This is a genomic window from Pseudomonas sp. 15C (genome assembly GCF_055484735.1).
Genome location: NZ_JBUDGD010000031.1, coordinates 1 through 56,893, shown reverse-complemented (window position 1 = coordinate 56,893; position 56,893 = coordinate 1). Strand labels below are relative to the sequence as shown.

At 61.2% G+C, this 56,893-nt stretch carries 50 protein-coding genes and 1 pseudogene; 20 read left to right on the top strand and 31 right to left on the bottom strand.

The window, feature by feature from the left end; translation table 11 throughout:
- The first annotated feature begins 135 nt into the window (after window positions 1–135).
- From ACYYKW_RS16810 to ACYYKW_RS16800, 3 genes are all read left to right on the top strand, one after another.
- A complete protein-coding gene (locus ACYYKW_RS16810) occupies window positions 136–915 on the top strand; it encodes an ABC transporter substrate-binding protein (protein WP_203421645.1) in 780 nt (259 codons plus the stop codon).
- A 203-nt stretch (window positions 916–1,118) separates the two neighbouring features.
- The gene (locus ACYYKW_RS16805) at window positions 1,119–2,231 is read left to right on the top strand and encodes a succinylglutamate desuccinylase/aspartoacylase family protein (protein ID WP_336354520.1); all 1,113 of its coding nucleotides are present in this window, start codon (window positions 1,119–1,121) and stop codon (window positions 2,229–2,231) included.
- Between the two features lie 194 nt (window positions 2,232–2,425).
- Complete coding sequence (locus ACYYKW_RS16800; RefSeq protein ID WP_093102475.1) at window positions 2,426–3,142, top strand: alpha/beta hydrolase; 717 nt, start codon at window positions 2,426–2,428, stop codon at window positions 3,140–3,142.
- On the opposite strand, the gene ACYYKW_RS16795 is transcribed toward ACYYKW_RS16800, so the two are convergent.
- Together ACYYKW_RS16795 and ACYYKW_RS16790 are read right to left on the bottom strand one after the other, a co-directional pair.
- A complete protein-coding gene (locus ACYYKW_RS16795) occupies window positions 3,132–3,689 on the bottom strand; it encodes a DcrB/PsbP domain-containing protein (protein ID WP_464990595.1) in 558 nt (185 codons plus the stop codon). The genes ACYYKW_RS16800 and ACYYKW_RS16795 overlap by 11 nt on opposite strands.
- 84 nt (window positions 3,690–3,773) lie before the next feature.
- Window positions 3,774–4,547, bottom strand: coding sequence for a hypothetical protein (locus tag ACYYKW_RS16790; protein ID WP_464990601.1), 774 nt, complete (start codon window positions 4,545–4,547; stop codon window positions 3,774–3,776).
- Between the two features lie 146 nt (window positions 4,548–4,693).
- On the opposite strand from ACYYKW_RS16790, the gene ACYYKW_RS16785 reads away from it, so the two are divergent.
- The 4 genes from ACYYKW_RS16785 to ACYYKW_RS16770 all read left to right on the top strand — a co-directional run bounded on the left by ACYYKW_RS16785 (window position 4,694) and on the right by ACYYKW_RS16770 (window position 8,965).
- Window positions 4,694–5,233, top strand: coding sequence for a chalcone isomerase family protein (locus ACYYKW_RS16785; protein ID WP_093102471.1), 540 nt, complete (start codon window positions 4,694–4,696; stop codon window positions 5,231–5,233).
- Between the two features lie 63 nt (window positions 5,234–5,296).
- Window positions 5,297–6,616 (top strand): Nramp family divalent metal transporter, encoded by a 1,320-nt coding sequence (locus ACYYKW_RS16780; RefSeq protein ID WP_464990594.1) that lies wholly within the window; start codon window positions 5,297–5,299, stop codon window positions 6,614–6,616.
- Between the two features lie 229 nt (window positions 6,617–6,845).
- The gene (locus ACYYKW_RS16775) at window positions 6,846–8,066 is read left to right on the top strand and encodes a putative DNA modification/repair radical SAM protein (protein ID WP_090282821.1); all 1,221 of its coding nucleotides are present in this window, start codon (window positions 6,846–6,848) and stop codon (window positions 8,064–8,066) included.
- A complete protein-coding gene (locus tag ACYYKW_RS16770) occupies window positions 8,063–8,965 on the top strand; it encodes a TIGR03915 family putative DNA repair protein (protein WP_231990169.1) in 903 nt (300 codons plus the stop codon). Before ACYYKW_RS16775 ends, ACYYKW_RS16770 begins: the two co-directional genes overlap by 4 nt.
- A gap of 183 nt (window positions 8,966–9,148) precedes the next feature.
- On the opposite strand, the gene ACYYKW_RS16765 is transcribed toward ACYYKW_RS16770, so the two are convergent.
- From ACYYKW_RS16765 to ACYYKW_RS16745, 5 genes are all read right to left on the bottom strand, one after another.
- Window positions 9,149–10,168, bottom strand: a complete 1,020-nt coding sequence (locus tag ACYYKW_RS16765) for a branched-chain amino acid aminotransferase (protein ID WP_039762213.1) — start codon at window positions 10,166–10,168, stop codon at window positions 9,149–9,151.
- A gap of 222 nt (window positions 10,169–10,390) precedes the next feature.
- Window positions 10,391–11,764 (bottom strand): dihydrolipoyl dehydrogenase, encoded by a 1,374-nt coding sequence (lpdA, locus tag ACYYKW_RS16760; RefSeq protein ID WP_464990593.1) that lies wholly within the window; start codon window positions 11,762–11,764, stop codon window positions 10,391–10,393.
- Between the two features lie 7 nt (window positions 11,765–11,771).
- The gene (locus ACYYKW_RS16755; RefSeq protein ID WP_464990592.1) at window positions 11,772–13,040 is read right to left on the bottom strand and encodes a dihydrolipoamide acetyltransferase family protein; all 1,269 of its coding nucleotides are present in this window, start codon (window positions 13,038–13,040) and stop codon (window positions 11,772–11,774) included.
- Entirely contained in the window at window positions 13,041–14,099 is a 1,059-nt protein-coding gene (locus ACYYKW_RS16750; protein ID WP_064390582.1) for an alpha-ketoacid dehydrogenase subunit beta, read from the bottom strand.
- Window position 14,100: 1 nt separating this feature from the next.
- Window positions 14,101–15,336 carry a thiamine pyrophosphate-dependent enzyme gene (locus ACYYKW_RS16745; RefSeq protein ID WP_464990591.1) on the bottom strand — a complete coding sequence of 412 codons (1,236 nt, stop codon included), beginning with the start codon at window positions 15,334–15,336 and terminating at the stop codon, window positions 14,101–14,103.
- Window positions 15,337–15,521: 185 nt separating this feature from the next.
- On the opposite strand from ACYYKW_RS16745, the gene bkdR reads away from it, so the two are divergent.
- On the top strand, window positions 15,522–16,010 hold the full coding sequence (bkdR, locus tag ACYYKW_RS16740) for a Bkd operon transcriptional regulator BkdR (protein WP_025111414.1): 489 nt from the start codon (window positions 15,522–15,524) through the stop codon (window positions 16,008–16,010).
- A 178-nt stretch (window positions 16,011–16,188) separates the two neighbouring features.
- Here bkdR and ACYYKW_RS16735 read toward each other — a convergent pair whose 3' ends face one another.
- Complete coding sequence (locus ACYYKW_RS16735; protein WP_464990590.1) at window positions 16,189–17,052, bottom strand: MBL fold metallo-hydrolase; 864 nt, start codon at window positions 17,050–17,052, stop codon at window positions 16,189–16,191.
- 91 nt (window positions 17,053–17,143) lie between these two features.
- Between ACYYKW_RS16735 and ACYYKW_RS16730 the strand changes: the two genes are divergently transcribed.
- The 3 genes from ACYYKW_RS16730 to ACYYKW_RS16720 all read left to right on the top strand — a co-directional run bounded on the left by ACYYKW_RS16730 (window position 17,144) and on the right by ACYYKW_RS16720 (window position 19,707).
- Entirely contained in the window at window positions 17,144–17,485 is a 342-nt protein-coding gene (locus ACYYKW_RS16730) for an ArsR/SmtB family transcription factor (protein ID WP_093102455.1), read from the top strand.
- Between the two features lie 167 nt (window positions 17,486–17,652).
- Window positions 17,653–18,897 carry an NAD(P)/FAD-dependent oxidoreductase gene (locus tag ACYYKW_RS16725; protein WP_464990589.1) on the top strand — a complete coding sequence of 415 codons (1,245 nt, stop codon included), beginning with the start codon at window positions 17,653–17,655 and terminating at the stop codon, window positions 18,895–18,897.
- 9 nt (window positions 18,898–18,906) lie between these two features.
- Window positions 18,907–19,707, top strand: coding sequence for a sulfite exporter TauE/SafE family protein (locus ACYYKW_RS16720; protein ID WP_464990588.1), 801 nt, complete (start codon window positions 18,907–18,909; stop codon window positions 19,705–19,707).
- 45 nt (window positions 19,708–19,752) lie between these two features.
- On the opposite strand, the gene ACYYKW_RS16715 is transcribed toward ACYYKW_RS16720, so the two are convergent.
- From ACYYKW_RS16715 to ACYYKW_RS16690, 6 genes are all read right to left on the bottom strand, one after another.
- Window positions 19,753–21,033 (bottom strand): TRAP transporter large permease, encoded by a 1,281-nt coding sequence (locus tag ACYYKW_RS16715; RefSeq protein WP_464990587.1) that lies wholly within the window; start codon window positions 21,031–21,033, stop codon window positions 19,753–19,755.
- On the bottom strand, window positions 21,033–21,560 hold the full coding sequence (locus ACYYKW_RS16710) for a TRAP transporter small permease (protein ID WP_464990586.1): 528 nt from the start codon (window positions 21,558–21,560) through the stop codon (window positions 21,033–21,035). The genes ACYYKW_RS16715 and ACYYKW_RS16710 overlap by 1 nt, the downstream gene beginning before the upstream one ends.
- 75 nt (window positions 21,561–21,635) lie before the next feature.
- The gene (locus tag ACYYKW_RS16705) at window positions 21,636–22,607 is read right to left on the bottom strand and encodes a TRAP transporter substrate-binding protein (protein WP_090282832.1); all 972 of its coding nucleotides are present in this window, start codon (window positions 22,605–22,607) and stop codon (window positions 21,636–21,638) included.
- A 60-nt stretch (window positions 22,608–22,667) separates the two neighbouring features.
- A complete protein-coding gene (locus ACYYKW_RS16700; protein WP_093102439.1) occupies window positions 22,668–23,561 on the bottom strand; it encodes an SMP-30/gluconolactonase/LRE family protein in 894 nt (297 codons plus the stop codon).
- A gap of 30 nt (window positions 23,562–23,591) precedes the next feature.
- On the bottom strand, window positions 23,592–24,416 hold the full coding sequence (locus ACYYKW_RS16695; protein ID WP_464990585.1) for an NAD-dependent epimerase/dehydratase family protein: 825 nt from the start codon (window positions 24,414–24,416) through the stop codon (window positions 23,592–23,594).
- A gap of 411 nt (window positions 24,417–24,827) precedes the next feature.
- Window positions 24,828–26,123 (bottom strand): OprD family porin, encoded by a 1,296-nt coding sequence (locus tag ACYYKW_RS16690; protein ID WP_093102434.1) that lies wholly within the window; start codon window positions 26,121–26,123, stop codon window positions 24,828–24,830.
- 352 nt (window positions 26,124–26,475) lie between these two features.
- Here ACYYKW_RS16690 and ACYYKW_RS16685 point away from each other — a divergent pair, with 352 nt between their 5' ends.
- The 3 genes from ACYYKW_RS16685 to ACYYKW_RS16675 all read left to right on the top strand — a co-directional run bounded on the left by ACYYKW_RS16685 (window position 26,476) and on the right by ACYYKW_RS16675 (window position 30,048).
- Window positions 26,476–28,131 (top strand): MFS transporter, encoded by a 1,656-nt coding sequence (locus tag ACYYKW_RS16685; protein ID WP_093102431.1) that lies wholly within the window; start codon window positions 26,476–26,478, stop codon window positions 28,129–28,131.
- Window positions 28,128–29,270 (top strand): HlyD family secretion protein, encoded by a 1,143-nt coding sequence (locus ACYYKW_RS16680; RefSeq protein ID WP_332768709.1) that lies wholly within the window; start codon window positions 28,128–28,130, stop codon window positions 29,268–29,270. Before ACYYKW_RS16685 ends, ACYYKW_RS16680 begins: the two co-directional genes overlap by 4 nt.
- A gap of 157 nt (window positions 29,271–29,427) precedes the next feature.
- The gene (locus tag ACYYKW_RS16675) at window positions 29,428–30,048 is read left to right on the top strand and encodes a TetR/AcrR family transcriptional regulator (RefSeq protein ID WP_090282838.1); all 621 of its coding nucleotides are present in this window, start codon (window positions 29,428–29,430) and stop codon (window positions 30,046–30,048) included.
- Window positions 30,049–30,266: 218 nt separating this feature from the next.
- On the opposite strand, the gene preA is transcribed toward ACYYKW_RS16675, so the two are convergent.
- The 3 genes from preA to hydA form a co-directional block, all read right to left on the bottom strand.
- The gene (gene preA / locus ACYYKW_RS16670) at window positions 30,267–31,541 is read right to left on the bottom strand and encodes an NAD-dependent dihydropyrimidine dehydrogenase subunit PreA (RefSeq protein ID WP_464990584.1); all 1,275 of its coding nucleotides are present in this window, start codon (window positions 31,539–31,541) and stop codon (window positions 30,267–30,269) included.
- Window positions 31,542–32,909, bottom strand: coding sequence for an NAD(P)-dependent oxidoreductase (locus ACYYKW_RS16665; protein WP_464990583.1), 1,368 nt, complete (start codon window positions 32,907–32,909; stop codon window positions 31,542–31,544). It lies immediately after the preceding gene.
- A gap of 165 nt (window positions 32,910–33,074) precedes the next feature.
- Window positions 33,075–34,514 (bottom strand): dihydropyrimidinase, encoded by a 1,440-nt coding sequence (gene hydA / locus ACYYKW_RS16660; RefSeq protein ID WP_464990582.1) that lies wholly within the window; start codon window positions 34,512–34,514, stop codon window positions 33,075–33,077.
- A gap of 624 nt (window positions 34,515–35,138) precedes the next feature.
- Between hydA and ACYYKW_RS16655 the strand changes: the two genes are divergently transcribed.
- Window positions 35,139–36,623 (top strand): NCS1 family nucleobase:cation symporter-1, encoded by a 1,485-nt coding sequence (locus tag ACYYKW_RS16655; RefSeq protein WP_336354533.1) that lies wholly within the window; start codon window positions 35,139–35,141, stop codon window positions 36,621–36,623.
- A gap of 133 nt (window positions 36,624–36,756) precedes the next feature.
- Window positions 36,757–38,040 carry a Zn-dependent hydrolase gene (locus ACYYKW_RS16650; RefSeq protein ID WP_336354534.1) on the top strand — a complete coding sequence of 428 codons (1,284 nt, stop codon included), beginning with the start codon at window positions 36,757–36,759 and terminating at the stop codon, window positions 38,038–38,040.
- A 222-nt stretch (window positions 38,041–38,262) separates the two neighbouring features.
- Here the strand turns inward: ACYYKW_RS16650 and ACYYKW_RS16645 are convergent, their stop codons facing one another.
- On the bottom strand, window positions 38,263–39,129 hold the full coding sequence (locus tag ACYYKW_RS16645; RefSeq protein WP_464990581.1) for a CAP domain-containing protein: 867 nt from the start codon (window positions 39,127–39,129) through the stop codon (window positions 38,263–38,265).
- A 260-nt stretch (window positions 39,130–39,389) separates the two neighbouring features.
- The gene (locus ACYYKW_RS16640; protein WP_464990580.1) at window positions 39,390–40,160 is read right to left on the bottom strand and encodes an alpha/beta hydrolase; all 771 of its coding nucleotides are present in this window, start codon (window positions 40,158–40,160) and stop codon (window positions 39,390–39,392) included.
- Window positions 40,161–40,270: 110 nt separating this feature from the next.
- On the opposite strand from ACYYKW_RS16640, the gene ACYYKW_RS16635 reads away from it, so the two are divergent.
- Window positions 40,271–41,215 (top strand): aldo/keto reductase, encoded by a 945-nt coding sequence (locus ACYYKW_RS16635; RefSeq protein WP_464990579.1) that lies wholly within the window; start codon window positions 40,271–40,273, stop codon window positions 41,213–41,215.
- Between the two features lie 663 nt (window positions 41,216–41,878).
- Here the strand turns inward: ACYYKW_RS16635 and paoC are convergent.
- The 4 genes from paoC to ACYYKW_RS16615 form a co-directional block, all read right to left on the bottom strand.
- On the bottom strand, window positions 41,879–44,077 hold the full coding sequence (gene paoC, locus ACYYKW_RS16630) for an aldehyde oxidoreductase molybdenum-binding subunit PaoC (protein ID WP_464990578.1): 2,199 nt from the start codon (window positions 44,075–44,077) through the stop codon (window positions 41,879–41,881).
- Window positions 44,074–45,030, bottom strand: coding sequence for an FAD binding domain-containing protein (locus ACYYKW_RS16625; RefSeq protein ID WP_336354539.1), 957 nt, complete (start codon window positions 45,028–45,030; stop codon window positions 44,074–44,076). The genes paoC and ACYYKW_RS16625 overlap by 4 nt, the downstream gene beginning before the upstream one ends.
- Window positions 45,027–45,650, bottom strand: a complete 624-nt coding sequence (gene paoA, locus ACYYKW_RS16620; protein WP_203421676.1) for an aldehyde dehydrogenase iron-sulfur subunit PaoA — start codon at window positions 45,648–45,650, stop codon at window positions 45,027–45,029. Before paoA ends, ACYYKW_RS16625 begins: the two co-directional genes overlap by 4 nt.
- A gap of 287 nt (window positions 45,651–45,937) precedes the next feature.
- Window positions 45,938–47,692, bottom strand: a complete 1,755-nt coding sequence (locus tag ACYYKW_RS16615) for an L-lactate permease (RefSeq protein WP_464990577.1) — start codon at window positions 47,690–47,692, stop codon at window positions 45,938–45,940.
- A gap of 243 nt (window positions 47,693–47,935) precedes the next feature.
- On the opposite strand from ACYYKW_RS16615, the gene ACYYKW_RS16610 reads away from it, so the two are divergent.
- Window positions 47,936–48,142 carry a hypothetical protein gene (locus ACYYKW_RS16610; protein WP_093102387.1) on the top strand — a complete coding sequence of 69 codons (207 nt, stop codon included), beginning with the start codon at window positions 47,936–47,938 and terminating at the stop codon, window positions 48,140–48,142.
- 56 nt (window positions 48,143–48,198) lie between these two features.
- Here ACYYKW_RS16610 and ACYYKW_RS16605 read toward each other — a convergent pair whose 3' ends face one another.
- On the bottom strand, window positions 48,199–48,477 hold the full coding sequence (locus ACYYKW_RS16605; protein WP_336354542.1) for a hypothetical protein: 279 nt from the start codon (window positions 48,475–48,477) through the stop codon (window positions 48,199–48,201).
- Window positions 48,478–48,785: 308 nt separating this feature from the next.
- Here ACYYKW_RS16605 and ACYYKW_RS16600 point away from each other — a divergent pair, with 308 nt between their 5' ends.
- Window positions 48,786–49,811 carry a hypothetical protein gene (locus tag ACYYKW_RS16600; RefSeq protein WP_464990576.1) on the top strand — a complete coding sequence of 342 codons (1,026 nt, stop codon included), beginning with the start codon at window positions 48,786–48,788 and terminating at the stop codon, window positions 49,809–49,811.
- Window positions 49,812–50,126: 315 nt separating this feature from the next.
- Here ACYYKW_RS16600 and ACYYKW_RS16595 read toward each other — a convergent pair whose 3' ends face one another.
- Window positions 50,127–50,321, bottom strand: a complete 195-nt coding sequence (locus ACYYKW_RS16595) for a hypothetical protein (protein ID WP_090282854.1) — start codon at window positions 50,319–50,321, stop codon at window positions 50,127–50,129.
- A 108-nt stretch (window positions 50,322–50,429) separates the two neighbouring features.
- Here ACYYKW_RS16595 and thpR point away from each other — a divergent pair, with 108 nt between their 5' ends.
- Window positions 50,430–50,969 carry an RNA 2',3'-cyclic phosphodiesterase gene (thpR, locus tag ACYYKW_RS16590; protein ID WP_336354544.1) on the top strand — a complete coding sequence of 180 codons (540 nt, stop codon included), beginning with the start codon at window positions 50,430–50,432 and terminating at the stop codon, window positions 50,967–50,969.
- A gap of 300 nt (window positions 50,970–51,269) precedes the next feature.
- On the opposite strand, the gene ACYYKW_RS16585 is transcribed toward thpR, so the two are convergent.
- From ACYYKW_RS16585 to ACYYKW_RS16560, 6 genes and pseudogenes are all read right to left on the bottom strand, one after another.
- On the bottom strand, window positions 51,270–52,367 hold the full coding sequence (locus ACYYKW_RS16585) for a polyamine ABC transporter substrate-binding protein (protein ID WP_464990575.1): 1,098 nt from the start codon (window positions 52,365–52,367) through the stop codon (window positions 51,270–51,272).
- A 133-nt stretch (window positions 52,368–52,500) separates the two neighbouring features.
- Window positions 52,501–53,376, bottom strand: coding sequence for an ABC transporter permease subunit (locus ACYYKW_RS16580; RefSeq protein ID WP_464990574.1), 876 nt, complete (start codon window positions 53,374–53,376; stop codon window positions 52,501–52,503).
- Window positions 53,373–54,287, bottom strand: a complete 915-nt coding sequence (locus tag ACYYKW_RS16575; RefSeq protein ID WP_464990573.1) for an ABC transporter permease subunit — start codon at window positions 54,285–54,287, stop codon at window positions 53,373–53,375. Before ACYYKW_RS16575 ends, ACYYKW_RS16580 begins: the two co-directional genes overlap by 4 nt.
- Complete coding sequence (locus tag ACYYKW_RS16570; RefSeq protein ID WP_093102369.1) at window positions 54,284–55,426, bottom strand: ABC transporter ATP-binding protein; 1,143 nt, start codon at window positions 55,424–55,426, stop codon at window positions 54,284–54,286. The genes ACYYKW_RS16575 and ACYYKW_RS16570 overlap by 4 nt, the downstream gene beginning before the upstream one ends.
- A 367-nt stretch (window positions 55,427–55,793) precedes the next feature.
- Window positions 55,794–56,555 (bottom strand): gamma-glutamyl-gamma-aminobutyrate hydrolase family protein, encoded by a 762-nt coding sequence (locus tag ACYYKW_RS16565; protein ID WP_464990572.1) that lies wholly within the window; start codon window positions 56,553–56,555, stop codon window positions 55,794–55,796.
- Between the two features lie 252 nt (window positions 56,556–56,807).
- A pseudogene (locus ACYYKW_RS16560) lies at window positions 56,808–56,893 on the bottom strand (LuxR family transcriptional regulator); the annotation flags it as partial.

Genomic DNA, 56,893 nt, shown 5'->3' with positions numbered 1-56,893 from the left:
TATTTGTCGCTTAAACACAATTTGCCCTGTGCGCGCCGCCATAGACTGCCGGCCACGTCGGTTTTGCCGTTCCAAGGCCGGACCGAACGCTGACTTGAAGCTGCCAATAAAAGCCTCCGCACACAGGAGTTATAAATGAACAAGCTAGTGATGTTCGGTGCCCTGGCACTGTCGATGTTGTCCCTGACCGCCGTGGCCGCCGACGCCAAGCCGATCCGCATCGGTATCGAAGCCGGTTACCCGCCATTCTCGATGAAAACCCCTGACGGCAAACTCACCGGTTTCGACGTCGACATCGGTGATGCGCTGTGCGCGCAGATGCAGGTCAAATGCACCTGGGTCGAGCAGGAATTCGACGGCCTGATCCCGGCGCTGAAAGTGAAGAAGATCGACGCGATCCTGTCGTCGATGACCATCACCGACGACCGCAAGAAGAACGTCGATTTCACCATCAAGTACTACCACACCCCGGCGCGCTTCGTGATGAAGGCAGGCTCGGGCGTGAAAGACCCGCTGACCGAACTCAAGGGCAAGAAAGTCGGCGTGTTGCGTGCCAGTACCCACGACCGTTACGCCACCGAAGTGCTGGTCCCGGCCGGGATCGAACTGGTGCGTTACGGCTCGCAGCAGGAAGCCAACCTCGACATTACCTCGGGTCGTCTGGATGCGATGCTCGCTGACTCGGTCAACCTCAGCGACGGTTTCCTGAAAACCGACGCCGGCAAAGGCTTCGAATTCGTCGGCCCGACCTACGAAGACGCCAAGTACTTTGGCGGCGGCGCCGGCATCGCGGTGCGCAAGGGCGATACCGCGCTGGCCGAGCAATTCAACAAAGCCATCACCGAAATCCGCGCCAATGGCGAGTACAAGAAAGTCCAGGACAAGTACTTCGATTTTGACGTGTACGGCCATTAATACGCCGTAGAAAAAAGTGGCCCCGTTTGCGCGGAGGCCACTTTTTTTATGCATTCTTCTTAGCGACGAAGAACCTGTAGGAGTGAGCCTGCTCGCGATAGCGGTTTATCATTCGACATCTTGATTGACTGACAGACCGCTATCGCGAGCAGGCTCACTCCTACAGGGGATTTGTGTCGCGCTCATATTTCAGGAGTTACCCCATGCAACGCATCGACCACAGCCTGCCCTGGAGCCACTTGGGCAGTGAGCGTTCTCTGAGCGTGTTTCGCTATGGCGCGGGCACTCGCAAGGTGTACATCCAGGCCAGCCTGCACGCCGATGAGTTGCCGGGCATGCGCACGGCGTGGGAGCTCAAGCAACGCCTTAATGAACTCGAGCAGCAAGGCCGTTTGCACGGCGTGATCGAACTGGTGCCGGTGGCCAACCCGATCGGCCTCGATCAGCATGTGCAAGGCGCGCACATGGGCCGATTCGAACTGGGCAGCGGCAAGAATTTCAACCGCGCGTTCGTCGAACTCAGCGCGCCGGTTGCGGCGCGTATCGGCGAGCAGTTGGGCGCGGATGCCGAGGCCAACGTTGCGCTGATCCGCAAGGCGATGGGCGAGGTATTCGAGGCGCTGCCGGCGCCGGCTTCGCAACTGGAAGCGCTGCATCGGCTGTTGCTGCGCCACGCTTGCGACGCCGATATCACCCTTGATCTGCATTGCGATTTCGATGCGGCGATTCACCTCTACGCACTGCCGCAGCACTGGCCGCAATGGCAATCGCTGGCAGCGCGCCTGAAGGCCGGCGTGGCGTTGTTGTGTGAAGACTCCGGCGGCAGTTCGTTCGATGAATCCTGCTCGACGCCGTGGTTGCGCCTGGCGAGGGCGTTTCCGCAGGCGGCGATTCCGGCAGCGAATCTGGCGACTACGCTGGAGCTGGGCAGCATGGGCGACACGCGGGTCGATCAGGCGCAGGCCAATTGCGAGGCGATCCTCGGCTTTCTCGCTGAGCAGGGTTTCATCAGCGGCGAATGGCCGGCGGCGCCGAGCGAATGCTGCGAAGGCCTGCCGTTCGAAGGCACTGAATACCTGTTCGCACCGCACCATGGCGTGGTGAGTTTCCTGCGCGGTGCCGGCGAATGGGTAGAGAAGGGCGATGCTTTGTTCGAGGTGGTCGACCCGTTGCAGGACCGCGTCAGCACGGTGCGCGCCGGCACCAGCGGCGTGTTGTTTGCGCTGGATCGCGGGCGCTATACCGAACCGGGGATCTGGCAGGCAAAAGTGGCGGGGCGGATGCCGTTCCGGACTGGCAAGTTGACCAACGACTGACAGATTTTCGCTGGGGCTGATGGCCTTATCGCTGGCAAGCCAGCTCCCACAGGTTTTGTGGTGAACACATTTTTTGCAATCACCCTCGCTCACTGTGGGAGCTGGCTTGCCAGCGATGGCGTGAGCGGCAACACCGCTATCTTTCAGAGTGTTAGGCTCCCCCCGAACCCGACACTCTGTGAAGGAACGCTGCAATGTTGAAGATATTTGCTCTGCTGACCCTGCTGGCCTCTACCGCCGTCCACGCGCAAACCACGCTGCAATCCGATCTGCCGCTCAAATACCTCGAACAGGTCCACCCGGATGCCGAGCCGCGGCCGCTGGTGATTTTCCTGCACGGTTACGGCAGTAACGAAGCCGATCTGATCGGTATGAAATTTCAGCTTCCGGCGCAGTACAACTACCTGTCGGTGCGGGCACCGATGGAGCTCGGTGAGGGACGTTACCAGTGGTTTCGCAAAAAGGGCGAAGGCGCCTACAACGGCGAGACCGATGATCTCAAGGTCAGCGGCCAGAAGCTGCGCGAGTTCATCGCCCAGGCCACGCGCAAATATCACGCGACCCCGGACAAGGTGTACCTGATCGGCTTCAGCCAGGGCGCGATGATGAGTTACGAAGTGGGGCTGCGGCCGCCGGTGTTGATCGGCGGGTTTGCCGCGTTGAGCGGACGCTTGCTGCCGGTGCTGAAAAGCGAGTTGAAAGCCGATCAAGCCCCGCTGCCGCTGCACATCTTCATCGGCCACGGCACCGCCGATGATCCGGTGCCGTACCGCCTCGGCACCGAAGCCAATGCGCAATTGCAGAAGCTTGGCTACAAGCCGCAATTTCATGCGTATCCCGGCATCGGCCACAGCATCACTCCGGTCGAATTGCGCGACCTGAACGGCTGGCTGCAGCAGCTCAATCCTTGAGAAGAGTCTTGATCAGCGCGTCGTGACTTTGCTTGTCGCTGGCGCGGGAGATCACCTGCACCAGCGCCATCTTCGTCCCGGAGCCAGCCATCAGAGTGGTGTTGAGGGTCTGTCCGCCGCCTTGTGTGGCGGTGCTGTCGACCTGGCGCAAGCCGAGGCCGGTGCCTTTGCGGGTCAGGCTTTTTTCGCTGAGCTTGTTGAAATCCGGCAGCGCTTTACGCTGGTCTTCGATGAAGCTGGACACGGCACCGTCGAGGAACGGGCCGTCGTTGTCCTTGACGTTCTGCCCTTCCGGTATCTGGTTTTCCGCTGCGATGACCACGGTCTTGGTGGCCTGGTTGGTGTACATCGTGCCCTTGGCGCCACTTGGGCTCGGCGGCAGCGGGTCGGCGACGAAGCCTTTGGGCAGCACGAAGCTGAACTTGCCGTCGAGCAGCGAGACTTTTTCGCTGGTGGCTTTTTCCTTGGCCGCTTGTGCGTTGATCGCGCCGAGAGCGGCGATCGCCGACAGCAGCAGGACGGCAGCTTTTTTGCTCAACAATGACATTCGAATCTCCGTGGGATGGTCGCGCGAGGCGGCCGATGATCCCACGGAGCGGGGCGCACGTTCCAGCGCGATTCGCCCGAGCGGTTATTGCGCCGGCGCGCTGGTCACTGGCCGGGCCAGCAGCTTTCTGGTCACCGCGAGCATGGCCACCGACACCGCCACACCGACGATGAAACCGTTCAGGCCAAGGCTCGGCAAGGTCAGCGCCGACACCAGACAGAATGCCGAAAACGAATACATGCCAGTTGCAGTCGCCCGCAGCAGCGCGGCGGTGAAGGCCGGGCCGCGGGTCTGTTGCGAGAACACCGCCATCACGCTGCCGAGCACCGGGAACACCGCGAGCAAACCGCTCCAGCGCTCGCCGACGGTACTGGCCAGCATCGTCACTGCCAACGTCAGCGCGGCACCGGCCAGCATGCGCCATATCAGCCGGTCGGACTTCGGCGCCGAACCGTTCAGCACCGGCTGCACCACCGGAAACAGATAAGGCGAGGCCAGCAGCGCAATCGCCGCCGCCGCCAATGAAAACGGCAACGACGGCGGGACCAGCGACAGCAGCAGCGCCAGTACGCTCCAGACGGCCAGCGAGGCCGCCAGTGCCCACGGCCAGTTCGCCCGTTGCGCCACCTGCGCGTAGGTGATGCAGAAGGCAATCATCGCGAACATCGCCGATAACGCCGCCACCGCCGATTGCGCGGCAAACTCCGGCCCCTGTTCGATGGCGAGAAAAAACAGAATCGGCCCGACCACCACCGGCAACCCCGACAGCCATCCGGCCACGCTCGGCCCCCAGCGTTTGCCCGCGAGGGATATCAGCAAGAGGAAAGCCGGAATCAGCAGCAGTTTGAGAATCAGCACGCAGGTGTCTCCGTCGAGATGCAGGTAGGCCACGTTAGCACCGTGGCAAAGCGATTGCTGACTATGTTTGCAATTTTTGTATACAAAAAATCGAAGGCAATTACGGCTATGCTCTGACTATCAGGGCTGGTCGGAAGCAATGCGCGATGAACAAATCCTCAAAAATGCTCCGCGGCTGCTGCGGCATCGGCCTGTGGGCGCTGTTGCTGACGCCGACCTGGGCCAATTGGCAGGACGCGGTGCCGGGTGCGCAGATCATTGGCACCGGCGAGTTCAGCGTGTTCGGTTTCGACGTTTACAATGCGCGGCTGTGGAGTGCGGCGCGCCCGCTCGCCACGGATCAGCCGTTTGCGCTGGAGCTGATCTATCTCCGCAAGATTTCCCGCGATGATCTGGTGCAGGCCAGCGTCGACGAGATCAAGCGCCTGTCCGGTAATCGTGTGAGCCCAGCGCAATTGGCCGGCTGGCAAGCACAGATGGAGCAATCGTTCGTCGATGTGCAGTCCGGCACACGGATTACCGGGGTGTATCTGCCGGGGCAGGGCGCACGGTTTTTTGTCGGCCAGCGCTTGCAGCATGAGATCGACGATCCGCAATTCGCCCGGGCGTTTTTCGACATCTGGCTGGACCCGCGCACGCGCAATCCGACGTTGCGCGAGCAATTGTTGGGCACCCGCCAACCTTGACCTTCCACCGCACCGGGCGAAACGTCTAAGCTGCGTCCTTTCGACTTGTTTCTGGATGTGTGCGTGAAATTCAGCTTGCCCAAAATCGCCACCGCGCCGTTTTGCCCGCCGGAAGTGGCCGGCAGTGTCGCGGTCGATCCTTCTGCCTCGTTCTTTAAACGTGTACTGCGTTTCGCCGGCCCCGGTTTGCTGGTGTCGATCGGCTACATGGACCCCGGCAATTGGGCCACGGCGATCGAGGCCGGTTCTCGGTTTGGTTACAGCCTGTTGTTCGTGGTGTTGCTGGCGAGTCTGGCGGGTATGGTCGTGCAGTGCCTGTGTTCGCGGCTGGGCATCGCGACCGGGCGTGATCTGGCGCAACTGTCGCGCCAGCGCTACAGCACGCCGACTGCGCGCTTGCAGTGGATCCTGGCGGAAATCTCGATCATCGCCACCGACCTTGCCGAAGTGCTCGGTTGCGCCTTGGCGTTTCACTTGCTGCTCGGTTGCTCGCTGACATTCGGCATTGCCCTGACCGCGTTCGACACGCTGCTGGTGCTGGCCTTGCAGAATCGTGGCTTCCGTCGACTGGAAGCGATCATGCTGGTGCTGGTCGCGACCATTGGCGTGTGTTTTTTCGTCGAGCTGCTGCTGATCAAGCCCTACTGGCCGGACGTCGCCCAAGGCTTCAAACCCTCGCTGGCGGCGATCGGCGATGCCGCACCGTTGTACCTGGCCATCGGCATTCTTGGCGCAACGGTGATGCCGCATAACCTGTATCTGCACACCTCGATCGTGCAGACGCGGATGATCGGCAAGGATCTGGCAAGCAAGCAGGATGCGGTAAAACTGGCGCGCATCGACACCATCGGTTCACTGGCGCTGGCGCTACTGGTCAACGCGGCGATCCTGATCCTCGCAGCGGCAGCGTTTCACCAGTCGGGGCATACCGAGGTGGTGGACATTCAGGACGCTTATCACTTGCTCGATCCGCTGGTGGGCGGCGCGCTGGCCAGCGTGTTGTTCGGCGTGGCATTGCTCGCCTCGGGGCAGAGTTCGACCTTCACTGGCACCATCGCCGGGCAGGTGATCATGGAAGGCTATCTGAACCTGCGCATCCCGTGCTGGCAGCGGCGGTTGATCACCCGTGGGCTGGCGCTGATTCCGGCGTTCATTGGCGTGTGGCTGCTGGGTGACAACGCCATCGGCAAGTTGCTGGTGCTGAGTCAGGTGGTGTTGAGCCTGCAACTGCCGTTTGCCCTGTATCCGTTGATACGCATGACCAATGACAAGCAGCTGATGGGGCCGTTTGTGAACCGCTGGCCGACGCGGGCATTGGCGTGGGGGTTGTTCGTGGTGATCAGCGGGGCGAATGGCTGGCTGATTTCGCAGTGGGTGATCTGATCGTTCCCACGCTCTGCGTGGTAACGCCTCTCGTGACGCTCTGCGTCACAGCGGACGCGGAGCGTGGGAATGATCAGAAACAGGCGGAGCGCATTTCAAGTGTAGGAGCGAGCCTGCTCGCGAAGAGGCCAGTTCAGACAACACACCTTCCGACGAGGGGGTTATCCGTCACCTTGTATCAGAGCGGTCGAGCCTATACTGTATATGCACACAGTAAAGAGTCCGCGCCATGCAAATCATCGACAAGCTGAGCATTCTCGCCGACGCCGCCAAGTACGACGCGTCCTGTGCGAGCAGTGGCGCGCCCAAGCGCAGCTCCGAAGGCAAGAGCGGGTTGGGCTCGACCGATGGCATGGGCATCTGCCACAGCTACACGCCGGACGGGCGTTGCGTGTCGCTGCTGAAGATTCTGCTGACCAATTTCTGTCTTTACGATTGCCAATACTGCGTCAACCGCCGCTCCAGCGATGTGCCGCGCGCGCGTTTCACCCCCGAGGAAGTCGTGGCGCTGACCATGGATTTCTATCGGCGCAACTGTGTCAGCGGGCTGTTTCTCAGCTCCGGCATCATTCGCTCGGCGGACTACACCATGGAGCAACTGGTGCGGGTGGCGAAGCTGTTGCGCGAGGAACATGAGTTTCGCGGATACATCCACCTCAAGACCATTCCCGAGGCCGATCCGGCGTTGATCGAGGAGGCGGGACGTTACGCCGATCGCCTGAGCGTCAACATCGAACTGCCGACCGATGCCAGCCTGCAAACCCTGGCGCCGGAAAAGGACATCGGTTCGATCAAGCAGGCGATGAACACCATCTACACCGGCGTGCAGACCGTGCTCAACGAGCCACGCGCGCCGAAGTTCGCCCCGGCCGGGCAGAGCACGCAATTGATTGTCGGCGCCGATGACACCGACGACAGCACCATCCTCCACAGCGCTCAATCCCTGTATGGCAACTTCCGTCTGCGCCGGGTTTATTACTCGGCGTTCAGCCCGATCCCCGACAGCCCGAAGAGCGTGCCATTGGCCGCGCCGCCGCTGATGCGCGAGCACCGTTTGTATCAGGCCGATTTCCTGTTGCGCAGTTATGGCTACAGCGCGGACGAATTGCTCAAGGGACCGGGCAATCTGGCGCTCGACATTGACCCGAAGCTGGCCTGGGCGCTGCAGAATCGCGAAGTGTTTCCGCTGGATCTGAATCGCGCCGAGGCCTCGTTGATCGCACGCATTCCCGGGATTGGCCTGCGCACTACTGAACGTTTGGTCGAGTTGCGCCGACAGCGACGCATCCGCTACGAAGACGTCGCGCGCATGCGTTGCGTGCTGGCCAAGGCCAAGCCCTTCATCATCACCAGCGACTATCATCCGCAGCAGGCCGAAGTCACCAGCCACATGCTCTATCAGCAATTGCGCGACCGGCCGATGCCGCAGCAGATGGGGTTGTGGGGATGATCAATCTCGATTGCGACGATCTGTTCGATACCTGGCGCCAGCAGGCGCGCTGGCTGCTCAGCCATGAAATCGACCCGAGTCTGGTGAGCTGGGCCTCGCAGGGCGTGGGCGATCTGTTCGCCAATGACGACCCGGTGCCTGAAGGGCAGGGGCCGTTTCAGGCGCGCATTCCCCGCGCGTTGCTCGATACCCTGGAACAAGCCTCGCGCTATCGCGGTGATCAGCGCTGGAGTTTGCTGTACGAAGTGTTGTGGCGCGTCAGCCACGGCGACCGTACCGCGATGATGGCCGGCGACAAACTCGGTAGCGAGTTGCAGCGGCGGATCAAGCAGGTGAACCGTGAAGCCCATCACCTGCATGCGTTCGTGCGCTTCATCGAACGGCCCAAAGACAGCGCTGGCCCCGAATACGTGGCGTGGCATGAACCGGCTCACGACATCCTGCACAGCGCCAGCGCCCACTTCATCGGACGCATGGGCCGCCATCGCTGGCTGATCGCCACGCCGCGGGACGGGGTCTATTACGATGGCGAGCAACTGATTCATCAGCGCCAATGCCCGGTGGAATGGCAGCAATTGGCGCAGAACGTTGACGATCCCCATGGTGATCTGTGGCTGACCTATTACAGCCACATCTTCAACCCGGCGCGGTTGAACCCGAAGGTCATGCAAGGGCATTTGCCGGTGCGGTTCTGGAAGAATTTGCCGGAGGGGGAATTGATTCCCGGGCTGATTACGCAGGCGCGGATGGGCAAGCAGGGGGATGGGCAGGCGAGTGGGATTGCAGCGCGGTCGGGTAAGCGGATTGCCTTGAAGGGCGAAAAGCCTACCCTCACCCCAGCCCTCTCCCGGAGGGAGAGGGGGCCGACCGAGGAGCCCGCCCGTACTACATCGACCTGAGAACTCGAGTCGAACTCAGGTTCAGAAAACCACACAGATCAGCTCCCTCTCCTTGGGGAGAGGGCTGGGGCGAGGGGTGAATTCTCAGCAATTTCCAAGCCGAACACACAACTAGCTGACCATAAAAAAAGCCCCCCACCAATCACTCGGCAGAAGGCTTTTTCAACATCAGCAACCGTCAGCTCAAACCTTGACGATCCAGCCCGCGGGCGCTTCGATGTCGCCGGTCTGCACGCCAGTCAGCTCTTTGTAGAGCTGCTGCGTCACCGGGCCAACTTCGGTTTCGCTGTGGAACACATGCAGATGGTCGTTGTAGCTGATGCCGCCAATCGGGGTGATCACGGCAGCCGTGCCGCAAGCACCGGCTTCCTTGAAGTCCGCCAGTTTGTCGATCAGCACGTCGCCTTCGACCACTTCCAGGCCCAGGCGCGATTTCGCCAGTTCGATCAGCGACAGGCGGGTGATGCCTGGCAGCACCGACGGCGAATTCGGGGTGACGAACTTGTTGTCGTGGGTGATCCCGAAGAAGTTGGCCGAGCCGACTTCTTCGATCTTGGTGTGGGTCATCGGGTCCAGGTAGATTGCGTCGGCGAAGTTGGCTTTCTTGGCTTTCGAGCCCGGCATCAGGCTGGCCGCGTAGTTGCCACCGACCTTGGCGGCGCCGGTGCCTTGTGGGGCAGCGCGGTCGTAGCTGGAGATCTGGAAGTTGTGCGGGGTCAGACCGCCCTTGAAGTAGGCGCCGACGGGGATGCAGAAGATCGAGAAGATGAACTCGGGCGCGGTACGCACGCCGATGTTGTCACCGACGCCGATCACGAACGGACGCAGGTACAGCGCGCCGCCAGTGCCGTAAGGCGGGATGAAACGCTCGTTGGCGCGAACCACGGCTTTACAGGCTTCGATGAACTGCTCGGTGTCCACGGTCGGCATCAGCAGACGTGCGCAGCTGCGCTGCATGCGCAGGGCGTTCTGGTCCGGGCGGAACAGGTTGATCGAGCCATCCTTGCAACGATAGGCCTTCATGCCTTCAAAGCATTGCTGGCCATAGTGAAGGGCCGTCGAGCCTTCGCTGATGTGCAGCACGTTGTCTTCGGTCAGGGTGCCTTTGTCCCACTCGCCATCGCGAAAGTACGACAGATAGCGTTTGTCGGTCTTGATGTAATCAAAACCCAGCTTGTCCCAATTGATGCTCTCGTTACCCATGACACCCTCTATCACTGAACAACCGCCGAAACGGTTCAAGGCTTCTGACGTTTTTTGGATGGGCACAACAATACTTCATTCTTGAGCGGTTTCGCAGCCCGGACTATCGGATCACAGGCAGATAAATCCCGTTGTTCTCAAGAATCGCCAGCAGGCTGGCTCCCACAGGGGAATGCATTCCAGGGTGGGAGCCAGCCTGCTGGCGATGGGGCCGGTCCTGTTTTACAGGTGCAACGCATGCCCAAGCGCGCGCAACACCGCTTCCTGCACCGCTTCACCCAGCGTCGGATGCGCGTGGATGGTGCCGCCGATATCTTCCAGGCGCGCGCCCATTTCCAGGCTTTGCGCAAATGCCGTCGACAGCTCCGACACGCCGACGCCCACCGCTTGCCAGCCGACAATCAGATGATTGTCGCGACGGGCGACCACGCGGACGAAACCGCTTTTTGATTCCAGGGTCATCGCCCGGCCGTTGGCGGCGAACGGGAAGCTGGAAACGATGCAGTCGAGCCCGGCAGCCTTGGCTTCGTCCGGAGTCTTGCCGACCACCACCAGTTCCGGGTCGGTGAAGCACACGGCGGCGATGGCGGTCGGGTTGAATTCGCGGGTTTTGCCGCTGATCAGTTCGGCAACCATTTCACCCTGCGCCATCGCACGGTGCGCAAGCATTGGCTCGCCACTCAGATCGCCGATGGCGTAGACGTTGCGCATGCTGGTCTGGCAACGGTTGTCGATTTTGATCGCCGCGCCGTTCATTTCCAGATTCAACGTTTCGAGGTTGAAGCCCTGGGTATTCGGCTTGCGACCCACAGCGACCAGCACCTGATCGGTTTCCAGGTTCAAGGTTTCGCCGTCAGGATCGCGCACCTGCAAGGTGCCGTCGAAACCCGACACGCTGTGCTTGAGGTACAGCTTCACGCCCAGTTGCTTCAGCGCCTCGTGCACCGGTTGCGTCAGTTCCGCGTCGTAGGCGGGCAGGATGCGATCCTGCGCCTCGACCACGCTGACCTCGGCGCCGAGCTTGCGATACGCGATGCCCAGTTCCAGGCCGATATAACCGCCGCCGACCACGATCAAGCGTTTGGGCACCGACTTCGGTGTCAGCGCTTCGGTGGAGGAGATGATCGGCCCGCCAATCGGCAGGATCGGCAGGTTGACGCTGGTCGATCCGGTGGCGAGCACCAGATGTTCGCAGTGGATGCGCGTGTCGCCCACCTCGACGGTTTTGCCGTCGATGATCTTCGCCCAGCCGTTGACCACCTGCACCTTGTGCTTCTTCAGCAGCGCGGAAACGCCGGTGGTCAGGCGATCAACGATGCCGTCCTTCCACTCGACGCTCTTGCTGATGTCGAGGGTCGGCGCGGAAACGCTGATGCCCAGCGCCGAATGCTGGCTGTGATGTTGCGTCTGGTGAAATTGCTCGGCGACGTGAATCAGTGCTTTCGACGGAATGCAGCCGATATTCAGGCAGGTGCCACCCAGCGCCTGGCCTTCGACCAGAATCGTTGGAATGCCCAGTTGCCCGGCGCGAATCGCCGTGACGTAGCCGCCGGGGCCGCCGCCAATGATCAGCAGCGTAGTGTTCAAAGAATGCATGGGCGCCTTACTCCACAAACAAAGTGGCAGGTTGTTCGATCAGGCCGCGAATGGCCTGGATGAAGAGCGCCGCGTCCATGCCGTCGACCACGCGGTGATCGAACGAGCTGGAGAGGTTCATCATCTTGCGAATGACCACCTGGCCTTTGACGACCATCGGCCGTTCAACGATTTTATTCACGCCGACGATCGCCACTTCCGGCAGGTTCAGCACCGGCGTGCTGACGATGCCGCCCAACGCTCCGAGGCTGGTCAGGGTGATGGTCGAACCGGACAACTCGTCGCGGCTGGCCTTGCCGTTGCGCGCGGCACTGGCCAGGCGCGAAATTTCCGCAGCGCTGTCCCACAGGCTACGCGCTTCGGCGTGACGCACCACCGGCACCATCAGGCCGACATCGCTTTGCGTGGCGACGCCGACATGCACCGCGCCGAGGCGGGTGATGACTTGCGCTTCGTCATCGTAACGGGCGTTCATCTGCGGGAAGTCGCGCAGGGCCACGACCAGTGCACGCACGAGGAACGGCAGCAGGGTCAACTTGCCACGGCTGGCGCCGTGCTTGTCATTCAGGTGCGCGCGCAGTTCTTCGATGGCGGTGACATCGATTTCCTCGACGTAACTGAAATGCGCGGCACGCTGCGTGGCGTCCTGCATGCGCTGGGCGATCTTGCGACGCATGCCGATGACTTGAATCTGTTCTTCATCGTTGCGCTGGGCGTAGGCCGCGGCGACTGGCGCCGAGGCATTCGCCTGACCTTGCGCGAGATAGGCTTCAAGGTCTTCGTGCAGCACACGACCGGCCGGGCCGCTGCCGCGTACCAGACGCAATTGAATACCCAGATCCAGCGCATGTTTGCGCACGGCTGGCGAGGCGAGAGGGCGCTCGTCTGCTTCACGGGCAACCATCGGGCCCTGGCAAACCGCAGCAGGACCCGGGACAGCAGCAGGCTTGCTTTCGTCTACGGTCTCAACTTTTGGTGCTTCAGGTGTTGCTTTTACAGGAGCCGGCGCAGCCGATTCCTTGAGGTTGCCAGCGCCTTCCACTTCGATGCTGATCAGTACGCTACCGACCGCCATCACTTCACCCGGCTGACCGCCAAGCGCAATCACCTTGCCATGCACCGGTGACGGAATATCGACCATCGCCTTGTCGGTCATCACGTCCGCCAGCACCTGATCTTCAACCACCAGGTCGCCGACCTTGACGTGCCACTGCGACAGTTCCACTTCTGCGATGCCTTCGCCAATGTCCGGCATCTTGATAACGTGCGTGCCCATTCAGACCTCCATGACCCGTTTCAACGCCGCGCCCACTCGGGACGGCCCTGGGAAATACGCCCACTCCTGCGCGTGCGGGTAGGGGGTGTCCCAACCGGTGACGCGTTCGATCGGCGCTTCCAGGTGATGGAAGCAGTGCTCTTGCACCAGCGACACCAGCTCGGCGCCGAAACCGCAGGTGCGGGTGGCTTCGTGAACCACCACGCAACGGCCGGTCTTCTTCACCGATTTGACGATGGTGTCCAGGTCCAGCGGCCACAGGCTGCGCAGGTCGATGACTTCGGCATCTACGCCGGATTCTTCGGCGGCGACTTGCGAGACATAGACGGTGGTGCCGTAGGTCAGCACGGTCACGTCCTTGCCTGGACGGGTGATCGCGGCGACGTCCAGCGGCACGGTGTAATAACCGTCCGGCACCTGGGCCTGCGGGTGTTTCGACCAAGGGGTTACCGGGCGGTCGTGGTGGCCGTCGAACGGGCCGTTGTACAGGCGTTTCGGCTCGAGGAAGATCACCGGGTCATCGTTTTCGATGGAGGCAATCAGCAGGCCCTTGGCGTCATACGGGTTGGACGGCATCACCGTGCGCAGACCGCAGACCTGAGTGAACATCGCTTCGATGCTCTGGCTGTGGGTCTGGCCGCCATAAATGCCGCCACCGCATGGCATGCGCAGGGTCATCGGTGCGGTGAACTCGCCGGCCGAGCGATAACGCAGGCGCGCCGCTTCGGAGATGATCTGATCGGAAGCCGGATAGACGTAGTCGGCGAACTGGATTTCGGCGACCGGACGCAAACCGTAGGCGCCCATGCCCACAGCCACGCCGACGATGCCGCTTTCCGAGATCGGTGCGTCGAACACCCGCGAGGTGCCGTATTTGGTCTGCAGGCCTTCGGTGCAGCGGAACACACCGCCGAAGTAGCCGACGTCCTGGCCGAACACGACCACATTGTCATCACGCTCAAGCATCACATCCATGGCCGAGCGCAGGGCCTGGATCATGGTCATGGTGGTCGTGGTCATGGCGGTTTCCAGCTGTATATTGTTGTTGTGATCGTTCATCTCAGATCCCCAGCTGCTGACGCTGGCGCTTCAAGTGCTCCGGCATCTCTTTGTAGACGTCTTCGAACATAGTCGCGGCGCTCGGGATCCGGCCACCGGCGAGAGTGCCGTACTGTTCGGCCTGCTTCTGCGCGGCAATCACTTCGGCTTCAAGTTCGGCGCTGACGGCGGCGTGCTCTTCTTCCGACCAGTGGCCGACCTTGATCAGGTGCTGCTTCAGACGCGCAATCGGATCGCCGAGCGGAAAGTGGCTCCAGTCATCGGCCGGGCGGTATTTGGATGGATCGTCCGACGTCGAGTGCGGGCCGGCGCGGTAGGTGACCCATTCGATCATGGTCGGGCCGAGGTTGCGCCGGGCACGTTCGGCGGCCCAGGCAGAAGCGGCGTAGACCGCGTAGAAGTCGTTGCCATCGACGCGCAGCGAGGCGATGCCGCAACCGACGCCGCGTCCGGCGAAGGTGGTCGCTTCACCACCGGCAATCGCCTGGAAGGTCGAAATCGCCCACTGGTTGTTGACCACATTGAGGATCACCGGCGCACGGTAAACGTGGGCGAAGGTGAGGGCGGTGTGGAAGTCCGATTCGGCGGTGGCGCCATCGCCGATCCACGCCGAGGCAATTTTGGTGTCGCCCTTGATCGCCGAGGCCATGCCCCAGCCCACGCCCTGAATGAACTGGGTGGCGAGGTTGCCGGAGATGGTAAAGAAACCAGCGTCCTTGACCGAGTACATGATCGGCAACTGACGGCCTTTTAGCGGATCGCGCTCGTTGGACAGCAATTGGCAGATCAGGTCGACCAGCGGTACATCGCGGGCCATCAGAATGCTTTGCTGGCGATAGGTCGGGAAGCACATGTCATCGATATTCAGCGCCAACGCCTGGGCGCTGCCGATGGCTTCTTCGCCGAGGCTCTGCATGTAGAACGACATTTTTTTCTGGCGCTGGGCGACCACCATGCGGTTGTCATAGATGCGCGTCTTGAGCATCGCGCGCATGCCTTTGCGCAGGATCTCGACCGGCACGTTTTCGGCCCACGGGCCAAGGGCGTTGCCCTGATCGTCGAGCACGCGAATCAGGCCGCGCGCCAGGTCGGCGGTGTCGGCAGGTTCTACGTCGATGGGAGGTTTGCGCACCGTGCCTGCGTCGGTCAGATGCAGGTAGGAAAAATCGGTTTTGCAACCGGGACGGCCCGAGGGTTCAGGGACGTGCAGGCGCAGCGGTTCGTACGCTTGGGTCATGGCTTCTACGCTCGATCTTGTGAATTTCTTGTAGTGAGCTGGCAGTCATTCCTCGGTAGAAGAAATCTTGTCCTACAACAATCATAGGCGCGGCCAAGAAGAATATTTATCTGTGTTTCATTGCGCTGAAGATGATTTGCAGATAGAAATTCTGCATAAACATAAAAAACAGGTGGTTTTGTCTCATGCGCAAACTGGACCGTACCGACATCGGCATTCTCAACAGCCTTCAGGAGAACGCGCGCATCACCAACGCCGACCTCGCCCGCTCGGTGAATTTGTCGCCGACGCCGTGCTTCAACCGAGTCAAGGCTATGGAGGAACTAGGGCTGATCCGCGAGCAGGTGACACTGCTGGATGCCGACCTGCTGGGGCTGCACGTGAACGTGTTCATTCACGTCAGCCTGGAAAAGCAGGTTGAAGAGGCGTTGCAGCATTTCGAGGAAGCCATCTCCGATAGACCCGAAGTGATGGAGTGCTACCTGATGGCTGGCGACCCGGACTATCTGATCCGGGTGCTGGTGCCGACGATCCAGTCGCTGGAGCGCTTCATGATGGATTTTCTGACCAAGGTGCCGGGGGTGGCGAACATCCGTTCCAGCTTTGCGCTGAAGCAGGTGCGCTATAAAACCGCGTTGCCGTTACCCGCCAACGGCCTAACCCTGGGCGCATAACCTGACCTGATCCACCCGACCCGACCCGACCCGCCGACGCCGATCGTTCCCACGCTACGCCTGGGAATGCCGCCAGGAACGCTCCGCGTTCCGCCTCAGGAAGTGACGCAGAGCGTCACGGGATGCATTCCCACGCAGAGCGTGGGAACGATCAGACTCAGGGCGCCTGACCAGGGGGTCAGAGCTGGTTAAGCGGAATCTTCAGGTACACCACGCCATTGTCTTCCGCCGCCGGCAAATTCCCCGCCCGCACATTCACCTGAATCGCCGGCAGCAACAGCGTCGGCATGCCCAGGCCAGCATCACGGCGGGTGCGCATCTCGACGAACGCCGCTTCGTCGATGCCGTCATGCACATGAATATTGCTTTTACGCTGCTCGCCAACTGTGGTCTGGCACCGCGAGGCCCGGCCTTCGGGTGGGTAGTCGTGGCAGACGTAGAGCTTCACGCCGGCGGGGAAGGCCAGCAACTTTCTGATCGACCCGAACAGTTGATGCGCATTGCCGCCGGGGAAGTCGCAGCGCGCCGTGCCGACATCCGGCATGAACAACGTGTCGCCGACCAGAATCTGCTCACCGTCGATCAGATAGGCCATGTCGGCCGGGGTGTGGCCGGGCACGTGCAGGGCGGTGGCTTTGAGATTGCCGATATGGAATGACTCGTTCGGCGCGAACAGATGATCGAACTGCGAACCGTCGGCCGAGAATTCCGGCTCCAGATTGAACAATGTCTTGAACACGTTCTGCACTTGGCTGATCGAGGCACCGATGGCGATTTTCCCACCCAGTTTCTGCCGCAGGTAGGGCGCAGCGGAGATGTGATCGGCGTGGGCGTGGGTTTCCAGCAACCATTGCACCTGTAATTGATGCGCCTCGACGAACGCAACGATCTTGTCCGCCTGCACGGTGCCGGTGCGCCCGGCGGCGCCGTCGTAATCGAGCACTGGGTCGACGATTGCGCACTGGCCACCATCCACTTCGTAGACCACGTAGCTGTAGGTCGAAGAGGCGGGGTCGAGGAAAGCTTCAATCTGCGCGGGCATGGACACCAACCTGAACAAGGAAAATGGGTTGCAACACTTTATCTAAAAACATAATGTTCGCAGCTTAAGTGACCTTGAAGGCCTCGCGCAAATGCAATCCAGTCTGACCGAATGTGAAGTCGCCCAACTGCGCGCCTCGGCCTCCAAGGCCTGCGCGCTGCTCAAGGCTTTGGCCAATGAGGATCGCCTGCTGATCCTGTGTCAACTGACCCAGGGCGAACGCAACGTCGGCGAACTGGAAACCATGACCGGCGTACGCCAGCCGACGCTGTCCCAGCAATTGGGCATCCTGCGTGACGAAGGGCTCGTCGCGACCCGCCGTGAAGGCAAGTACATTTTCTACGGCCTCGCCAGTCACGAAGTGATCCAGGTGATGAAGACCCTGTCCGGGCTTTATTGCGGGGCGGTGCTCAAGACTCTGGGTCATCAATAAATGCCAGCCGGAACACAACTTACCCTGTGGGAGCTGGCTTGCCAGCGATGAGGGCTTATCAGCCAACATTTATGTGACTGACACACCGCTATCGCTGGCAAGCCAGCTCCCACAGGTTCTTTGGTTTGACCCGAACAAATCCTTGCGTGCAGCAAAAGGAACAAGCAATGAACGATCAACACTGGGGCCCATCCATCAGTGCCGATATCGTGGTCATCGGTGGCGGTTCGGCCGGTATAGCGGTCGTCGCCAGCCTGCTCAAGCGTGATTCGGCGCTGAACATCACCGTAATCGAGCCGAGCACCCATCATTATTACCAGCCAGCGTGGACGCTGGTCGGCGGCGGCGCTTTCGACGTAAAGGACAGCGCCCGACCGATGAGCAAAGTCATGCCCCGGCAAGCCAACTGGGTGCAGGCGGCAGTCACGGCAATCGACCCGGCGGAACGTCAACTCACGCTCAACGATCAGCGCACGGTCAGCTATCAGAATCTGATCGTCTGCCCCGGCCTGCGCCTGGCCTGGGAAAAAATCGAGGGCCTGCAGGACAGCCTCGGCCAGTATGGCGTGACCTCCAACTACAGCTATCAACATGCGCAATACACTTGGGATCAGGTGCAAAAACTGCGCGATGGCCGAGCGCTGTTCACCCAACCGGCGATGCCGATCAAATGCGCCGGCGCACCGCAAAAAGCCTTGTACCTGTCCTGCGATCACTGGCGCAAAAGCGCGGTACTGAACAACATTCATGTCGAATTCAATCTGGCCGGCGCCGCGTTGTTCGGTGTGGCGACGTTCGTGCCGCCGTTGATGAAATACATCGAGAAGTACAACGCACAACTGGCCTTCAATTCCAATCTGGTGAAAGTCGACGGCCCGGCGCAAACCGCATGGTTCGAGGTCAAGGATGCCGAGGGCAACGTCAGCCGCGTGGCGAAAACCTTCGACTTGCTGCACGTCGTGCCGCCGCAGGTTTCGTCGGATTTCATCGCGCAAAGTGCGCTGGCCGACGCCGGTGGCTGGTGCGAGGTAGACCCGCACAGCCTGCAACATCCGCGCTTTCCCGAGATATTTGCCTTGGGTGATATCTGCGGCACCAGCAATGCGAAAACGGCCGCAGCGGTGCGCAAGCAAGTCGTGGTGGTCGCACAGAACCTGTTGGCCGCACGCCAGCAGCAAGCGCTACCGCTGAAGTACGACGGCTACGGTTCCTGTCCGCTGACGGTGGAGAAGGGCAAGGTGATTCTGGCCGAGTTCGGCTATGGCGGAAAACTGCTGCCGACCTTCGCTCTGGACCCGACCGTTGCGCGCCGTTCGGCGTGGTGGCTGAAGGCGACGCTGCTGCCGTGGTTCTACTGGAACGGCATGCTCAAGGGCCGCGAATGGCTGACCAGCCTGTCCAGGGTCGACTGAGAAAACCTTATGTGGCTGGCAAGTCTGTTTGGCGTGGTGATGGGCCTGGTGCTCGGTTTGACCGGCGCGGGTGGCGGGATTCTCGCGGTGCCGGCGCTGGTTCTGGGCCTTGGCTGGAGCATGACGCAAGCAGCGCCGGTGGCGTTGTTTGCGGTGGGCAGTGCGGCGGCGGTCGGCGCTATCGATGGCCTGCGCCATGGCCTGGTGCGCTACCGCGCGGCGTTGTTGATCGCGGGGCTGGGCGCGGTATTTTCGCCGCTGGGGATCTACTTCGCGCATCAGTTGCCGGAAAAGGTGCTGATGATCCTGTTCAGCCTGCTGATGGTCATGGTCGCCTGGCGGATGTTCAGAAAAGAGCGTCAACAAGCCGGGCCGAGCGATCATGGCCACGCCAGTTGGGGCCAGAAAAACTGCATGCTCAATGAGCAGACCGGGCGTTTCGACTGGACCGCCAAATGCACCGCGACCCTGGCCGCGCTGGGCGCAGTCACGGGCGTGGTCTCGGGCTTGCTGGGGGTCGGTGGCGGCTTTCTGATCGTGCCGGCGTTCAAGCAACTGACCGACGTGCAGATGCGCGGCATCGTCGCTACGTCTTTGATGGTGATCAGTCTGATTTCGGCGATTGGTGTGATCGGCGCGTTTCACGCCGGAGTGCGAATCGACAGCCAGGGCGCGGCGTTCATTGTCGCCAGCGTGGTCGGCATGATCATCGGCCGCAAACTTTGTGCGCGGGTGCCGGCGCGGGCCTTGCAGGTCGGGTTTGCGAGTGTTTGCGTGGTGGTGGCGGGGTACATGTTGCTGCGGGCCTGAGGTGAAACCATCGCAGCCCGGCCCGGGCTGCGATGACTCAGCGGTTTACAACACCAGATGCGGCAGCCACAGGGAGATGGCCGGCACGTAGGTCACCAGCATCAGCACCAGGAACAGCACGCCGTAGAACGGCAGCAGCGCTTTTACAGTGCTTTCGATGCTGACTTTGCCGATCGCCGAACCGACGAACAGCACGGCTCCGACGGGCGGTGTTATCAATCCGATCCCCAGGTTGACCAGCATGATCATGCCGAACTGCACCGGATCGACGCCGATGTCCAGAATCACCGGCATCAGGATCGGCGTCAGGATCAGGATCAGCGGCGCCATGTCCATCACCGTGCCCAACAGCAGCAACATGACGTTGATGCACATCAGGATCACGTAACGGTTGTCCGACAGGGTCAGGAACGCCGTGGTGATCTTCGCCGGAATCTGCATCAGGGTCATGATGTAGCCGAAGCTGGCGGCGAAGCCGATCAGGATCATCACGATGGAGATGGTCCGCACCGTGCGATGCATCAGTTTGGGCAGTTCACGCCACTTGTAGTCGCGGTAGATGAACATGGTCACGAAGAACGACCACAGCACGGCGATAGCGGCCGACTCGGTCGCGGTGAAGACCCCGGAGAGGATACCGCCGAGGATGATCACCATCGCCATCAGGCCCCAGAGAGCCTCGCCGACGATTTTCAGCGCCTGGCGCATCGGGATCACTTCGCCCTTGGGATAGTTGCGCTTTTTCGCGAAGATCAGGCACAGCACCATCAGGCACGCGCTCATCAGCAAGCCCGGGACGATGCCGGCCATGAACAGCGAGGCAATCGACACCGTACCGCCAGCAGCCAGCGAGTAGAGTACCGAGTTATGGCTGGGCGGAGTCAACAATGCTTGCACCGAGCCGCTGACGGTCACGGCGGTGGAGAAGTCCCGCGGATAACCCTTGCGCTCCATTTCAGGTATCAGCACCGAACCCACCGACGCCGTATCGGCCACCGACGAACCAGAGATCGCACCGAAGAAGGTCGAGGCGACGATGTTGACCAGTGACAGGCCACCACGGACGAAACCCACCAGCACACCGGCACACGCCACCAACCGCCGGGACATGCCGCCCTCTGCCATGATCGCGCCGGCGAGGACAAAGAACGGAATGGCCAGCAGTGAGAACTTGTTTACCCCGCCCGCCACTTGGATCATTACGGCCTGGAAGGGGATGTCGATCCACCACGCACCTATCAGCGCGGCGGCACCGAGTGCATAGGCAACCGGCATGCCGATCAGGATCAATACGATAAAACTGCCCAGCAGAATCAGAGCGTCCATTAAACGGCACCTTCGCTTTCTTCAACCAGATCGAACTGCACGACCCGACGCTTGCTCTGGTCACCGAGAAACAGTTTTTCCAGGACAAAAACCAGGGTCAGCAAACCGCCCACGGGAATCGGCAAATAGGTCGCGCCCACCCGCAGGGTGGGCAGGGACGCCATGAACTGGTTCCAGGTGGACATGCACAACTTGAATCCCCAGATCGTCATGAAAATGCAGATCAGGGCCATCAGCAATTGGGAAAAAATCGACGCTGCGCTGCGCAGATGCGGCGGCATGCGGTCGGTCACCATGGCCACGGCCATGTGCGCGCCGGCGCGGTAGCTGGCAGCAGCGCCAATAAATGTGAACACGATCATCAGCAGAATGGCCGTAGGCTCGGGCCAGCTCGAACCGGTACCCAGCACGTAGCGCGCAAACACGCCCCAGGGAATCATCAGGGAAACTGCCAGAACGGAAAGGCCGGCCACCCAGATACACGTCATGTAGATCTTGTCATTGATACGCAGCAGTAGATTCTTCATCGGGTTCCACCGTAACCGGGCGCGCCTGAATCATCGGGCGCGCCGGGCCTTGTCGTGAGTACGGAGCGGGAGGCGTTATTGAACGGCTTCGATTTTCTTGATCAGGTCGGCATATGGCGCGCCGTACTTCTCGCGGACCGGAGCGGTGGCGTCGTAGAAGGGCTTCTTGTCGACCGTGATGAACTCGACGCCGGCGGCCTTGAGTTTTTCTTCACTGGCAGCGGACTTCTTGTCCCACAGCTCGCGCTCTTCAGCCTGGGCAGCCTTGGCGGCTTTCTTGACCAGTGTCTGTTGATCCGGAGTGAGTTTCTCCCAAGTGATTTTCGACATCACGATAGGCTCTGGCAGGATCAGGTGACCGGTCAGGCTGTAGAACTTGGCGTTCTGGAAGTGGTTGTGTTCGAGCAGGGTCGGCGGGTTGTTTTCCGCGCCGTCGATCACGCCGGTTTGCAGAGCGCTGAAGATCTCGCCGGTGTCCATGGCGATACCGTTGGCACCCATGGCGTTCATCATGTCGATGAACATCGGGTTGCCTTGCACGCGAATTTTCATGCCCTTGAGATCTTCGAGCTTGCGCACCGGTTTTTTGGTGTAGATGTTGCGCGTGCCGCCGTCCATCCAGGCCAGGGCCACCAGGCCGAATTCGGAATTGGTGATCTTGCCGAGGATTTCATCGCCCACTGGACCGTCGATGACATTGCGCATGTGCTGGTGGTCTCGGAAGATGAACGGCATGTTGAAGACGTTCACGTCCGGTACGACAGGGCCGACGATCCCCAGGCTGACCCGGGACATCTGTATCGCGCCGACTTGCATTTGCTCGATGACTTCCTTTTCAGAACCCAGCACACCGCCCGGGAAGTACTTGAAAGTCAGCTCGCCGTTGGTCTCTTTGGTCAGCATTTTGCCCATGCTTTCTTCCGCCACCGTGGTTGGATAACCCTTGGGGTGGATGTCGGCGACTTTAAGTTCCAGTGCCTGAGCGGCGCCAGCGAGGGTAAATATCAGCGGGAGTGCAGCGGCGAGCAAGGTGCGTTTGAAGTTCATGGGGGTGAGTCTCCAGTCTTGTTATTTTTGTGTTCAAGGCGCAGCGGTGCAGCAGAGGGTCTAAAGCAAATCGTTGAACAGCGGTTCGGCGAGGCCTTTGACGCCGGGCTTAAGGGCGAACACGCCACCGGCCAGGGATTGCGGGTCGTGGTCGTCGCCGGGGCGAATCGAAGCGACAAACAGGGTGCTCATATCGTTGCCGCCGAAGGCACACATGGTCGGTTTCTTCACTGGCACTTCCAGCGAAAAATCCAGACGACCGTCCGGGGCGAAGCGGTGAATCAGTCCGGCGTCGTTGGCGCAGATCCAGTAGCAACCTTCGGCATCCACAGCGGCGCCATCGGGGCGGCCGGGGAAGTGGTTCATGTCGACAAACACCCGGCGGTTCGACGGCGTGCCGGTCTCGGTGTCGTAGTCGAACGCCCAGATCAGTTGCACCTCGGGATGCGAATCCGACAGGTACATGATCTTGCCGTCCGGGCTGAAACCGAGGCCGTTGGGCACGATGAAACCGTCGAGTTGCGCTTCGATCACCCCGGATTGTCCGGCGCCGTAGCGGTAGAGCCGGCCTTCAGGCGCGTTAAGGCCCATGTTCAGCACCATGCTGCCGGCCCAGAAACGCCCCTGACGGTCGCAGCGACCATCGTTGAGGCGCATGTCCGCGCGGCTGTGTTCGACGCTGGCGAGCAATTCGCTGTCGAGGCTGCCGTCGCTGTGCGGGTGCAGGCGATAGAAACCGCTTTCCATGCCGGCCACCCAGCCGCCACTGCGGTGGCGGCTGATGCAGGCGAGCATTTCTGGCGCTTTCCACGACGCCACGTGACCGCTGTCGGCGCTCCAGCGTTGCAGCCCGCCGTTGGGAATGTCTACCCAGTACAGGGCGTTTTCCTCGGCGACCCAGACCGGGCTTTCGCCCACCGCGTTGCGCGCATCGACGATCAATTCGGCTTGCATACTGATTACCTCGTGTCGTGGTCGCAGGGATCAGTCGCCGAACGGGCCGGCCGCCACAAAGGCGCCACCCTGGTAGATTCGCGCCGGGTCGTCGGCGGCCGGCATCGGCTGTGCTTCGACCTTGTCGCGGAACACTTCCGAGCTGTCCTTGGCTTCATAACCGAGGTGGCTGGCGTAGCGGTTGTCCCACCACACGTCCTTGTTGTCGGACATGCCGTAGACCACGGTGTGACCGACGTTCGGCGTGTACAGCGAACGCTCGAGCAGTTGCGTGAGGTCGTCGAAGCTCAGCCAGGTATGCATCATCCGGCGGTTCTGCGGTTCCGGGAACGAGGAGCCGATGCGGATGCTGACAGTTTCGATGCCGTAGCGATCGAAGTAGAAACTGGCCATGTCTTCGCCGTAGGACTTGGACAGACCGTAGTAACCGTCAGGGCGGCGTGGGGAGCTGGCGTCGAGTTTTTCGTCCTGCTTGTAGAAACCGATGACGTGATTGGAGCTGGCGAAGATCACCCGCTTCACGCCATGCTTGCGTGCGGCTTCGTAGATGTGAAACACGCCGCTGATGTTGGCGCCGAGGATTTCTTCGAACGGACGCTCGACCGAGACACCGCCGAAATGCAGGATCGCGTCGACCCCATCGACCAGTTGATGCACGGCCTGTTTGTCCGCCAGATCGCAGAGTACGACTTCTTCGTGATCATCGACGGCCGGGGCGAGGGCGGCGATATCGGACAAACGCAGCACATTGGCGTAAGGACGCAGGCGTTCGCGCAGGACTTTGCCCAGGCCACCGGCAGCGCCGGTCAGCAGCAGGCGATTGAATGGAGCGCGCGGAGTAGAGGTAGACGTCATGGCAATCCCTGAACACATTGTTATTAGGTTTGTTGTAGGTTGTCGTATGACTGCGCTGAAGTATCGGTAGGGTTCCGGGAACTTGTCAACGCGACTTTTGGTGTAGATGACGGAAGGGCCGAATCATTTTTCTGAAACTCTCAAACTCGCCTTGCAATGCAATCCTCTTGTGGGAGCGAGCCTGCTCGCGAAGGCGGTGTGTCAGAGTTCATTACTGCCGAATCTGCCGCCGCCATCGCTGGCAAGCCAGCTCCCACAATAATCCGAGTCGGCTCCAACCTTTCTTTTCGCCACAAGACCCTGTGGGAGCTGGCTTGCCAGCGATGGGGCCCGCTCGAGCAATAAAAATCGCTCCCGCTTACCTCATGCTTTCGCGAGCAGGCTCGCTCCCACAGGGCTAACCGCCAACCGTTACAACAACGAAATCGGATAGCTGATGAAAATCCGGTTCTCGTCGAACTCGTTGGTGCTGAAGTCGCGGCGGATGGTCGCGTTGCGCCATTTCACGTTGAGGCTTTTCAGCGGGCCACTTTGCACGGTGTAGGCCAGTTCCGATTCGCGGCCCCATTCCTTGCCGTCGTTGGTGCTGGCGGTGTGCACGTTGTCACCGCTGATGTAGCGGTTCATCAGGGTCAGGCCGGGAATGCCGAGGGCAACGAAGTTGTAGTCGTGACGCAACTGCCAGGAGCGCTCCTTGGCGTTGTCATAACTGGCGTTGTAACTATCGTTGGCCAGGGTCCCGCCGCTGGTGCCGTTGACCCGCATCCAGGCATCGTCACCGGTGAGTTTCTGCAGGCCGACGTAGAAAGTGTTGCCGCCGTATTTGGCCGAGAGCATGGCAAACGCTGTCTTGTTGTCAAGGTCGCCGGCCTGAGCGCTGCCATCTTCCTTGCCGGTGAAGAAACCGAGGTTGGCGCCCAAGGTCCAGTCGCCGAGCGGCTGGCTGTGGCTGAGGTTGAAATATTGCTGCTGGTAGATATCGGTCAGCTCGGCATACCACACGCCGACCATGGTGCGCTTGTCGTTGAAGCTGTATTCGCCGCCGCCGAAGTTGAAGCGATCCGAGGTGAACGCGCCGCGGCCGTTCATCGACATGTCTTCCATGCTCGCATCGTTGCGCGGGCTGTTACCGCGGAACTGGCCGCCGTAGACGGTCAGGCCGTTGATTTCGGTGGAGGTGATCTGCCCGCCGCGGAAGGTCTGTGGCAGCGAACGACCATCGTCGGAACGCAGGATCGGCAGCACTGGCATCCATTCGCCGACCTTCAATTCGGTCTTGGATACTTTGGCTTTCAGCGCCACGCCGAGACGACCGAAGTTGTCCGCCGGGCGTCCGTCATCGTGGATTGGCAACAGTTGCGTGCCGCCGGTGCCTTTGCCGCCATCGAGTTTTTGCGAGTACAGCCCGAGCACATCGAGGCCGAAGCCGACGGTGCCCTGGGTGAAACCGGATTTGGCATCGAGAATGAAGCTCTGCGTCCACTCTTCAGCCTTGCCCTGCGGGTTGGCCGGGTTGACGAAGTTGCGGTTGAAGTAGGCGTTACGCAGGTTCAACGTGGCTTTGCTGTCCTCGAGGAAACCTTCGGCCTGGGCGCTCATCGGCAGGGCGAGGACCAGACTGCTACAGCCGATCAGGCTCAGGGTCGAACGCGGTTTGAAATTGGAAACAGGTGAAGGGCGGACGGAATTGCGGGCGAGTGTGCTCACTGTGACGCTCCCAGATTCGCTTGTTGTTTTTATTATTTGTCATACGTCGTCGTACAACATCGATGCGGATATTTCCCATATTTAGCAGGATTGTCAACAGCAAGTTATACGATGACTCGGGGTTGGCAGGAACGACACTCTGTAGAAGCCTGTCGTAATTTCGAATCAGGCATAGAACCCCTGTGGGAGCTGGCTTGCCAGCGATAGCGATTTGTCAGCTGCCGCAAAGGCTGGAGTTGCCGGCCTCATCGCTGGCAAGCCAGCTCCCACAGGGTTTTGTTCCGCCTACGGAAAAGTGTATTAGCCGTTGAATTGCGGCAAACTTCCTTCACTCCCAGCACCAGGCCGATCCATGGATAAATACGCCCCGCGCCAATGGCAGCCGCACGAGAAACCCAGTCTGCCTGGTTCCCCCTCGACGCCGTTGCACTCCAACCGCAAGCGCCTGGCCTATGCGCTGGTCGGTGTGCTGGTGGCGGTGACCGGCGGTTTGGGCAATTCGCTGGTGGTTGCCAACCTGATTTATCTGCAAGGCTCGCTCGGCGCGACCACGGCGGAAATGGCCTGGTTGCCGGCGGCCTTCGTGATGACCAACGTGTCGATGAACCTGCTGCTGGTGAAGTTTCGTCAGCAGTTCGGCTTGCGTGCGTTCACTGAGGTGTTTCTGGTGCTGTATGCACTGGTGACCTTTGGGCATCTGTTCGTCAACGATTTGAATTCGGCCATCGCCGTGCGGGCGGCGCACGGCATGGTCGGCGCGGCACTGAGTTCGCTGGGCCTGTATTACATGGTTCAGGCGTTCCCGGCGAAGTGGCGGCTGAAGGCGCTGGTGCTCGGCCTCGGCACCTCGCAACTGGCGCTGCCACTGGCGCGGCTGTTCTCCGAAGACCTGTTGCAGATTGCCGAGTGGCGCGGGTTGTACCTGTTCGAACTGGGCATGGCGCTGCTGTCGCTGGGCTGTGTATTGCTGCTCAAGTTGCCGCCGGGTGACCGCTTCAAGACCTTCGAAAAGCTCGACTTCCTGACCTTCGCCATTCTCGCCACGGGCGTCGGCCTGCTCTGTGCGGTGCTGTCGCTGGGGCGCATCGACTGGTGGCTGGAAGCCGACTGGATCGGCATCGCCCTGGCGGCGTCGATCGCGCTGATCATCATGGGCCTGGCCATCGAGCACAACCGCAGCAACCCGCTGCTGATGACGCGCTGGCTGGGCAGCGGAACGATGATCCGGCTGGCGCTGGCGGTGACCCTGATTCGCATGGTCACCTCAGAGCAGTCCACTGGTGCGGTCGGTTTCATGCAGAACCTGAACATGGGTTATGAGCAACTGCACAGTCTGTACGTGGTGATGCTGATCGGCAGCATCGCCGGGCTGGCGACCAGCGCACTGACCATCGACCCGAAACACTTGCTCATGCCGCTGATCATTTCGCTGGCGCTGATGGCGACAGGCTCGGTGATGGACAGTTTTTCCAGCAACATCACGCGCCCGCAAAACATGTATATCAGCCAGTTCCTGCTGGCATTCGGCAGTACGTTCTTTCTCGGCCCGACCATGGTCTTCGGCACGCGCAACGTGTTGACCAACCCGCGCAATCTGGTGAGTTTTTCCGTGCTGTTCGGGATCTGCAACAACCTTGGCGGGCTTCTCGGCGCGGCGTTGCTGGGGACCTTTCAGATCGTGCGCGAGAAGTACCATTCCAGCCACATTGTTGAGCAACTGGTGATGTCCGATCCGCTGGTGGCGGCGCGCGTGCAGAGCGGCGGTGCGGCTTACGGCGGGTTTTTCGCCGACCCCGGCCTGCGCAATCTGGTCGGCATCCGCAGCCTCGCCAATGCGGCAACCCGCGAAGCGAACGTGCTGGCCTATAACGATGTCTTCATGCTGATCGCGGTCATTGCGGTATTGACCATGATCTGGCTTTCGATTCGCGCGTTGTGGCTGATGAGCACCACCAAAGCCATCGAGCCGACGCCTTCCGTACCATCAAGCGGTGCCACTTCTTCATGACCGAACCCACCACCACAACCACCAACGCCATTGCCGCCACGCCTGAAGGGCAGACGCCGCCGTCATCGCCAAACACCGCGCCGCGCTCGCTGCGGGTGCGCATCATCTCGTCGCTGGGCTTTGCCGCGATTGCCATCGTCGGCGTGCTGATCGTGCTCTACGCCTGGCAATTGCCGCCGTTCAGCAGCGCCGTCGAAACCACCGAGAACGCTTTGATTCGTGGGCAGGTGACGATCATCGGGCCACAGCTCAGCGGTTATGTGTTTGAAGTGCCGGTGCAGGATTTCCAGTACGTGAAGGCCGGCGATCTACTAGTACGTCTGGATGACCGGATCTACCAGCAGCGCCTCGATCAGGCGCTGGCGCAACTGGCGGTGCAGCGCGCGGCGCTGGCCAATGTGGTGCAGCAACGCAACAGCGCCGAAGCGACGATCAAGCTGCGCCAGGCGGTGCTCGCCGACAGTGAAGCGCAGTTGCGCAAGAGTGAGGCGGATCTGCGCCGCAACAAGGATCTGGTCAGCGACGGCTCGGTGTCCAAACGAGAGTTCGACGTGACCCTCGCCGCCAATGCGCAAAGCACCGCCGCTGTGGCGCAAGCCAAAGCCAACCTGGAAATCGCCCGCCAGGATCTGCAAACGGTGATCGTCAATCGCGGCTCGCTGGAGGCCGCCGTGGCCAGCGCCGAAGCGGCGGTAAAACTGGCGCGGATCGACCTGTCGAACACGCGCATTGTCGCCCCCCGCGACGGCCAGCTCGGGCAGATCGGCGTGCGCCTCGGCGCTTACGTCAATTCCGGAGCACAGTTGATGGCGCTGGTGCCGGAGCAGAAATGGGTGATCGCCAACATGAAGGAAACCCAGATGGACAACGTCCGCGTCGGGCAACCGGTGCGCTTCACCGTCGATGCGTTGAACCACCGCAAGTTCACCGGGCATGTGCAGCATATTTCGCCGGGCACCGGTTCCGAATTCGCCTTGCTGCAGGCCGACAACGCCACCGGCAACTTCGTCAAGATCGCCCAGCGCGTGCCAGTGCGGATCACCATCGATCCGGATCAGCAGGAAGAGGAGCGGTTGCGGCCGGGGATGTCGGTGGTGGTCAGCATCGACACTGCCGCAGGCGACACACAACCGCACTGAGCCTGTGGGAGCCAGCCTGCTGGCGATTGCGGTCTGACATTCACCTGGTTGGTGTCTGACCCACCGCTATCGCCAGCAGGGATGGTGTAGGGCTCGGGTTTTCCATCAGTTGCAAGCGAATGCTAGTCTTGGTCAACGCTGTCGTCAGGGAGCCCACATGGGCAATCACAAGATCGAAATTCGCCGCAGCAACGTCGAAAAAATCCTGCTGGCGGCGGAAAAAGTCTTCGCCGAAAAAGGCTTCGGCAGCACCGCCATGGCTGATATCGCCGCCGAGGTGCAACTGCCGCGCTCCAATCTGCATTACTACTTTTCCACCAAGAGCGAGCTGTACAGCGCGGTGCTGTTCGACCTGCTCGAAGTGTGGAAACAGGACGCGCTGTGCTTCGAAATGTTCGACGACCCGCGCGTTGTGCTCAGCAGCTACATCCGCGCCAAGATGAACCACTCGCGCAGCCGCCCGTACGGCTCGAAAGTCTGGGCCAACGAAATCATTCATGGCGCGCCGACGCTGGGCGAGGCGCTGGATGCCAGCCTGTATGACTGGGCGAAAATGAAGGAAGCGAAGATTCGCCAGTGGGTCGAGGACAAGCGGATTCTGCCGGTGGAACCGTCGAGCCTGCTGTACATGATCTGGGCCTCGACCCAGCACTATGCCGACTTCGATCATCAGGTGAATATCCTGAACGAGCATCAACCGCTGTCGGACATGCAGTTCGAGCGGGCGGTGCAGACGGTGACGAGTGTGATCTTGCGCGGGATCGGGTTGGAGCCTTGAGGGCAAAAATCAAAAGCTTACCCTCACCCCAGCCCTCTCCCGGAGGGAGAGGGAGCCGACCGAGGTGTGCTGAGGGTTACATCGACCTGATAAATCGAGTCGATTATGGATTCACAACAACACTAACAGGTCGGCGCAATGTTGCAGCATCCCCCAATCAGTCCCCTCTCCCTCTGGGAGAGGGCTAGGGTGAGGGGCTTTCAGGATCAGCCCCCGATTCAGACAGCCACACAATACGGATTCCTCGGATCATGATTCCAGTCGAGAAACGGCTTGCCCGTGTCCATCGGCACCATCTCGATGCAGTCCGCCACCGGGCAAGTGATCTGACACAAATTGCAGCCGACACACTCGTCGTCGATCACCTCGTATGTATGCGTGCCGTCTGCCTGCTTCAGACTGCCGATCGCCTGGTGTGAGGTGTCTTCGCAGGCGATGTGACAGCGCCCGCAACCAATGCACGCTTCCTGATCAATCTTCGCAATCACCTGATAGTTGATATCGAGGTATTTCCAGTCGGTGGTATTGCCCACCGCGCGCCCGGAAAACTCGCTGATGTTGGCGTAGCCCTGACTGTCCATCCAGCGCGACAAGCCGTCCTTCATCTCCTCGACAATGCGGAAACCGTGGAGCATCGCCGCGGTGCACACCTGCACAGCGCCACTGCCCAGCGCCATGAATTCCGCCGCATCGCGCCAGCTGCCGATGCCGCCAATGCCGCAGATCGGCAAACCCTGGGTCTGCGGATCACGGGCGATTTCGGCGACCATGTTCAGTGCAATCGGTTTGACCGCCGAGCCGCAGTAGCCGCCGTGGGTGCTTTTGCTGCCAACCGTGGGCAGGGCGACCATGTGTTCGAGGTCGACGCTGGTGATCGAGTTGATCGTGTTGATCAACGACACCGCATCGGCGCCACCGCGATGTGCGGCGCGGGCGGCGACGCGGATGTCGGTGATGTTTGGCGTCAGTTTGACGATCACCGGCAGCGAGCAATAGGTTTTGCACCAGCGCGTCACCTGCTCGACGTACTCCGGCACCTGCCCGACCGCGGCGCCCATGCCTCGCTCGGGCATGCCGTGGGGGCAGCCGAAGTTCAGTTCGATGCCGTCGGCGCCAGTGGCCTCGACCAGCGGCAGGATGTGTTTCCATGATTCCTCCACGCACGGCACCATCAGCGAGACGATCAGCGCACGGTCGGGCCAGGCCTTTTTCACCTGAGTGATTTCGCGCAGGTTGATTTCCAGCGAGCGGTCGGTGATCAGCTCGATGTTGTTGATGCCGAGCACCTCCCGGTTATTGCCGTAATGCGCCGAATAACGTGAGGAAACGTTGACCGCCGCCGGGTCTTCGCCGAGGGTTTTCCAGACCACGCCACCCCAGCCGGCCTCGAAGGCGCGGACCACGTTGTAAGCCTTGTCGGTGGGCGGCGCGGAGGCCAGCCAGAACGGATTCGGGGCTTTGATGCCGGCGAAGACTATCGAGAGATCGGCCATTTACGCAGCCTCCACGTTGAGCATCAGTTGAGCGTTGATCGCCTCGGCGGCGCGTTTGCCGTGTTGTACGGCTTGCACGGTGAGGTCCTGATCGAGGCTGGTGCAGTCACCGCCCGCATACACGCCGGGAATGCTGGTGCGCAGGTTTTCATCCACTTGAATACGTTCGCCCTGGCGTTTGAGCTCGCGCGCCAGCGGGTCGGCGAGGGCGCTGGCGTCGAAGCTCTGGCCGATGGCTTTGAAGATCGCGTCAGCGGCCAGCTCGAAGGTTTCGCCGGTGGTTTGCAGGCGTCCGTCGACCAGATCGGTGCGGGCGAAACGCATGCCGCGCACATGGCCCTGAGCGTCGAGCAGCACCTCTTCTGGTTGCGCCCAGGTCAGCAAACGCACCTGGTTGGCCTTGGCGATGTCCTGTTCGTGCAGCGTCGCGCCCATATCCGGGGCGCCACGGCGATACACCAGATTCACATCACGCGCACCGAGGCGGGCCATTTGCACGGCCATGTCGATTGCGGTGTTGCCGGCACCGAGGACGATGCAGCGCTCGGCCAATGGCAGTTGCGAGAGGTCATCGGCCTGACGCAGTTCGCGAATGTAATCGGTAGCGGCGAGCAGGCCGGGTGCATCTTCGTGGGCCAGGCCGAGCTGCTTGCTGGCGTTGAGGCCGAGACCGAGGAACACCGCGTCGAATTGTTGATGCAGTTCGCTGAGGGTCAGGTTGTCGCCGAGTTTCTGCCCGTGGCGGATTTCGATGCCGCCGATCTGCAGGAGGAAATCTAGTTCCTTCTGCGCGTAATCATCGACCAGTTTGTATTTGGCGATGCCGTATTCGTTAAGGCCGCCAGCCTTGTCCCGCGCCTCGAAAATCACCACGTCATGGCCGTGCATGGCACTGCGATGCGCGCAGGACAACCCGGCCGGCCCGGCACCGACCACGGCGATGCGTTTGCCGCTGGCGGCGGCGCGCTGGAACGGGTGCTCGGTGAAGTGTGCGTTGTCGATGGCGTAGCGTTGCAGCAGGCCGATCAGCACCGGTGCGCATTCCTGGGCGTTGTTGCGCACGCAGGCTTGCTGGCAAAGAATCTCGGTCGGACAGACCCGCGCGCAACTGCCGCCAAGAATATTCGCCGAAAGGATTTTCTGCGCCGCGCCGGGCACGTTGTCCTGATGGATATTGCGGATGAACGAGGGAATATCGATCTCGCTCGGGCACGCATTGACGCACGGCGCGTCGTAGCAATACAGGCAGCGCGAAGCTTCCAGATGCGCCTGCCGGGCATTGAGCGGCGGCGCCAGATCGGTGAAGTGCCCGGCGAGGGCGGCCGCGCTTTCGTGCGGGTGGGGAAGGTGGTTCAGGGAGTCGATCACGGTGGTGTGCCTCACGGTTATTTGAGGTTCTCTGCCTCTGTCGGGCAGTGGTTTTTGTGGTGCTTGTGATGGCCTCATCGCTGGCAAGCCAGCTCCCACAGGGATCTATGGTGTTCACAAAGCCTTGTGGGAGCTGGCTTGCCAGCGATAGGCCGAAGGCCGCCTTCAGCGTTTCACAGCTGTCGGCTTGTGCATCTCTGCCCGTTTGTTCAACAAATCAAACACCGCCGGATACGCCGGCCGTTCGATGTAGCGCCCGGCCCCGCGTTCGGCGCGCAGGTCGCCGTCGGCCCAGACCAGCCGGCCCTGGCTGACGGTATGGCTGGGCACGCCGCGCACGGTCTTGCCTTCGAAGATATTGAAGTCCACCTGCTGATGGTGGGTCTTGGCGGAAATCGTTCGCGTGCCGTGCGGATCCCACAGCACCAGATCGGCATCGGCGCCGACGCGGATTGCGCCTTTGCGCGGGTAGAGATTGAAGATCTTCGCGGTGTTGGTGGAGGTGAGGGCGACGAAATCCTGCATCGACAAACGGCCACTGTTGACGCCTTCATCCCAGAGCACCGCCATGCGATCTTCGATACCCGCCGTGCCGTTGGGAATCTTGCTGAAGTCATCGCGCCCGGCAGCTTTTTGCTCAGCGCAGAAACAGCAGTGATCGGTGGCGGTGGTGTGCAGGTTGCCGGCCTGCAAGCCATGCCACAGCGCCTCCTGATGCCCGCGCGGGCGGAACGGCGGGCTCATCACGTAGCCGGCAGCGGTCTGCCAGTCCGGGTGCTGGTAAACGCTGTCATCAAGTAGCAGATGCCCGGCCAGCACTTCGCCGTAAACCGGTTGGCCCTTGCTGCGGGCGTAGGTGATTTCGTCGAGGGCTTCCTTGGTCGAGACGTGCACCAGGTACAGTGGCGTACCGATGGTTTCAGCAATACGAATCGCTCGGCTCGCCGCTTCGCCTTCGACTTGCGACGGCCGCGACAACGGATGCGCTTCCGGCCCGGTGATGCCCTGGGCCATCAGCTTGCGTTGCAGGTGATAGACCAGCTCGCCGTTTTCCGCATGCACGGTCGGCACCGCGCCGAGTTCCAGGCAGCGCTCGAAACTCGCCACCAGCGTGTCGTCGGCGGCCATGATCGCGTTCTTGTAAGCCATGAAGTGCTTGAAGCTGTTGATGCCGTGGTGGCTGACCAGTTCGGCCATTTCTTCGCGGACCTGCTCGCTCCACCAGGTGATCGCCACATGAAAGCCGTAATCGGAAGCGGACTTTTCCGCCCAGCCGCGCCACTGATGAAACGCCTCCATCAATGACTGCTGGGGATTGGGAATCACGAAGTCGATGATCGACGTGGTGCCGCCGGCCAGACCGGCCGCCGTGCCGCTGTAGAAATCCTCGCTGGCCACGGTGCCCATGAACGGCAGTTGCATGTGCGTGTGCGGATCGATGCCGCCGGGCATCAAGTATTGGCCGCTGCCGTCGAGCACTTCAGCGCCGGCCGGAACATCAAGGTCTGCACCGATGGCTTTGATCACGCCGTCAGCGCAATAGACGTCGGCGCGATAACTTTCATCATGGGTAACAACGGTGGCGCCACGGATCAACAGAGACATTCCGAGTTCCTCGCAGGCATGACCGACTTGTGTCGGTTCTAGATGTTTTATAGGTATTCATCGCTGCAGGTTTTATTCCTGTCAGCGCTGTCAGGAATAGAAGCTAGTCGCGATTTTATAATTGAGCAAGAATATTTTTTATAAGCTTATGATCGTTTTAACTTATTGAAAATTAACGATAAAAAACAGAAATCACCAAAATGGTGAGGCCATTCACCATTTTGACGCACTTGACAGGATGGAAATATGAGCAAGATTTCCTATGTGAAATCAGCCGCTTGAAGTTGAGCTGCAGTGGTTCGCTCACAACGAAAAAAAGTGCAGTGCACCAGATTGAGTCCTGACAGTTCGAACAACTTGCCAAGCGTTTAGCCTGAGCGCTCAGACAAGTTTCCGCAGGGCACTCGGATAAATAATTAAAACTGATGAATATCAGAAAGTTGCAAAGCGTTTAACGCATTGGCTCGATGCACCAGCGGGGTACCCGGCACGTTTATTGATGCCGCCGCTGACACCGTGGCCGGTGCATGAAAGTTGTCAGTTCCTCCGGCCATCGTCCGGCTCGCACCTGCGTGTGCCAGCCGCCTGATGAGCAAAAATAATCAGAAGAACAGTGGAGCGGCCATGCAACAGATCAGATCGCAAGTGAGCGAGCGCGACGGCTTGTTCGAGCTCGAAGCCGGCAGCGATGTCCTCGACAGTCCCCGTTATAACCACGACATGGCACCGACCAAGGTGCACGAACGCACCTGGAACAAATGGCACATCACCGCGCTGTGGGTCGGCATGTCGATCTGCGTGCCGACCTATACGCTGGGCGGCGTGCTCACCGCCTATTTCGGGCTGACCGTGGGTGAAGCGCTGCTGGCGATTCTGTTCGCCAACATCATCGTGCTGATTCCGCTGACGCTGAACGCCTTCCCCGGGACCAAGTACGGCATCCCGTTTCCGGTGCTGCTGCGTTCCTCGTTCGGGATTCTCGGCTCCAACGTACCGTGTCTGATTCGCGCGCTGGTCGCGTGTGGCTGGTTTGGCATTCAGACCATGTTCGGCGGCTTGGCGATTCACCTGTTTCTCGGCTCCGTATTCGAGGGCTGGAAATCCCTCGGCGGCACCGGCGAAGTGATCGGCTTCATGGTGTTCTGGGCGCTGAACCTGTGGGTGGTGATTCGCGGCGCCGAGTCAATCAAATGGCTGGAAACCCTGTCTGCGCCGCTGCTGGTGGCGGTCGGCATCGGTCTGTTGGTGTGGGCGATGCCCAATGTGTCGATGAGCGAGTTGATGGCGATCCCGGCCAAGCGTCCGGAAGGCGCCAGCGTGGTCGGTTACTTCGCCGCCGGGCTGACGGCAATGGTCGGTTTCTGGGCCACGCTGTCACTGAACATCCCTGACTTCAGCCGCTACGCCAAAAGCCAGAAAGACCAGATTCTCGGGCAGATCATCGGCCTGCCATTGACCATGTTTCTGTTCGCCGCGCTCGGTGTGGTGATGACCGCGGCGTCGGTGAAACTGGTCGGCGTGACCGTGTCGGATCCGGTCACCCTGATCGGCCACATCCAGAGCCCGGTGTGGGTGGCGGTGGCCATGGCGCTGATCATCATCGCGACGCTGTCGACCAACACCGCGGCCAACATCGTCTCGCCCACCAACGACTTTCAGAACATCGCGCCGAAGGTGATCAACCGCACTAAAGCGGTGTTGCTGACCGGTCTGGTCGGGCTGGCGCTGATGGCCCATGAGTTGCTGAAAAAACTCGGTCTGATCGTTTCCGATGTCAGCCTGGAAAGCGTGTACTCCAACTGGCTGCTGGGCTATTCGAGCCTGCTCGGGCCGATTGCCGGGATCATGGTGGTGGACTATTTCCTGATCAAGAAACAGCAACTGGACCTTGCCGGTCTGTATCGCGATGACGTGTACCCGGCATGGAACGGCGCCGGGTTCATCGCCTTCGGCGTGCCGGTGCTGCTGACCTTGTTGTCGCTGGGCAGCGATGCGTTCAGCTGGTTCTACAGCTACGGCTGGTTCACCGGCTCGGCGCTGGGTGGTTTGATCTATTACGGGTTGTGCGTGATGCGCGCGCAGCCCTCTGCCGTGAAAACAGCGGTGTAGCGACTGGCCTCATCGCGAGCAGGCTCACTCCTACAGTTTGAAATGCGTTCCCCTTGTAGGAGTGAGCCTGCTCGCGATAGCGGTTTACCAGACACTCAAGAAACATCAAAAGAAACAGCCTGAGGAGATCCCCATGAACGCAGCCGTCGACGTTCTGCAATCGACCCATCAGCACATCAACCGCGATCGCCTGTGGGCCTCGCTCATGGAGCTGGCCAAACTCGGCGCCACGGTCAAGGGCGGTGTCTGTCGCCTGGCCCTGACCGACCTCGACCGCCAGGCCCGCGACCTGTTTGTGCAATGGTGCAAGGAGGCCGGATGCAGCGTCACGGTGGATGCCGTCGGCAACATTTTCGCTCGCCGTCCGGGCCGTAATCCCGAGCTGCCACCGGTGATGACCGGCAGCCACATCGACACGCAACCCACCGGCGGCAAGTTCGACGGCTGCTTCGGCGTGCTCGCCGGCGTCGAAGTCCTGCGCACCTTGAACGACCTCAACGTGGAAACCGAAGCGCCGCTGGAAGTGGTGGTCTGGACCAACGAAGAAGGCTCGCGCTTCGCCCCGTGCATGATGGGCTCAGGCGTCTTCGCGGAAAAATTCACCCTCGCCGAAACTCTGGCCAAAGTCGACGCCGACGGTGTCACGGTCGGCGAAGCGCTCAACGCCATCGGCTACGCCGGTTCGCGCAAAGTCAGCGGACACCCGGTTGGTGCCTACTTCGAGGCGCACATCGAGCAAGGCCCGATTCTGGAAGACGAAAAGAAAACCATCGGCGTGGTTCTCGGCGCGCTCGGGCAGAAGTGGTTCGACCTCAAGTTGCGGGGCGTCGAAGCCCACGCCGGCCCGACGCCGATGCACCTGCGCAAGGACGCCCTGGTCGGCGCCGCAGTGATCGTCGGTGCCGTCAACCGCGCCGCCCTCGGCCACCAGCCGCACGCCTGTGGCACGGTCGGTTGCCTGCAAGCCTATCCCGGCTCACGCAACGTGATTCCCGGCGAAGTGCGCATGACCCTGGATTTCCGTCATCTCGAGCCGGCGCGCCTGGATTCGATGATCGCTGAGGTAAAACAAATCATCGAATCCACCTGCCAGGCCCACGGCCTCACTTATGAGCTGACACCAACCGCGGACTTCCCGCCGCTGTACTTCGAAAAGGGCTGCGTCGAAGCGGTACGCGGCGCGGCACAAGGGCTGGGCCTGTCACACATGGACATTGTCAGCGGCGCCGGCCACGACGCGATTTTCCTCGCCGAACTCGGCCCGGCCGGGATGATCTTCGTCCCGTGCGAAGGCGGCATCAGCCACAACGAAATCGAAAACGCCGCCCCGGATGATCTGGCGGCCGGATGTGCGGTGCTGCTGCGGGCAATGCTGGCGGCTTCGGCGATGGTTGCCGCCGGACAGCGCGCGGCCTGACAAGATTCGATGGCACACACTAGCCCCTGTAGGAGTGAGCCTGCTCGCGATAGCGGTGTGTCAGCCACAGATGATTTGGCTGACCTGACGTCATCGCCAGCAGGCTGGTTCCCACAGGGATCTTTGGCGTGCCTGAGTCAGGTGGCCCCCCACAAATCCTGTAGGAGTGAGCCTGCTCGCGATGAGGCCAGTCAGTTCAGCGCAAACCCTCAACCGCAGCCATCAAGGCGCACCAAACATCATCGTCCAGTACACCCCTTCAGCGCTGCGTGCTTCGCTGGCGAAGCCGGCGCCGACCTGGGTGTACATCGGGTTCATCAGGTTCGCGCAATGGCCCGGGCTGGCCAGCCATCCGGCCATCGCCTTGCCCGGTGAGCTTTGCCCGGCGGCGATGTTTTCACCGATTTGCCGACCGCGATAACCAGCGGCGCGGGCGCGGTCGGCTGGCTGGTCGCCGTCCGGGTCGCGGTGGGCGAAGTAGTTGCCGTAGGCCATGGCTTTGCTGTGGCCCTGCGCGGCGGCGCCCAATGCCGCGTTCCAGCTCAACGGCCGTGCGGCGGCGAAGCGCTGGCGGCCGCACATTCGTGGGCGGGCGCGGGCGGCGTTGACTTCAGCGAGCAGTGCCTTGCCGACGGTGCGGTTGTCACCGACGCGGCTGTCGAGTACCGGTCGCGCCAGTACCACTTGCCATTGATTGCGCGAACGGCTGACGCCGATGTCGGCATACGTCGCATCGAGCAGTGCGGCGCAGTGTTCGTCGAGCAACTGGTCGAAGGCTTCTTCGGCATCCTCGGCACCGACCACACGAATACTGCGCACCGCCGTGGCGGCGTAGCCCGAGGATTTCAGCGCCTCACGCATGCCGCCGGCGTAGCCATAGCCGATCGGCAGGGCCAGGTTCGCGTTCAGCCGCAACGGTGCCAGACGCTGCGCCGGGCGCCGCTCGCAACGTTGCGGATGGGCGCGATAGTCATTGATCGCGGCCACCAGTTGCCGCTCCGCACCGGCCTGGACGGTTTCGACAAACAGCGGGAAAAGGATCAGCAGGCACAGCGAAACGAAGCGAGACGAACGAACGGCGTGGCGCATGGGGCGGGCGGCTCTGAAGGGGGACAGCGCAAAAAGTCGAGTGAACCGCGGAATGCGGCGCGGGTAGGACTGGCGATTCGGGACTTGGTTCAAGCGATGGGTGGCTGTTTTTGGAGCGGGGCGATAAAGGGCGTGATCAGACAAGATGCGATGTTGCGCTGGATGACGCCATCGCGAGCAGGCTCACTCCTACATTTGAAATGTATTCCCATGTGGGAGCGAACTTGCTCGCGAAGGGGCCCTTTCGGACAACTCGACTTTCAGCGATTCAACACGTCGCCCATCCACTGCAAATACTCCTCCCGCGCGGCAATCGAGTTATGCCCCGACTCTGGCACCACTCGAAGCGCCGCCACGCCCGCAGGGAAGTGCTCAAGCAGGCGCTGGGTGCTGGCACGCGGAATCACCTCATCATCACTGGCCGCCAGCAGCAACGTCGGCACGCGGATATGCGCGGCATATTTACCCGACTCGAAGCGATCCTTGAGCAACCACTTCACCGGCACCCACGGGTATTGGCGCACGGCGATTTCTTCGAGGCTGTTGTAGGGCGTCACCAGAATCAGCTGCTGCACCGGCCGCTGGCTGGCCAGGCGCACGGCGACACCCGAGCCTAGACTGCGCCCGACCACGACGATCTGCGGATGACTGGCGTAAACCTGATCGAACAGCGCCAGCGCATCCTCGGCAATCGCCGCTTCGGACGGCGAGCCGTCGCTGTCACCGAAACCACGGTAATTGAGCAGGTACAACGCGTAGTCAGGAAAGGCCTCGGCAAACTCCGGCAGATTGCGCGAGACGTCCTCGGCATTGCCGCCGAAATACAGTAGCGCTCGCGGGCCGCTATGTGCGCGGGTAAGCACCGAAACCGTTGCGTCGGGCATCGACAAGGTCATCCGCGAGTCAGCGCTGGCGGCGGCATTGGGCTGCGGGAAATAGATCAGCGAGCGCTGGAACACGAACAGCGCCGCGCACAACGCCAGGTACACAGCGACGAGCAATGCGACGAGTGACATCAAGGTTCGGGACATTCGGCTATTTTTAACCGTGGGCGAAGGTAGGCCGTCGCAGTGTAGCCCAGCACGGCAGCCGGCTGCTCGCCACACAACCGGCAACAGATCCATGCAGCAGGGGAGCCAGCATGAGCCACACTGAGGGTTATTCCCGACGCCGCCTGCTTACGCTGGCGGCCGGGGTTTCGGCGGTCTTCTGCCTTGATCGGGCCTTGGCCAGCCGCACGACATCCGCGACGACCGGAGGCCAGACCATGCAGACCCGCGCCATCCCATCCAGCTCCGAGGCGTTGCCGATCGTCGGCCTCGGCACCTATCGCGGATTTGATGTGGCTCCCGGCGATCCGGTTTACCGGCAGTTGCCGGCGGTGCTCGATGAGTTGTTCGCCAAGGGCGGCACGTTGATCGACAGCTCACCGATGTATGGCCGCGCCGAACAGACCACCGGTGAACTGCTGTCGATCCACCAGCCGCGCTCGCCAGCGTTTCTCGCCACCAAAGTGTGGACGCGAGGGCGCGAGGAGGGCATCGCACAGATGAAGCAGTCGTTCAGCCTGCTGCAAACCGAACGCATCGACCTGATGCAGATCCACAACCTGCTCGACTGGCAGACCCACCTGCCGACCTTGCGTGAGTGGAAAGAGCAGGGGCGCATCCGCTACATCGGCATCACCCATTACACGCCGTCGGCCTACGACGAAGTTGAAGCGGTGCTGAAGACTGAATCTGTGGATTTCCTGCAGATCAACTATGCCCTCGATGATCGCGGCGTCGAGAAACGCATCTTGCCGCTGTGCCGCGAACGCGGGGTGGCGGTGATCTGCAATCGGCCATTCGGTGGTGGTGGCTTGCTCGCGCGGCTCAAGGGCAAGCCGCTGCCGGGCTGGGTTTCCGACGTGCAGGTCAATAGCTGGCCGCAACTGGCGCTGAAGTTTCTGCTCTCGCATTCAGCGGTGACTTGTGTGATTCCCGGCACCAGTAACCCGCGCTACATGGCGGATAATGCCAGGGCCGGGTTCGAGCCGATGCTGACCGATGCGCAGCGGCATCAGTTGATGGCGTTGTTGGGGTAGCCGCAGCGGCGGGTTATTGCCAAAGCGTCTAAAGGACTGTCAGGTCTGACAGTGGAAAATTCATTTCCTTGATCAATCATGGTGGCTTTCGGTTTCGACAAGGAGGCGCTGCCATGAACAGCGTCCGCCAGGCTCTGATTGGCAGTGTTGTTACTTGCCTGCTGACAATGTCCCTTGAAGCGTGGGCAGAAAAAGCGCAGTACAACTGTCTGGGACAGGAACATGGACAACAAGCGACAGTGACTGCGGCTTCCGCCGCGCAAGCGGCGGAGCTGGCGAAAGCTGAGTGGCGGACCGTCGGTTGTTATAAAGACGATGCGCTCACCCGTGATAGCGCAGCGCCTCCAGCAATGCAAGCGCCACCGTCGGATGTCGGCTCGGGTCGTACAGATGATACCCGGCGAAGCTCGGGCAGTAGTGGAGGGGATGGGACTGATGGGGGCTGAGCAATATCCGCGGACCGAGTGAACCCGGCCCTCACCCCAGCCCTCTCCCGGAGGGAGAGGGAGCCGACCGAGTTGTCTTGCGTTAAACATCGACCTGGGAAAACGAGTCGATTATGGATTCACAGCGGGGCGTTAAAACCAGCGCAACCCTCGAACATCCCCCAATCAGTCCCCTCTCCCTTTGGGAGAGGGTTAGGGTGAGGGGCTTTTCAGGGCCTCAGATCATTTCCGGCAACGACGACAACACTTTGTCCAAGGTAATCGGATACTCCCGCACCCGCGCGCCAGTGGCGTTATAGATCGCATTGGCCACCGCTGCACTGACCCCGCAAATCCCCAGTTCGCCGACACCCTTGGCCTTCATCGGCGAGGAAATCGGGTCGGTCTCATCAAGGAAAATCACCTCTTGATGAGGAATGTCGGCATGCACCGGCACTTCATACCCGGCCAGGTCATGGTTGACGAAAAAGCCCAGGCGGGTATCCACCGCCAGTTCTTCCATCAACGCCGCACCAACGCCCATGGTCATCGCACCGATCACCTGGCTGCGCGCCGAGGTCGGGTTGAGAATCCGACCCGCCGCGCACACCGCGAGCATGCGCCGTACGCGGACTTCGCCTGTGGCGGCATCGACCGCAACCTCGACGAAATGCGCGCCGAAAGTCGACTGCTGGTACTTCTCGGCCAGATCGCCGAATTCAATGCTGTCCTCGCCAACCAGTGCGCCGCCTTCTGCGGCATTGCGCAATGGCAGGGTTTTACCGCCAGCGCGTACCTGGCCGTCGACGAATTCGGCCTGGTCTGCCTCCATGCCGAGTTTCCCGGCCACCGCTTCACGCAGTTTCACGCACGCGGCATATACCCCGGCGGTCGAGCAGTTGCCGCCGAACTGGCCGCCCGAGCCTGCCGATACCGGGAAGTTCGAGTCACCCAGATGCACCGTCACGTCGTCGAGGCCGACGCCCATCATCTCGGCGGCAGTTTGCGCGATGATCGTGTAGCTGCCGGTGCCGATGTCGGTCATGTCGGTTTCGACCGTGACCTTGCCGTCGCGCTCCAGGCGCACTCGCGCACCGGACTTGACCAGCAGGTTGTTGCGAAACGCCGCCGCAACGCCCATGCCGATCAGCCAGCGACCTTCGCGACGCGTGCCAGGTTTGGCGGGGCGCTGATCCCAGCCGAACTTCTGCGCGCCGAGCTCCAGGCACTTGACCAGTTGACGCTGGGAAAACGGCCGCTCGGTTTTGACCGGGTCGACCTGGGTGTCGTTGAGAATGCGGAACTGGATCGGGTCCATGTTCAACTGCTCGGCCATCTCGTCCATGGCGATTTCCAGCACCATCAGCCCCGGCGCTTCACCCGGTGCGCGCATGGCGTTGCCTTCGGGCAGATCCAGCGGCGCGAGGCGCATGCTGACCCGGCGGTTTTCTGCCGCGTAGAGCAACTGACTCGGCTGCGCGGCGAGTTCGACCTTGCCGTCGGCGAGGTTGCCCGACCAGCCTTCGTGGGCGATCGCAGTGAGCTTGCCGTCGGCCGTTGCACCCATGCGGATGCGCTGAATCGTCGCCGGGCGATGGGTGGTGTTGTTGGCCATCTGCGGGCGGGCGAGCGCGACTTTCACTGGCCGGCCAGCCATGCGCGCGCCGAGGGCGGCGAGGATCGCGTCAGCGCGTACGAACAATTTGCCGCCGAAACCGCCACCAATGTAGGGCGAGACGATGCGCACTTTTTCCTTCGGCAAGCCCAGCGTCTTGGCCACATCGCCGACGCTCCAGTCGACCATTTGATTGGACGTCCACAAGGTCAGTTGATCGCCGTTCCACGCAGCCAAGGTCGAGTGCGGTTCCATCATCGCGTGCGACTGGTCCGGCGTGGTGTAGGTGCGGTCGAACTGCACCGGTGCCGCGGCGAAGGCCTTGTCGAAATCGCCGTGATTGACGTCGGGCAGTTCATCTTTCGGCTCGACGCCCAAATCACGCACGCTGGCCAGATCGAACTTGCCCTCGCTGGTTTCGTAGTCGACCTTGACCAACTGCGCCGCCGCGCGCGCTTGTTCAAAGGTTTCGGCCACCACCAGCGCAACCGCTTGCTGATAATGCTGCACCTCGGGATGGGCGAGCAGGTGCGCGGCGTTGTATTGGCCCTTGTCGAGCTTGCCGGCATTGGCGCCGGTGACGATCGCCAGCACACCGGGCGCGGCTTTCGCTTCGTCGAGGTGGATGGCTTTGATCCGGCCCTTGGCGATGCCGGAATCGACCATGAAACCGTACGCCTGATTGGCTGCCGCTTCATGTTGCTCATAGGCGTAGGTCGCCTGACCGCAGGTTTTCAACCGGCCTTCGACGCGTGGGGTGGGTTGGCCGACCACTTTCAGTTGGTCGATCGGATTGGTGGTGGCAGGCGTGTCGAATTTCATGCCGTTTCCCTCGCTTGCGCCAACACCGCGCCGAGCGTGCGCTCGACCAGGGTCAGTTTGAATTGGTTGTCGTGGGTCGGTGTCGCGCCTTCGAGCAGGCGCTGGCTGACGGCTTTGGCACCTTGCGGCAGGAGCGCTTCGGCGGCTTCGACGCGCCACGGTTTCGGCGCGATGCCACCGACCGCCACGCGGCCGCTGCCGTCCTTTTGCAGGATCAAGCCGACCGAGACCAGCGCAAACGCATAGGAGGAGCGATCACGCACCTTGTGGTAGATGTGCGTGCCGCCTACTGGTGGCGGCAGGGTTACGGCAGTGATGAACTCGCCAGGCGTGAGGCTGGTTTCGATGTGCGGCGTGTCACCGGGCAACTGGTGGAAATCGGCCATGGCGATGCTGCGCGTGCTGCCGTCGGGTTTCACCGTCTCGATCTGTGCATCGAGGGCGCGCATGGCGATCGCCATGTCACTGGGATGAGTGGCGATGCACGCGTCGCTGACGCCAATGATGCCCAGCTGCCGAGTGACCCCACCGATGGCCGAACAGCCGCTGCCGGGGTTGCGTTTGTTGCAGGCCTGATGGGTGTCGTAGAAGTACGGGCAGCGGGTGCGTTGCAGCAGGTTGCCGGCGGTGCTGGCCATATTGCGCAGCTGCCCCGAGGCCCCGGCGAGCAGGGCGCGCGACAGCAGGGCGTAGTCTTTGCGCACGCGCGCATCGGCGGCCAGATCGGTGTTGCGCACCAGCGCGCCGATGCGCAGACCGCCTTCGGGCGTGGCTTCGATCTGATCGAGGCCCAAGTGATTGATATCGATCAGATGTGGCGGGGTTTCGATGTCGAGTTTCATCAGATCGAGCAGGTTGGTGCCGCCAGCGATGAACCGCGCGCCTTCGACCTGAGCGGCTTGTGCCGCGGCTGCGGCGGGCGAGTCGGCGCGGCTGTAATTGAACGCTCTCATGCCGATTCCTCCGCGACTTCAGTGATGGCTTCGATGATGTTCGAATAGGCGCCGCAACGGCAGATGTTGCCGCTCATGCGCTCCTGCAATTCGGCGGCGATCAGTTGCGGTGGCTCGGTCAGGCTCGGGCTGACGTGGCTGGGGATGCCATCGCGGATTTCCTTGAGCACCGCCACCGCCGAGCAGATCTGCCCCGGCGTGCAGTAGCCGCACTGATAACCGTCGTGCTTGATGAACGCCGCTTGCATCGGGTGCAGGGTGTCGGGCATGCCGAGGCCTTCGATGGTGGTGACCTCGCGGCCTTCTTGCATCACTGCCAGGCTCAGGCAGGAATTGATCCGCCGGCCATCGACGATCACCGTGCAGGCGCCGCACTGGCCGTGGTCGCAGCCTTTCTTGGTGCCGGTCAGGTGCAGGTGCTCACGCAGGGCGTCGAGCAGGGTGGTGCGGGTATCGACGGTCAACTCGCGCGGTTGGCCGTTGACGTTGAGGGTCACTTTGCTCATGGCGGGTTGCTCCAGATTGGCCGCATAGGCCTTGAGGCTGATAAACGGGGGCATCGCAAACGCGGTCGCAGTCACAGCGCCGAGGATCAAAAAGCTGCGTCGGGAAATCGTCATGGTTCGATTCCTTGTCTCTCATCAGGCGGCAGGATCACAAAGGGCCCTGTCGGGCGCGCCGGCATGCATGCCAGTCTCGTAAAAGGAGTGACCGCAGGGGAGGGGAAAAGGTTTTGTCGGATTTCGCGCCAAGCGTTATGCGCGCAGTTCATCAATCATCTGGCCAACACAAATCCCCTGTAGGCCTTCGCCTGCTCGCGATAGCGGTGTGTCATCCCGCATCTACTTACCTGACACACCGCTATCGCGAGCAGGCTCACTCCTGCATTGGAATGTGTTGCGCCGGATTAATGTGCGCCCACCACCATCGAGGTAAACGGCGCCACATAAGCCTGCAGCGTCACCAGCCCGCCGACGAGGATCGCCAGTACGATCGAGTGGAAGAACACGTAGCGCAGAATTTCGCCCTCATGCCCGTACCAGCGGGTGGCGGTGGAGGCCACCACGATCGATTGCGCATCGACCATTTTGCCCATCACCCCACCCGAGCTGTTCGCCGCCGCCATCAGCACCGGGCTGATGCCGAGCTGTTCCGAGGTGACCCGTTGCAGGCCGCCGAACAGCACGTTCGACGCCGTGTCCGAGCCGGTCAGCGCCACGCCGAGCCAGCCGAGCAGCGTGCCGAACATCGGATAGAAAATCCCCGTCGCCGCAAACGCCAGACCCATGGTCGCGTCGAGCCCTGAATAGCGCGTGAGGAACCCAAGCGCCAGCATCGCCGCAATGGTGATCAGCGAAAACCGCACCACCCACAGCGTGCGCAGGTATTGCTTGATCAACTGCGGGATCGAATAGCCCATCAACAACCCACCGACAATCGCCGCCAGCAGAATCCCGCTGCCGGTCGCGGTGAGCCAGGTGAATTTGTACACCGCTTCTTCGGCTTTCGGCGCGGCAACCACGGGCGGTACTTTCTCGATTTGCAAATGCAGGCTGGTAAAGGTGACCGCCGGGGCGAAAATCGGGTTGGCCTCGCGCAGCGGTTTGCCTTGCGCATCGAGCCTGGCCGACTGCGTCACCGGATCGATCGCCGGGCGGGTGTCGAACATGTTTTTGAAGCCCTGGGTGCCCCAGGCAAACACGAACACCGTGAGGATGATCCACGGCATCCACGCGCGCATCACCGCCGGCCGCGCCTGATCGCTGAACGCGGCGCTGGCGGTGACTTTTTCCTCGTCGACCCTGGAGTTGTCGACGCGCCCCGAGAGTGCCGCCGAGGTGTGAATGGTCGCCGGTTTCCACACCTTCAAAAACAGCGTCAGGCAGGCCATGGAAATCAGTGCAGCGATGACATCCACCAGCATCGGCCCGTGGTAGTTCGACACGAGAAATTGCGGTATCGCGAAGCTGACGCCAGCCACCAGAATCGCCGGCCACACTTCGAGCATCTTGCGCCAACCGGCGAAGGCCCAGATCAGCCAGAACGGTACCAGCACCGAGAAGAACGGCAGCTGCCGACCGACCATCATCGACAATTCCATTTCATCCAGCCCGGTGACTTTCGCCAAGGTGATGATCGGCGTGCCCAGGGCGCCGAACGCCACCGGCGCAGTGTTGGCGATCAGCGCCAGCCCCGACGCCGCCAGTGGCGAGAACCCCAGTCCGATCAGAATCGCCCCGGTCACCGCCACCGGGGTGCCAAAACCGGCCGCGCCTTCGAAGAACGCACCGAAGCAAAAGGCGATCAACAGCAACTGCAAGCGGCGGTCATCGGTAATCCTTGCGAGGGAATCCTGCAGCACTTTGAACGAACCGTTCTCGGTGGTCAGGCGATGCAGAAAGATGATGTTGAGCACGATCCAGCCGATCGGCAGCAGGCCATTCGCAGCGCCGAACAACGCCGCTGAACCGGCCATGCCCGCCGGCATGTCGAACGCGAAAATCGAAATCAGGAGCGCAGAGGCCAACGCCAACAGCGCGGCCAGATGCGCCTTGACGTGAAAGAACGCCAGCGCCGCGAGCATCACCACCACCGGCACGGCGGCCATCAGTGTGGAGATCACTGGATTGCCAAACGGGTCATACACTTGCTGCCAGACCATGGTCCACCTCTGCTTGTTGTTATTGAGGGTGCAGATCCATTGCATGGGGGTTGGTTGCAAGCAGTATAGGTGGCGTTTCGCCGCTGTTCGGCGCCGACGAACGAGGCGACCAACGGTCGATGCTGGCCACTGAATCAACCGCGTTTTGCCCGGTCGTATCTGCGGCTGTGCGCACCCTTGTCAAAAGGCGAGGGCAGCGTGGCCGATTCCGTCGTCAAGACCTTGGTTTTAGGGAAGTTTTGAATGAAGCAAGCGACAACGATCCTGCTGACTGTGACCGCCGCCGTTTTGCTCGGTGGCTGTGTCGCGGATTTTGATGATGACCATCGCCATGGCCGGCACTACGACCGCGATCACGGTCGCTATTACGACCACGACCGGCGCTGGGACGACCGCGATGACGACCGTCGCGACGGGCGTCGCTACTACCGTGATCGGGATGATGATTGATTGAACGCAAGAGGGCGTCCCGCGATGGGACGCCCTTTTTGTTTAGCCTTCGATACTCAAGAAAAACGAGCGCTCGCCCGGACGCTGGATCGCGCAGGCACGGCGGCCTCGATGTCCAGCAAATGGGTGGCGAGAATATCGCTCAAAAAACGGAACTGATCGTTGAAGCCGACCACCTCATTGCTGAAGTGATTGCTGGCAGCGGGCATCAGCAAATCGTCGAATGCCTCGTTAAACACCAGCGCGCGCGCCTTGTGCGACACAACGTGCTGAGCGTAATAGTTGCTGCCGAACACCGGGAAACTCACGGAGAGGGTGACTTGGGTGTGAATCATGCTGTGAACTCCTCGTTGTGTTTCGGATGGCTTAATCGTGCCTTTCATGGGCGGTTGGCGGAAGGCAATCGTGGCGATGGTGAATATCGATGGCGGTGATGGTTGTCGTTGCGGTTGGCGGTGTTGCTGATGGTCTCATCGCTGGCAAGCCAGCTCCCACAGAGGTTTTCAGTGACCGCAGGTTTTGCATCCAAACCAGACACCTGTGGGAGCTGGCTTGCCAGCGATGAGGCCGGTGCAGCCACCATCAATATTCACTGACCCACCTATACTCAAATCCGCCCCCGTTCATTCAAGGAACCAGCACCGTGAATCCGCGTGCGCTGCTGATCGCCGCACTGCTTGTCCTTACCGGCTGCGCTACTGCGGCGCGGGCGCCGGTGATCGCGCCGCGCGCCGTGGTGGTGTCGCCGGCCACCTGGCAGCAGATCGACCGGGAAATCGTCAGTGCCTCGCAGCAGGCTACCGAGCAAGTCAGGGTGTTCGCCCGTGGCTCGATGGAACATTGGCGCACTCGCGTCTATCAGCAAACTGAAGAAAATTTCATCCCATGGTTCAGCAGCTACTGGACCCAGGAATGGCTGTCGATGAAAGTCAGCTGGTACACGATCAATGCCGGCGGCGAGCAGGACGCGTCAGCCAAGCGTCTGGCCGCATATCTGCTTGAGCAATATCAGGAAAGGGTGCTGGCGCCGGTGGCGGTGGAGATCGACCCGGATGCGATTCTCGCCCAGGCCACCGCGTTCTATGCGCAGTTGATGGCGCAGCAGATGCCGTTGATCGCCCAACGCCATGGGGTGCCGGTCGCACAGCTCAACGGGCGCTTGCAGAAAGTCCCGGCCATCGCGCTCGGCCCACCGCCGGCGCGCGATGCCTCATTGTTTCAGGTCATCAGCACTGAACCGTTGAATACCTTGCCGGCGTATGCCGCGCTGATCGACAAGATCCACACCGATGGCGGCGCCAAAGGCATCGCCTCGACCGACGCCGGGATGGCGCCGGTGGCCAAACGCGCGAGCCAGCGCATGGAAGCGGAAATGGCCCCGCGCGGCGCTGCCAGTGCGGTTGCCGCGGCGGCCGGGAAACTGGCGGGCGGTTTGATCTCGGTGGGCGTGGCGGGGATTCGCGCGATCATCCAGGCCAACGACCGTCCCGACAGCGAAGCGCTGATCCGCAGCAGCCTGGGCGGCACGTTCGACAAGGCCTGGCTGAAACTGGTGCAAAGCCCGACCACCGGGGTGATGGCCGGCACGCTGCACATGGCCGGGCAGGTCGAGGGCCATCTGGGTGAGAGCGATGAGCCGACAACCTTCGCGCATTCAAAGTCTCATTGATTATCTGACCGCTATCGCGAGCAGGCTCACTCCTACAAGGGATCTATGGTGAGCTGAGTATTTGCGTATACCCGAAGATCGTGTGGGAGCCAGCCTGCTGGCGATTGGGCCGGCACAGCCAACATAGGCATTGACTTTTCGACCGCTATCGCGAGCAGGCTCACTCCTACAGGGGATCTGCGCTGAGCAAAGAATATGCGAACACCCTAAAACTTTGTGGGAGCCAGCCTGCTGGCGATTGGGCCGGCACAGCCAACACAGGCATTGACTGTTCGACCGCTATCGCGAGCAGGCTCACTCCTGCAGGTATTGCGTTCACTCGGGGGTGGGGGTGGTGCGGCAACTTTTGCGGTTGCGGATTTGTTCATCGGTCGGGCGTTCGCGGACGAACTCGAAACGAGGTTCACCCTCGCTGTAATGCACCAGCCAACCCCATTCCAGCTGGCTTTCATCTTGCCCGGGTTGCGGTGGCCGGGCCCACCACGGTTCTTTGCTGAGGATTTCGCGCATGGCTGCCTCCGGTTGATAGCGATCCTTGAACTATAGCCGCGTGTCACCGGTCGTCAGAGCAGGCTGTGTAAAATCGACGGCTGACAGTGAGCGAAGGAGACCGGGGCCATGATCGATGAAGTGCGCAGGGATGAGCCGTTCAAGCGGCTGTTTTTCGCGTTGGGCTGCCCGCCCGCGCAGCGCAAGGCGATCGCGCAATGGCGCAGTGAATTGCGCCTGCGCACCGGCAAACCGGTGCCGGCGGATAATTTTCATCTGACCCTGCTGTTCCTCGGCGCCGTGCCGTTGGCACAGATTCAGCCGGTCTGCGAAGCCGCTGCCCAAGTGCGCACGCCGGGAGCTGCGTTGAGAGTTGCCTTGGATCGCTTGCAGGTGTGGCATCGCGCCGGGGTGTTGTCGCTGGCGCCGGAACAGGCGCCGCCGGCATTGTTGCGTCTGGTCTACGCACTGGAACAAGCCATGTTGCCGTTCGGCTTTGAAGAGACGCCGCGCGAATTCCGTCCGCACCTGACCCTGGCCCGAGAATTTCGCGCGCCGGAGCCTGAAGCTGCCACACCGCCGGAATTCTTCCTGCGCGCCGAACGCTTCGCCCTGTTCGAATCGCACAAGGGCCGCTATCGCATTATTCAGGACTGGCCGCTGATCTGACGGCACAAAAAAAGGCGCCCGAGGGCGCCTGAAGTCACCTGAACCGAGGAAGCCAGGTGAGGCCGTTCAGAGCAGGGGCAGCGTTGGTAAGGCGCTGCGTGAACGGAAAGGGTTGCGCACATTCCCACGCTCTGCGTGGGAATGTCTCGATGGACGCTGTGCGTCCGAATTCGATCGCAAAACCTGTGGGAGCTGGCTTGCCAGCGATAGGGCCAGCACATCTAGCGTCATCGTTGTCTGACCCACCGCCATCGCTGGCAAGCCAGCTCCCACAGGGTTTATCAGTGTTGACTGGCGCGGTTATCTACCGAGTTTCACTCGGGTCCAGCCGCGCGTCATGATCCGCTGCGTGGCGATTGGCTGATCCGGCACCGCGTACAGCGTCGCCATCACCGCTTGCGACGGGTACGAGCCGGGGTCGTTGCGGATCGCTTCGTCCACCAGCGGCGTCGCCGCGGCGTTTGCGTTGCTGTAGCCGTTGCTGTTGGTGATTTCGGCGATGATCTCCGGGCGCATCAAAAAATCCATGAACAGGTAGGCATTGTCGACGTTCGCCGCATCGCGCGGGATGGCGACCATGTCGTAGAAGCTGCCGGCGCCTTCCTTGGGAATGCTGTAGTCGATCACCACGTTGTTACCCGATTCCACCGCGCGGGCCTTGGCCTGCAGGACGTCACCGGAGTAACCGACCGCCACGCAGATGTTGCCGTTGGCCAGATCGGAGATGTATTTCGAAGAGTGGAAATACGCCACGTTCGGGCGGATTTTCATGAACAGCGCCTCGGCTTCCTTGATGTGCGCCGGGTCCTTGTCGTTCACCGGATAGCCCAGGTAGTGCAGGGCGGCCGGGATCATTTCGGTCGGCGAATCGAGGAAGCTGATGCCGCAAGCCTTGAGTTTTTCAGCGTTCTCGGGCTTGAACAGCAAGTCCCAGGAGTTGGTCGGGGCGTTGGCGCCAAGCACTTCCTTGACCTTGGCCGGAATGAAGCCAATGCCGATCGAGCCCCACATGTACGGGAACGCGTGAGCGTTGTCCGGATCACTGGCGGAGGCGTTTTTCAGCAGCACCGGGTTGAGGTTCTTCCAGTTCGGCAGCTTCGATTTGTCCAGCGGCTGATAGACGCCGGCCTTGATCTGCTTGGCCAGAAAACTGTTCGACGGCACCACCAGGTCGTAACCGGATTTGCCCGCGAGCAAACGTGCCTCAAGGGTTTCGTTGCTGTCGAAGACGTCGTAGGTCACGCGGATGCCGGTTTCGTCCTCGAACTTCTTGACGGTGTCCGGGGCGATGTAATCGGACCAGTTGTAAACCCGCAGCACCTTATCGTTGGCCTGGGCGCCCATGACGATTGCGCCCATCAAGGACAGTGTCAGCAGAGTCCTGCCAAACATTTTCATCGGTACAACTCCATTCTTTTTATTCACTTCAAGCTAAAAGGCCCCTCACCCTAACCCTCTCCCACAGGGAGAGGGGACTGACCGTGGGGCTGACTACAATTTGCCAGGCGCAGAGGCACGCTGCGCCTGCAGGTCAAGCCGTTGCTGCGGATTGCCGAGGCTGCCACGACTCGTTGGCCGTCTGATCCATCGCTTCCTGAATCGCCCGCTTGCGGTTGGCTTCTGCCTTGCGACCGAAGTACCAGACCAGGAACGTCACCAGCGACACCGCCAGCAGAATCAGGCTGGCCACGGCGTTGATCTCAGGTTTCACGCCCAGACGCACAGCCGAGAAAACCTCCATCGGCAACGTGGTCGAACCCGGGCCGGAAACGAAACTCGCCAACACCAGGTCATCCAGCGACAAGGCGAACGACATCATCCCGCCCGCCGCCAGCGACGGCGCAATCATCGGAATGGTGATCAGGAAAAACACCTTGAACGGTTTCGCACCGAGATCCATCGCCGCTTCCTCAATCGACAGGTCGAGCTCGCGAAGGCGCGCGGAGACTACCACCGCCACATAGGCAGCACAAAACGTGGTGTGGGCGATCCAGATCGTGACGATGCCACGCTCCTGCGGCCAGCCGATCAGTTGCGCCATCGCCACGAACAGCAGCAACAGCGACAGACCGGTGATCACTTCCGGCATCACCAACGGCGCGGTGACCAGACCGCCAAACAACGTACGGCCCTTGAAACGCGTGACTCGCGTCAGAACGAAGGCGGCGAGGGTGCCCAGTGCGACCGCAGCGATCGCGGTGTAGCAGGCGATTTCCAGCGAGCGCACCACCGAGCCCATCAGTTGCGTGTTGTCGAGCAGACCGACATACCACTTCACCGACCAGCCACCCCACACCGTCACCAGTTTCGAGGCGTTGAACGAGTAGATCACCAGAATCAGCATCGGCAGATAAATGAACATCAGGCCGAAGATCAGCATGAACTTCGAAAAATTGAAGCGTTTCATCCCCGTGCCTCCATTTCTTTGGCCTGGCTGCGGTTGAACAGCAGAATCGGCACAATCAGGATCAACAGCATCACCACCGCCAGCGCAGACGCCACCGGCCAGTCGCGGTTGTTGAAGAACTCTTGCCACAGCACGCGGCCGATCATCAGCGTCTCCGGGCCACCCAGCAGTTCCGGAATCACGAACTCACCGACCACCGGAATGAACACCAGCATGCAGCCGGCGATGATCCCGTTCCTGGCCAGCGGCACGGTGATTTTCCAGAAGTTGTTGAAGTTGCTCGAACCCAGATCCTGCGCAGCTTCGAGCAGGCTGTTGTCGTGCTTGACCAGGTTGGCGTAGAGCGGCAGCACCATGAACGGCAGGTAGGCGTACACCACACCGATGTAGACGGCAGTGTTGGTGTTGAGGATCTCGATCGGGTGATCGGTCAGCCCGGTCCACATCAGAAACGCATTGAGCAGACCGTTGTTGCTGAGAATGCCCATCCACGCGTAAACGCGGATCAGGATCGCGGTCCAGGTTGGCATCATGATCAACAGCAGCAGGACGTTTTGCGTTTCCTTGCCGGTCTTGGTGATCGCGTAAGCCATCGGGAAACCGATCAGCAGACACATCACGGTGCTCAGTGCCGCCACCTTCAACGAACCGAGGTAGGCCGACAGGTACAAATCGTCTTCGCCTAGCAAGGTGTAGTTGCCGATGTTCAGCAGCAGCTGGAATTTCTGTTCGGCGTAGGTGTAGATCTCCGAGTACGGCGGGATCGCCAGTGCGGCTTCCGAGAAACTGATCTTCATCACCAGAAAGAACGGCAGCATGAAGAACAGGAACAGCCAGATGAACGGAATGCCGATCACCAGTTTTCGCCCGCTGGGCACCAGGCGCAGGAATTGCTGATTGAAGGTTCTCATGAGCGCAGCACCACGCCGCTGTCGTCTTCCCACCACACGTAGACCTTGTCGTCCCAGGTCGGCCGCGCGCCCCGGCGTTCGGCGTTGGCCATGAACGACTGGACGATCTTGCCGCCGGGCAATTCGACGTAGAACACCGAGTGGCCGCCGAGGTAGGCGATGTCATGCACCTTGCCTTCGGACCAGTTGTAGCGGCCCTCTGGTTGAGTGGTGCTGACGAGCATTTTTTCCGGGCGAATCGCGTAGGTGATCGACTTGTCCTGCACCGACGTGCTGACGCCGTGGCCGACGTAGATCTTCTGCTGCAGATCCGGGCTGTGAATGATCGCGTGGCCTTCCAGATCTTCCACCACGGTGCCATCAAAGGCGTTCACGTTGCCGATGAATTCACAGACCATGCGGCTGACCGGCGCTTCATAAATGTCGACCGGGCTGCCGATCTGCGCGATCCAGCCCAGGTGCATGATCGCGATGCGCTCGGCCATGGTCATGGCCTCTTCCTGATCGTGGGTCACCATCACGCAGGTCACGCCGACGCGCTCGATGATCTCGACCAGTTCCAGTTGCATCTGCGAGCGCAGCTTTTTATCCAGCGCACCCATTGGCTCGTCGAGCAGCAACAGCTTCGGGCGCTTGGCCAGTGAGCGGGCGAGGGCAACACGCTGGCGCTGGCCGCCGGACAACTGGTGCGGGCGGCGCTTGGCGTATTGGGTCATGTGCACCAGACGCAGCATTTCTTCGACGCGGGCATCGATTTCGCTGGCGGGCAAACGGTCCTGCTTGAGGCCGAAGGCGATGTTCTGCGCGACGGTCATGTGCGGGAACAGCGCGTAGGACTGGAACATCATGTTGATCGGCCGTTCGTACGGCGGCATGTCGGTGATGTCCACGCCGTCGAGCAGAATCCGCCCTTCGGTCGGGCGCTCGAAACCGGCGAGCATGCGCAACAGGGTCGATTTGCCCGAACCCGAGCCCCCCAGCAGCGCGAAGATTTCGCCCTGATGGATCTCCAGGGACACATCATCCACGGCCACGGTTTCATCGAACTTCTTGGTGACACGATCGACTTTCACCAACACCTTTTTCGGTTGCTGATGACCTTCAAGTGCCTTCCTGTAAGTGCTGGAGGCGTTTGCCATGTGAAACTCCCAACAGGTTTCGTTTGCCTGGCCAATGTGGCCGGGCGTAAGTGGATTGCGGAGCTGCATAAGCATCACCAGTCGAGTCACCTTCCCTGTGGGAGCTGGCTTGCCAGCGATGGCAGTGGGGCAGTCACCACAGATGTTGCAGGTGACGGCCTTATCGCTGGCAAGCCAGCTCCCACAGGGTTTCGCGTTGATCTGACGGGTGTTGCTAAAACCGATCCGGCTTGTTCGGCGCCGCCGTCCTGGCTGCCTGGGTCGTACTTGTTGTTATTACGGGTGTTGCTGTACACGGCTGCCGGATGCGCGCAGGCGCGCCCGACCGCCGTGGGGGCAGTAAATCGTCTGGTGTTTGCGGGTGGTGTCAGCGCTGGTTGCGTCGCGCCGCGCGTTGTCGGCAAGCCGTGCCGAACGCCTGGAAAATCTTCAGGTAGTTCGGGTTGTCCAGCACTTGCCATTCCGGGTGCCATTGCACGCCGAGGGCGAAGGTCGGGCTGTGCTCGACCGAGATCGCCTCGATCAAGCCATCCGGCGCCACGGCTTCGGCACGCAGGCCGGGGGCGAGGCGATCGATGCCCTGGCTGTGAATCGAGTTGACCTGAAACTCACCCGGCAGCTCGAGCGCTTCGAACACGCCGCCCGCAAGCACCGTCACCGCGTGGGCCGGTGCGTATTGCACGGCCACATCCGGGCTGTCGGCTTCGCGGTGGTCGAGCATGCCCGGCAGCTCATGCACCTTCTGATGCAGGCTGCCACCAAACGCCACGTTCATTTCCTGAAAGCCACGGCAAATGCCCAGCACCGGAACGCCCGCGGCGATGGCTGCACGTAATAAAGGAAGGGTGGTGGCGTCCCGCGCCGGATCGTGATCCGTGCCGGGGGCGCTGGCCGGGCCTTGATAGTGGAAGGGTTCCACGTTCGAAGGCGAGCCGGTCAGCAGCAGACCGTCGAGCTGACCGAGCAGGTCGTCGATTTCCGTCAGGCTGCCAAGGGAAGGAATGACCACCGGTAACCCTTCAGCGCCAACGCTGACAGCGCGAACGTATTTGTCGCCGCTGATGTGATAGGGGTGCAGGCCGATCTGTTTGACGCACGCAGTAACGCCGATCAATGGCTTGAATGCCATTTTTATTCACCTCGAAGTCTGACACTTGAACGAGCTTTTCCGGAGCTTAGCGTCGTTGATTTTAATTAACAACTGCCATGTAAAAAATTCTAAACGCCGTTCATCCAATTGGTAACGTTTGCGCCGCTCTGGGGCCTGCTTTACCACGATAGTGTTAAAAAAAGCCCGAAAAATAAAGGCTGCGGGGCGCAGTGTTCGCTATTGACTTCACTTTGCCTTTCGGATTGACTGGCTGCGTGACAGGGTAGTGAGCATCTGCCGGATATGCGTAGCGTCCACCGCCAGTTGCGTGCGAATCAGGTCATGCAGCATGCGCGGGAAATGGCGGCTGCCGGTGC

Coding starts and splice junctions, on each gene's coding strand:
- ACYYKW_RS16810 (WP_203421645.1), top strand. CDS start 136: ATGAACAAGCTAGTGATGTTCGGTGCCCTGGCACTGTCGATGTTGTCC.
- ACYYKW_RS16805 (WP_336354520.1), top strand. CDS start 1,119: ATGCAACGCATCGACCACAGCCTGCCCTGGAGCCACTTGGGCAGTGAG.
- ACYYKW_RS16800 (WP_093102475.1), top strand. CDS start 2,426: ATGTTGAAGATATTTGCTCTGCTGACCCTGCTGGCCTCTACCGCCGTC.
- ACYYKW_RS16795 (WP_464990595.1), bottom strand. CDS start 3,689: ATGTCATTGTTGAGCAAAAAAGCTGCCGTCCTGCTGCTGTCGGCGATC.
- ACYYKW_RS16785 (WP_093102471.1), top strand. CDS start 4,694: ATGAACAAATCCTCAAAAATGCTCCGCGGCTGCTGCGGCATCGGCCTG.
- ACYYKW_RS16775 (WP_090282821.1), top strand. CDS start 6,846: ATGCAAATCATCGACAAGCTGAGCATTCTCGCCGACGCCGCCAAGTAC.
- ACYYKW_RS16770 (WP_231990169.1), top strand. CDS start 8,063: ATGATCAATCTCGATTGCGACGATCTGTTCGATACCTGGCGCCAGCAG.
- ACYYKW_RS16765 (WP_039762213.1), bottom strand. CDS start 10,168: ATGGGTAACGAGAGCATCAATTGGGACAAGCTGGGTTTTGATTACATC.
- lpdA (WP_464990593.1), bottom strand. CDS start 11,764: ATGCATTCTTTGAACACTACGCTGCTGATCATTGGCGGCGGCCCCGGC.
- ACYYKW_RS16755 (WP_464990592.1), bottom strand. CDS start 13,040: ATGGGCACGCACGTTATCAAGATGCCGGACATTGGCGAAGGCATCGCA.
- ACYYKW_RS16750 (WP_064390582.1), bottom strand. CDS start 14,099: ATGAACGATCACAACAACAATATACAGCTGGAAACCGCCATGACCACG.
- ACYYKW_RS16745 (WP_464990591.1), bottom strand. CDS start 15,336: ATGACCCAAGCGTACGAACCGCTGCGCCTGCACGTCCCTGAACCCTCG.
- bkdR (WP_025111414.1), top strand. CDS start 15,522: ATGCGCAAACTGGACCGTACCGACATCGGCATTCTCAACAGCCTTCAG.
- ACYYKW_RS16735 (WP_464990590.1), bottom strand. CDS start 17,052: ATGCCCGCGCAGATTGAAGCTTTCCTCGACCCCGCCTCTTCGACCTAC.
- ACYYKW_RS16730 (WP_093102455.1), top strand. CDS start 17,144: ATGCAATCCAGTCTGACCGAATGTGAAGTCGCCCAACTGCGCGCCTCG.
- ACYYKW_RS16725 (WP_464990589.1), top strand. CDS start 17,653: ATGAACGATCAACACTGGGGCCCATCCATCAGTGCCGATATCGTGGTC.
- ACYYKW_RS16720 (WP_464990588.1), top strand. CDS start 18,907: ATGTGGCTGGCAAGTCTGTTTGGCGTGGTGATGGGCCTGGTGCTCGGT.
- ACYYKW_RS16715 (WP_464990587.1), bottom strand. CDS start 21,033: ATGGACGCTCTGATTCTGCTGGGCAGTTTTATCGTATTGATCCTGATC.
- ACYYKW_RS16710 (WP_464990586.1), bottom strand. CDS start 21,560: ATGAAGAATCTACTGCTGCGTATCAATGACAAGATCTACATGACGTGT.
- ACYYKW_RS16705 (WP_090282832.1), bottom strand. CDS start 22,607: ATGAACTTCAAACGCACCTTGCTCGCCGCTGCACTCCCGCTGATATTT.
- ACYYKW_RS16700 (WP_093102439.1), bottom strand. CDS start 23,561: ATGCAAGCCGAATTGATCGTCGATGCGCGCAACGCGGTGGGCGAAAGC.
- ACYYKW_RS16695 (WP_464990585.1), bottom strand. CDS start 24,416: ATGACGTCTACCTCTACTCCGCGCGCTCCATTCAATCGCCTGCTGCTG.
- ACYYKW_RS16685 (WP_093102431.1), top strand. CDS start 26,476: ATGGATAAATACGCCCCGCGCCAATGGCAGCCGCACGAGAAACCCAGT.
- ACYYKW_RS16680 (WP_332768709.1), top strand. CDS start 28,128: ATGACCGAACCCACCACCACAACCACCAACGCCATTGCCGCCACGCCT.
- ACYYKW_RS16675 (WP_090282838.1), top strand. CDS start 29,428: ATGGGCAATCACAAGATCGAAATTCGCCGCAGCAACGTCGAAAAAATC.
- preA (WP_464990584.1), bottom strand. CDS start 31,541: ATGGCCGATCTCTCGATAGTCTTCGCCGGCATCAAAGCCCCGAATCCG.
- hydA (WP_464990582.1), bottom strand. CDS start 34,514: ATGTCTCTGTTGATCCGTGGCGCCACCGTTGTTACCCATGATGAAAGT.
- ACYYKW_RS16655 (WP_336354533.1), top strand. CDS start 35,139: ATGCAACAGATCAGATCGCAAGTGAGCGAGCGCGACGGCTTGTTCGAG.
- ACYYKW_RS16650 (WP_336354534.1), top strand. CDS start 36,757: ATGAACGCAGCCGTCGACGTTCTGCAATCGACCCATCAGCACATCAAC.
- ACYYKW_RS16645 (WP_464990581.1), bottom strand. CDS start 39,129: ATGCGCCACGCCGTTCGTTCGTCTCGCTTCGTTTCGCTGTGCCTGCTG.
- ACYYKW_RS16640 (WP_464990580.1), bottom strand. CDS start 40,160: ATGTCCCGAACCTTGATGTCACTCGTCGCATTGCTCGTCGCTGTGTAC.
- ACYYKW_RS16635 (WP_464990579.1), top strand. CDS start 40,271: ATGAGCCACACTGAGGGTTATTCCCGACGCCGCCTGCTTACGCTGGCG.
- paoC (WP_464990578.1), bottom strand. CDS start 44,077: ATGAAATTCGACACGCCTGCCACCACCAATCCGATCGACCAACTGAAA.
- ACYYKW_RS16625 (WP_336354539.1), bottom strand. CDS start 45,030: ATGAGAGCGTTCAATTACAGCCGCGCCGACTCGCCCGCCGCAGCCGCG.
- paoA (WP_203421676.1), bottom strand. CDS start 45,650: ATGACGATTTCCCGACGCAGCTTTTTGATCCTCGGCGCTGTGACTGCG.
- ACYYKW_RS16615 (WP_464990577.1), bottom strand. CDS start 47,692: ATGGTCTGGCAGCAAGTGTATGACCCGTTTGGCAATCCAGTGATCTCC.
- ACYYKW_RS16610 (WP_093102387.1), top strand. CDS start 47,936: ATGAAGCAAGCGACAACGATCCTGCTGACTGTGACCGCCGCCGTTTTG.
- ACYYKW_RS16605 (WP_336354542.1), bottom strand. CDS start 48,477: ATGATTCACACCCAAGTCACCCTCTCCGTGAGTTTCCCGGTGTTCGGC.
- ACYYKW_RS16595 (WP_090282854.1), bottom strand. CDS start 50,321: ATGCGCGAAATCCTCAGCAAAGAACCGTGGTGGGCCCGGCCACCGCAA.
- thpR (WP_336354544.1), top strand. CDS start 50,430: ATGATCGATGAAGTGCGCAGGGATGAGCCGTTCAAGCGGCTGTTTTTC.
- ACYYKW_RS16585 (WP_464990575.1), bottom strand. CDS start 52,367: ATGAAAATGTTTGGCAGGACTCTGCTGACACTGTCCTTGATGGGCGCA.
- ACYYKW_RS16580 (WP_464990574.1), bottom strand. CDS start 53,376: ATGAAACGCTTCAATTTTTCGAAGTTCATGCTGATCTTCGGCCTGATG.
- ACYYKW_RS16575 (WP_464990573.1), bottom strand. CDS start 54,287: ATGAGAACCTTCAATCAGCAATTCCTGCGCCTGGTGCCCAGCGGGCGA.
- ACYYKW_RS16570 (WP_093102369.1), bottom strand. CDS start 55,426: ATGGCAAACGCCTCCAGCACTTACAGGAAGGCACTTGAAGGTCATCAG.
- ACYYKW_RS16565 (WP_464990572.1), bottom strand. CDS start 56,555: ATGGCATTCAAGCCATTGATCGGCGTTACTGCGTGCGTCAAACAGATC.